At 44.8% G+C, this 44,570-nt stretch carries 48 protein-coding genes and 2 tRNA genes (1 of these 50 only partly in view); 31 read left to right on the top strand and 19 right to left on the bottom strand.

The window, feature by feature from the left end; all coding sequences use genetic code 11:
- Window positions 1–71 precede the first annotated feature (71 nt).
- Window positions 72–1,583: a zinc ribbon domain-containing protein gene (locus B7L70_RS00550; RefSeq protein ID WP_081225944.1), complete on the bottom strand. Its 1,512-nt coding sequence runs from the start codon at window positions 1,581–1,583 to the stop codon at window positions 72–74.
- Window positions 1,584–1,741: 158 nt separating this feature from the next.
- On the opposite strand from B7L70_RS00550, the gene B7L70_RS00545 reads away from it, so the two are divergent.
- From B7L70_RS00545 to B7L70_RS00525, 5 genes are all read left to right on the top strand, one after another.
- A tRNA-Asn gene (locus tag B7L70_RS00545) sits at window positions 1,742–1,818 on the top strand.
- A gap of 270 nt (window positions 1,819–2,088) precedes the next feature.
- Window positions 2,089–3,807, top strand: coding sequence for a hypothetical protein (locus B7L70_RS00540; RefSeq protein ID WP_238376011.1), 1,719 nt, complete (start codon window positions 2,089–2,091; stop codon window positions 3,805–3,807).
- A gap of 52 nt (window positions 3,808–3,859) precedes the next feature.
- Window positions 3,860–4,414: a hypothetical protein gene (locus B7L70_RS00535; RefSeq protein ID WP_081225943.1), complete on the top strand. Its 555-nt coding sequence runs from the start codon at window positions 3,860–3,862 to the stop codon at window positions 4,412–4,414.
- A complete protein-coding gene (locus B7L70_RS00530; RefSeq protein ID WP_143701481.1) occupies window positions 4,411–6,039 on the top strand; it encodes a hypothetical protein in 1,629 nt (542 codons plus the stop codon). The genes B7L70_RS00535 and B7L70_RS00530 overlap by 4 nt, the downstream gene beginning before the upstream one ends.
- A 391-nt stretch (window positions 6,040–6,430) precedes the next feature.
- Window positions 6,431–8,008: a hypothetical protein gene (locus B7L70_RS00525; protein WP_143701480.1), complete on the top strand. Its 1,578-nt coding sequence runs from the start codon at window positions 6,431–6,433 to the stop codon at window positions 8,006–8,008.
- Between the two features lie 54 nt (window positions 8,009–8,062).
- Here B7L70_RS00525 and B7L70_RS00520 read toward each other — a convergent pair whose 3' ends face one another.
- Window positions 8,063–8,488 (bottom strand): DUF302 domain-containing protein, encoded by a 426-nt coding sequence (locus B7L70_RS00520; RefSeq protein WP_081225940.1) that lies wholly within the window; start codon window positions 8,486–8,488, stop codon window positions 8,063–8,065.
- Window positions 8,489–8,636: 148 nt separating this feature from the next.
- Between B7L70_RS00520 and B7L70_RS00515 the strand changes: the two genes are divergently transcribed.
- The gene (locus B7L70_RS00515) at window positions 8,637–10,112 is read left to right on the top strand and encodes a hypothetical protein (RefSeq protein WP_081225939.1); all 1,476 of its coding nucleotides are present in this window, start codon (window positions 8,637–8,639) and stop codon (window positions 10,110–10,112) included.
- Between the two features lie 43 nt (window positions 10,113–10,155).
- Here the strand turns inward: B7L70_RS00515 and B7L70_RS12935 are convergent, their stop codons facing one another.
- The 4 genes from B7L70_RS12935 to B7L70_RS00500 form a co-directional block, all read right to left on the bottom strand.
- Window positions 10,156–10,365, bottom strand: coding sequence for a hypothetical protein (locus tag B7L70_RS12935; protein WP_143701479.1), 210 nt, complete (start codon window positions 10,363–10,365; stop codon window positions 10,156–10,158).
- Window positions 10,366–10,521: 156 nt separating this feature from the next.
- Complete coding sequence (locus B7L70_RS00510) at window positions 10,522–11,643, bottom strand: cytochrome ubiquinol oxidase subunit I (RefSeq protein ID WP_081225938.1); 1,122 nt, start codon at window positions 11,641–11,643, stop codon at window positions 10,522–10,524.
- Entirely contained in the window at window positions 11,640–13,295 is a 1,656-nt protein-coding gene (locus B7L70_RS00505; protein WP_238376010.1) for a cytochrome ubiquinol oxidase subunit I, read from the bottom strand. The genes B7L70_RS00510 and B7L70_RS00505 overlap by 4 nt, the downstream gene beginning before the upstream one ends.
- A gap of 157 nt (window positions 13,296–13,452) precedes the next feature.
- Window positions 13,453–13,989 carry a nicotinamide-nucleotide adenylyltransferase gene (locus tag B7L70_RS00500; RefSeq protein WP_081225937.1) on the bottom strand — a complete coding sequence of 179 codons (537 nt, stop codon included), beginning with the start codon at window positions 13,987–13,989 and terminating at the stop codon, window positions 13,453–13,455.
- Window positions 13,990–14,141: 152 nt separating this feature from the next.
- Here B7L70_RS00500 and B7L70_RS00495 point away from each other — a divergent pair, with 152 nt between their 5' ends.
- From B7L70_RS00495 to nucS, 4 genes are all read left to right on the top strand, one after another.
- Window positions 14,142–15,338, top strand: coding sequence for a citrate synthase/methylcitrate synthase (locus tag B7L70_RS00495; RefSeq protein ID WP_081225936.1), 1,197 nt, complete (start codon window positions 14,142–14,144; stop codon window positions 15,336–15,338).
- Window positions 15,339–15,387: 49 nt separating this feature from the next.
- A complete protein-coding gene (locus B7L70_RS00490) occupies window positions 15,388–15,615 on the top strand; it encodes a hypothetical protein (RefSeq protein WP_081225935.1) in 228 nt (75 codons plus the stop codon).
- 131 nt (window positions 15,616–15,746) lie between these two features.
- Window positions 15,747–16,124, top strand: a complete 378-nt coding sequence (locus tag B7L70_RS00485; RefSeq protein WP_081225934.1) for a hypothetical protein — start codon at window positions 15,747–15,749, stop codon at window positions 16,122–16,124.
- A 38-nt stretch (window positions 16,125–16,162) separates the two neighbouring features.
- Complete coding sequence (gene nucS, locus B7L70_RS00480) at window positions 16,163–16,912, top strand: endonuclease NucS (RefSeq protein ID WP_081225933.1); 750 nt, start codon at window positions 16,163–16,165, stop codon at window positions 16,910–16,912.
- Window positions 16,913–17,074: 162 nt separating this feature from the next.
- Here the strand turns inward: nucS and B7L70_RS00475 are convergent, their stop codons facing one another.
- Together B7L70_RS00475 and B7L70_RS00470 are read right to left on the bottom strand one after the other, a co-directional pair.
- A complete protein-coding gene (locus B7L70_RS00475) occupies window positions 17,075–17,623 on the bottom strand; it encodes a hypothetical protein (RefSeq protein WP_081225954.1) in 549 nt (182 codons plus the stop codon).
- Between the two features lie 216 nt (window positions 17,624–17,839).
- The gene (locus B7L70_RS00470; protein WP_081225932.1) at window positions 17,840–18,535 is read right to left on the bottom strand and encodes a phosphoribosyltransferase; all 696 of its coding nucleotides are present in this window, start codon (window positions 18,533–18,535) and stop codon (window positions 17,840–17,842) included.
- A 112-nt stretch (window positions 18,536–18,647) separates the two neighbouring features.
- Here B7L70_RS00470 and B7L70_RS00465 point away from each other — a divergent pair, with 112 nt between their 5' ends.
- The 4 genes from B7L70_RS00465 to B7L70_RS00450 all read left to right on the top strand — a co-directional run bounded on the left by B7L70_RS00465 (window position 18,648) and on the right by B7L70_RS00450 (window position 20,821).
- Window positions 18,648–19,511, top strand: coding sequence for a DMT family transporter (locus tag B7L70_RS00465; protein ID WP_081225931.1), 864 nt, complete (start codon window positions 18,648–18,650; stop codon window positions 19,509–19,511).
- A gap of 53 nt (window positions 19,512–19,564) precedes the next feature.
- Window positions 19,565–20,344 (top strand): ERCC4 domain-containing protein, encoded by a 780-nt coding sequence (locus tag B7L70_RS00460; RefSeq protein WP_081225953.1) that lies wholly within the window; start codon window positions 19,565–19,567, stop codon window positions 20,342–20,344.
- Window positions 20,341–20,520 carry a hypothetical protein gene (locus tag B7L70_RS00455; protein ID WP_081225930.1) on the top strand — a complete coding sequence of 60 codons (180 nt, stop codon included), beginning with the start codon at window positions 20,341–20,343 and terminating at the stop codon, window positions 20,518–20,520. Before B7L70_RS00460 ends, B7L70_RS00455 begins: the two co-directional genes overlap by 4 nt.
- 70 nt (window positions 20,521–20,590) lie before the next feature.
- Window positions 20,591–20,821 (top strand): histone family protein, encoded by a 231-nt coding sequence (locus B7L70_RS00450; RefSeq protein WP_081225929.1) that lies wholly within the window; start codon window positions 20,591–20,593, stop codon window positions 20,819–20,821.
- Window positions 20,822–20,870: 49 nt separating this feature from the next.
- Here the strand turns inward: B7L70_RS00450 and speD are convergent, their stop codons facing one another.
- Window positions 20,871–21,263, bottom strand: a complete 393-nt coding sequence (gene speD / locus B7L70_RS00445; RefSeq protein WP_081225928.1) for an adenosylmethionine decarboxylase — start codon at window positions 21,261–21,263, stop codon at window positions 20,871–20,873.
- Between the two features lie 76 nt (window positions 21,264–21,339).
- Between speD and B7L70_RS00440 the strand changes: the two genes are divergently transcribed.
- From B7L70_RS00440 to thsB, 3 genes are all read left to right on the top strand, one after another.
- The gene (locus B7L70_RS00440; RefSeq protein ID WP_081225927.1) at window positions 21,340–21,798 is read left to right on the top strand and encodes an SAM-dependent methyltransferase; all 459 of its coding nucleotides are present in this window, start codon (window positions 21,340–21,342) and stop codon (window positions 21,796–21,798) included.
- A gap of 14 nt (window positions 21,799–21,812) precedes the next feature.
- The gene (locus tag B7L70_RS00435) at window positions 21,813–22,844 is read left to right on the top strand and encodes a diphthamide synthesis protein (protein WP_081225926.1); all 1,032 of its coding nucleotides are present in this window, start codon (window positions 21,813–21,815) and stop codon (window positions 22,842–22,844) included.
- Between the two features lie 78 nt (window positions 22,845–22,922).
- A complete protein-coding gene (gene thsB / locus B7L70_RS00430) occupies window positions 22,923–24,605 on the top strand; it encodes a thermosome subunit beta (protein WP_081225925.1) in 1,683 nt (560 codons plus the stop codon).
- Here the strand turns inward: thsB and B7L70_RS00425 are convergent.
- The 4 genes from B7L70_RS00425 to B7L70_RS00410 form a co-directional block, all read right to left on the bottom strand.
- The gene (locus tag B7L70_RS00425; protein WP_081225924.1) at window positions 24,594–25,355 is read right to left on the bottom strand and encodes a hypothetical protein; all 762 of its coding nucleotides are present in this window, start codon (window positions 25,353–25,355) and stop codon (window positions 24,594–24,596) included. The genes thsB and B7L70_RS00425 overlap by 12 nt on opposite strands.
- The gene (locus tag B7L70_RS00420) at window positions 25,345–26,868 is read right to left on the bottom strand and encodes an ATPase, T2SS/T4P/T4SS family (RefSeq protein WP_238376009.1); all 1,524 of its coding nucleotides are present in this window, start codon (window positions 26,866–26,868) and stop codon (window positions 25,345–25,347) included. The genes B7L70_RS00425 and B7L70_RS00420 overlap by 11 nt, the downstream gene beginning before the upstream one ends.
- A gap of 82 nt (window positions 26,869–26,950) precedes the next feature.
- A complete protein-coding gene (locus B7L70_RS00415) occupies window positions 26,951–27,796 on the bottom strand; it encodes a TFIIB-type zinc ribbon-containing protein (protein ID WP_081225922.1) in 846 nt (281 codons plus the stop codon).
- 108 nt (window positions 27,797–27,904) lie between these two features.
- The gene (locus B7L70_RS00410) at window positions 27,905–28,255 is read right to left on the bottom strand and encodes a hypothetical protein (protein WP_081225921.1); all 351 of its coding nucleotides are present in this window, start codon (window positions 28,253–28,255) and stop codon (window positions 27,905–27,907) included.
- A gap of 60 nt (window positions 28,256–28,315) precedes the next feature.
- Between B7L70_RS00410 and B7L70_RS00405 the strand changes: the two genes are divergently transcribed.
- A complete protein-coding gene (locus tag B7L70_RS00405; RefSeq protein ID WP_081225920.1) occupies window positions 28,316–28,738 on the top strand; it encodes an Lsm family RNA-binding protein in 423 nt (140 codons plus the stop codon).
- A gap of 34 nt (window positions 28,739–28,772) precedes the next feature.
- Window positions 28,773–30,413 (top strand): tRNA guanosine(15) transglycosylase TgtA, encoded by a 1,641-nt coding sequence (gene tgtA, locus B7L70_RS00400; protein WP_081225919.1) that lies wholly within the window; start codon window positions 28,773–28,775, stop codon window positions 30,411–30,413.
- Window positions 30,414–30,440: 27 nt separating this feature from the next.
- On the opposite strand, the gene B7L70_RS00395 is transcribed toward tgtA, so the two are convergent.
- On the bottom strand, window positions 30,441–31,166 hold the full coding sequence (locus B7L70_RS00395; RefSeq protein WP_081225918.1) for a proteasome assembly chaperone family protein: 726 nt from the start codon (window positions 31,164–31,166) through the stop codon (window positions 30,441–30,443).
- Between the two features lie 262 nt (window positions 31,167–31,428).
- Here B7L70_RS00395 and B7L70_RS00390 point away from each other — a divergent pair, with 262 nt between their 5' ends.
- The 4 genes from B7L70_RS00390 (at window position 31,429) to dcd (ending at window position 34,693) form a co-directional block, all read left to right on the top strand.
- A complete protein-coding gene (locus B7L70_RS00390; protein WP_081225917.1) occupies window positions 31,429–31,659 on the top strand; it encodes a 30S ribosomal protein S17e in 231 nt (76 codons plus the stop codon).
- 43 nt (window positions 31,660–31,702) lie between these two features.
- Complete coding sequence (gene hsp20 / locus B7L70_RS00385) at window positions 31,703–32,245, top strand: archaeal heat shock protein Hsp20 (protein ID WP_081225916.1); 543 nt, start codon at window positions 31,703–31,705, stop codon at window positions 32,243–32,245.
- Between the two features lie 61 nt (window positions 32,246–32,306).
- A complete protein-coding gene (gene metG / locus B7L70_RS00380; RefSeq protein WP_081225915.1) occupies window positions 32,307–34,040 on the top strand; it encodes a methionine--tRNA ligase in 1,734 nt (577 codons plus the stop codon).
- Between the two features lie 113 nt (window positions 34,041–34,153).
- A complete protein-coding gene (dcd, locus tag B7L70_RS00375; RefSeq protein WP_081225914.1) occupies window positions 34,154–34,693 on the top strand; it encodes a dCTP deaminase in 540 nt (179 codons plus the stop codon).
- On the opposite strand, the gene B7L70_RS00370 is transcribed toward dcd, so the two are convergent.
- The 3 genes from B7L70_RS00370 to B7L70_RS00360 form a co-directional block, all read right to left on the bottom strand.
- Window positions 34,694–35,872: a fucose isomerase gene (locus B7L70_RS00370; RefSeq protein WP_081225913.1), complete on the bottom strand. Its 1,179-nt coding sequence runs from the start codon at window positions 35,870–35,872 to the stop codon at window positions 34,694–34,696. It lies immediately after the preceding gene.
- A gap of 2 nt (window positions 35,873–35,874) precedes the next feature.
- Window positions 35,875–36,831 carry a threonine/serine dehydratase gene (locus B7L70_RS00365; RefSeq protein WP_081225912.1) on the bottom strand — a complete coding sequence of 319 codons (957 nt, stop codon included), beginning with the start codon at window positions 36,829–36,831 and terminating at the stop codon, window positions 35,875–35,877.
- Window positions 36,832–36,893: 62 nt separating this feature from the next.
- Window positions 36,894–37,376, bottom strand: coding sequence for a peroxiredoxin (locus B7L70_RS00360; protein WP_081225911.1), 483 nt, complete (start codon window positions 37,374–37,376; stop codon window positions 36,894–36,896).
- Window positions 37,377–37,519: 143 nt separating this feature from the next.
- Between B7L70_RS00360 and B7L70_RS00355 the strand changes: the two genes are divergently transcribed.
- On the top strand, window positions 37,520–38,047 hold the full coding sequence (locus tag B7L70_RS00355) for a MarR family transcriptional regulator (protein WP_081225910.1): 528 nt from the start codon (window positions 37,520–37,522) through the stop codon (window positions 38,045–38,047).
- Between the two features lies 1 nt (window position 38,048).
- On the opposite strand, the gene B7L70_RS00350 is transcribed toward B7L70_RS00355, so the two are convergent.
- Window positions 38,049–38,270, bottom strand: a complete 222-nt coding sequence (locus B7L70_RS00350) for a hypothetical protein (RefSeq protein WP_081225952.1) — start codon at window positions 38,268–38,270, stop codon at window positions 38,049–38,051.
- 2 nt (window positions 38,271–38,272) lie between these two features.
- Complete coding sequence (locus tag B7L70_RS00345) at window positions 38,273–39,055, bottom strand: plastocyanin/azurin family copper-binding protein (protein WP_081225909.1); 783 nt, start codon at window positions 39,053–39,055, stop codon at window positions 38,273–38,275.
- A gap of 158 nt (window positions 39,056–39,213) precedes the next feature.
- Between B7L70_RS00345 and B7L70_RS00340 the strand changes: the two genes are divergently transcribed.
- The 7 genes from B7L70_RS00340 to B7L70_RS00315 all read left to right on the top strand — a co-directional run.
- On the top strand, window positions 39,214–40,890 hold the full coding sequence (locus B7L70_RS00340) for an NAD(P)-binding protein (RefSeq protein ID WP_238376008.1): 1,677 nt from the start codon (window positions 39,214–39,216) through the stop codon (window positions 40,888–40,890).
- 34 nt (window positions 40,891–40,924) lie between these two features.
- Window positions 40,925–41,043 (top strand) — tRNA-Ala (locus B7L70_RS13115).
- 280 nt (window positions 41,044–41,323) lie between these two features.
- Window positions 41,324–41,623 (top strand): hypothetical protein, encoded by a 300-nt coding sequence (locus B7L70_RS00335; protein ID WP_081225907.1) that lies wholly within the window; start codon window positions 41,324–41,326, stop codon window positions 41,621–41,623.
- Window positions 41,624–41,692: 69 nt separating this feature from the next.
- Window positions 41,693–42,061, top strand: a complete 369-nt coding sequence (locus B7L70_RS00330) for a hypothetical protein (protein ID WP_081225951.1) — start codon at window positions 41,693–41,695, stop codon at window positions 42,059–42,061.
- 57 nt (window positions 42,062–42,118) lie between these two features.
- A complete protein-coding gene (locus B7L70_RS00325; protein ID WP_081225906.1) occupies window positions 42,119–43,945 on the top strand; it encodes a phosphoadenosine phosphosulfate reductase family protein in 1,827 nt (608 codons plus the stop codon).
- A 41-nt stretch (window positions 43,946–43,986) separates the two neighbouring features.
- On the top strand, window positions 43,987–44,196 hold the full coding sequence (locus tag B7L70_RS00320) for a hypothetical protein (protein WP_081225905.1): 210 nt from the start codon (window positions 43,987–43,989) through the stop codon (window positions 44,194–44,196).
- Between the two features lie 38 nt (window positions 44,197–44,234).
- On the top strand, window positions 44,235–44,570 hold the start of the coding sequence (locus B7L70_RS00315; RefSeq protein WP_081225904.1) for an aminotransferase class V-fold PLP-dependent enzyme. Its footprint extends 840 nt past the window's final position; only the first 336 of its 1,176 coding nucleotides appear in the window; it begins with the start codon at window positions 44,235–44,237; its stop codon lies beyond the right edge, outside the window.

Below are 44,570 nucleotides of genomic sequence, written 5' to 3'. Positions count from 1 at the left end.
GGATTTTGCACAGATCCTTAAAAGACAACTGGCCTTATTACCGAGGCCATTCCTACTCAATTCTTGGCTCTTTATAGATACCCATGACACCCCAAGGGCAATAACGGTATTAGGGGATGCGGAGAAGCTGACCTCCTCCTTTTTTTGGGAGGTTTCCTCGCCGCCACCTTCATTTTGTATCTGGTGGAGTTCATGGGTTTGCCCCGGGCCGGCATTGCGGGGCTTTGTTCGCTGGCCGTGAAGGTCTTTAGTATGGCACGTAGATACTGCACGATGGAGTGTGGTATTAGTGGGTTTGATTCGTCTTCGTGTTTTCTCCAGTTCATGTTCCTGCTCAAACCCTTTAAACTCCACCATACTCCCTTTGTCCAAGCTTTCGGTGTAATCTTCCAAAGCATGTTTGTTACTGACGCGTAGTCCCTATGCACGTAATGCCCGAGTGGGCACTTTAGTACATGCCAATCATCTGTTCTCTCAAGCTTCGTAAAGTGAACTGGGCAAATCCTACTGTTCCTGTATGATGATACGTGGAATAGTTTGGAGCCGTGCTCCAAAGCCTTATCCACAACAGCCTCCTCAATACTCTTGAATGGTGTCTGTTTTATGCGGTGCCTCAACTCGTCCTTCCCAATTCCATCAATCATCGACTCCTGTGGATTCTCACCAAGCTCCTCGGTGATTATGATTGCTGGAGTCTTTGTTAGTTCGTTGGCGATTTGCCTAACCCTACCAACCTTCCTATCCCTTTCTCGTAATTTCCTCACCTGCTTCCTGAACTCCCTTGTGTTCGTCACATTCACGTAATTACCGCTCGGTAATGCGAATCTAGGCTTGAGTTTCTCGATTATTTTGTTTCGAATTGCCTCATACCTCCTAGCCAACCTACCGAAGTCAGTCCTTATCGAGTATAGCTGTGGCGTTGCGTATTGCCTATTCCAATTAGCCACCTTGTTCACGGTGGTTTTGATGTTGATCTTACCCACTGCTACCGTGTTCTCATTTATGTCGAAGGCAATGATTGATTTTGGTTCCTCCTCCCTAGGCCTCAGCTCGAAGATGAATATGGCGTACCACTTGTTCAACTTGCGCTTAATCATTAGCGTTGACGCTAATTCCGCCTCCCCACTCAAAACCCTCCACCAGTATTGCCAGAAGCGCTTGTGTGGTCTGAGCCAAACCTCCCTCCTCCCGCCAAGCAGTGATAGGCTAAGCCTAACCGGGGTTATTGATTTAACGAACTGCTCATAATTCCAAGTCGTTTCGTCAAACCTAATGGACACGGTCTTAACCTCCGGGTAGGGTTTGTTCACCAAACTCTTCCTTCTTCGCGCAATAAATGACTTGGCGATCTCAGAGGCTTGTTTAATGGCTTGGATTACTAGGTGAGAATGCAAGCCCTGATACTCCAGCCTATACCTGCTGTAGAACAACCGCTGGAGTTGATTCGCACCCGTAACATTATTCGCGACAGCATATTCAACAACCTCACGAACAATGTTGAGATACACAGACTCAACGGAGTAAAGCAGCTTATTGAGTTCCCTAGTGACCTCAAGCTCAACAGCAACAGACCTACGCAACATCCACAAGAAAAAGCAGCAACCAGACTTAAAAACCACCCACGACAAGAAGGGCGAGGCTTGTTGTTCGTTTTGTCAAGAAAATCTACGAAAAATACGGATTTAAGTGGGTAGGCAAAACATGAAGAAAAACTTATAACCAAAAACAAAAGAAACATCATGCCACCGTAGCTCAGCACGGTAGAGCGGCGGGCTGTTAACCCGTAGGTCCCGGGTTCAAATCCCGGCGGTGGCGCCAACGAATTTTATTCTATGTTTCTCGGGTTTGGGTTGGAAATTGTTTAACCCCCGTGGGTGTGAGTTTGTGGGAGTAGAGCGTGGTTGTGCTTGATGTCTGTTTCTCCGCGTTTGTGCGTTGTCACATCGCCAACCCTCACCGCGGGTTTAAGTTACATGAATCAAATTATTCATGTAATTCACCAAAGCCTAAAGAAAGGCACTGAACCACTCCAATCTACCTTTCATGGGTAGGTAGGGTTAAAAAGCCCCGTGAGGTGAGGAGTTCAGCATGTTGTCTGTGCCCAGGACTTCGCTTGCAGTGGTTATCCTAGCCTTAGCGGTATTTTCGGTGGTTGTTTTGGCCTTGGTGCCAAGCCCAGTGACGCCGAAGCCCTTCATGACTCTCCATGGTCTTGGTTATGAGGTTGATTATTACAGTGTATCGGCGTTTAATTACCCGGTTGTTGTCTTTAGGGGGTTCATGAATGGTGAGCCTGTGTTCTTCACTGTTAGTTTGTTCGCGATGGCTCCAAGCCGCATTTACACGGTTGGTTACTACAGTGGTTATGGCTCTGTGGCGGTTAACCTAACGGGCTCGTTGGTTAGGTACATAGCCAGTAGGTGGCTTGAGGAGTTCAATGGTGCACTGAACCCATCACTAATAGCATTCATAACGTACGGAGAGGGTAACAAGACGTGGACAGTAATAACGGCAATACCGTACAAACCGAGCTGGGTAGTAAGCCAGGAGCCAATTGAGATCACGGTAAACGCGAACTTCACGGCAGTGAGGCCTGTGATTGCAGTGCCAATGACAAAGCCAACAGGCACCACGCAGAGCGACTCGACAAATGGTCTTGGCAGCGACCCATTCGGTTATACATACGTGGGCAGTTGCATGGGTAATGCTAATGTTTACCCACCACCCCCACCACAGAGCCCACCAAGCTGTGGTAAGTACGGCACACAATGCTACTACTGGGCCCTACAACAGTGCAGTGCGTTCGAGGGCCCAATACCACTATTTTTCGTGGGTTGGAGCCAAAACGCAATACAAAGCATAAGTGGCATCTTTATTGATTATATGGGTGGTGGCACGGCACAGTCAGGCTCAGGGCTATTCGGCACACTCAACGATAGTGGTGCCTTAGTGCTGGTGGGCCCAACAATCACATTCTCACAAACATACACAATAGAGACGCCGATTGGGTCTCAGGTATGCATTGCATATGGACCATCACTAACCTTCACTGGAGGGAACTGCCCTGGTATCAACATTCCATCTCCCATCTACTACGTGCCCTCCTCAGGCTTCTTCTACATAGGCTTGCCCGGCAATGTCTCCTACGTAGCGTTTCAGGAGTATGAGGGTGGTTATGGCCCCTTGGATAATTGGGCTAATGGCACCGAGCCACTCTCACTATTGCCTCAGGACTTCTTCGATAATAATTACTTACTGGTTTACCCATATATCGATGTTGGCAATGGCTCAATTACCGGGATGTTCGCGGAGGTACTCCATGCCTACGAGATGCGTAGGCAGTTGGTAGTAAGTCTCGATGATGGCTACAATAGTGTGGCTAATGTGAGTGCGTGTCCAAGCCCACTATATGGTTACCAGGAGTTGACTGGAAACCTCGCCTTTGTCGAATACACGTTGGGTAATGCTATTACTGCCTATAGTCCGAGACCGGTGAATATCGCACCCCTCCTCGAGTCACTACTCCCCGGTGTATACGTTGGTGAGGTACCCACCATTGTGGGTCATTTAATCACTGGCGCAGGCACTGTCTCAACCATCGCCGGCGCCTTCATAGACACCAACCACCTCTTAATAGGCGCTAATGTTTATGTTAACTTCAACCCATCATCAAGCTCCTCATTCTACATAACGTTGATAGGTAGTCCGCAGGCAACAAACCCAGGCGGTTCATCATCAATATACCCAATGGGCATGATAATAAACGCCTCAAACTACTACCTCGGGTTGCGTGAGTGTGAGAGGTAGGTGTGGGTCCTCGTCTGGTAATGCTTAATTCCTCTCTCTTGGTTTTTGCTTGATGGTTAGGTCCCTCTTCTGGTTCTACGCCGGCTTTGTTTTTGTGAGCTTTGCCTCATCCCTCTGGCTACTGCTTAGTTCTGTGCTTACGGTTATGCCGATTCCTCTTCCGTATTGGTTGCTTTACACTCCTGGTAATATCGTTGTTGCTGGAGTCGTTGTTGCTGCTTTGATGCTTGCTTTGTACACATACCTCGGTGTTGTTTTGGTTTTGGGTAAATTGAGTAGGGGCTTTGTACCGATAACCATGGTTATCGCATTCGTCATTGGTTTCGCCCTACTACTGGCTGGGTTGGCAATACCTGCATTGGTTATTTTGGTGATTGCCTACGTGATGCTCATCGGCACATACGCAGTGCTTATTAGCGTGGCAACAACGAGGGCATCAAAGGCACTGTGGGGTGTTGCAACAATAATCTTAACATTAATACCACCAATACTCATAGGAGGAGGATTGGCAGTCATTGATTACGTGAAATACATGGCAATCATAGAGCAGGCAACGACCATAATCGCATCGGCAGTGGAGGCATGGAAACTGGGTGTTGGGCAATGAGGGTCCTCACCACCTCATTACTGATAGCCACAATAATCGCCGTAATCACAGCTTTCGCATTGTCCCTGACCCACGGCACCAAGCCGGTGGAGACTAACCTCGACGCACCAATGCCAACAGGTACGAGACTAGACACTACCATTTATGTTGTTGACCCTCAATCATCAATCCAGGAATTAACAAGTGCCGGCATACCTCAATCATTAATCAAGCCAATTAGCCTAAGTCAATTGCTTAACCTACCTAACAATAGTGTTGTTATGATTGATTGGTCTGTGGTTGGGTCTTACGTAGATGCGAACATTGGTGGTAATGTTACGTTGAACCTGGCGAGCCCAGTTGTTGGTTTGTTGGAGGGCTTGTTCGCCAAGGGTGACCTGGTCCTAGTGAACGTGAGTAGGTCCGAGGCATTGGTTGCCGAGCTACTCCTCTCCTACGCAATGGCTAGGGGTGCGAACGTAGTTTTTTACGGACTCAATGGGGCTCGCTTCTACGTAGTGCCGATGCTTGAGATGCCAGTGAATAGTAATTACACGTTGGTTGGGGCAACCGCAATAGAGACACCATACGGAGTAGCCGTGCTGGTAGGGCCAGTCAGTCTCGAGGGACTACCAAACCTACTCAGGAACTGGCTAGTGCCAATAGAGGCGGCTAAGGGCGAGATCAAACTACCAACAACAAACCAAGACCCAAGCTACCAAAATATGGATCCATGCTACGTGGTCTATATGAATGATTTCTCAAGCTCGCAGAGCTCGAGCGGCATCTACACGAGTGGTGACTACATCTTACTATGGGGTATGCAGGCTTTAGTGAGTCAGGGCGCGCCTTATTCTTATGATTACGGCATTGAGGCTGTTCAGGACAACTACGGCGACACATTCTACTACGACTCATGCATATTAATGCTTAATTCGGTCTTAGGGTCAACAGCAAATGGCGAGGGAGTTATAGGTGCGGAGTTGATGGGTGATGTCGCCTATTCCATGTCGCCGGGCGGCATTCCCGTGTTTAGCATGCTCGGCGACTTTGATATGTATGGGAGCTCTGAGGCGTTGGGTAAGCCGGTTCTATTTAATGAGGCGTACAAATACAATGCCTACATAGCCGATGGTTACGGTGCTTATGAACCAACCCCAATGTTGAGTATGCCCGCCCAGGGTGTGTATGAGTTAGTTAGGGTCTCAACGACGTACTACTATAACGGGGCGGGATACTACGCATATAACCTAACATGGTCCTTCTCATACATCTACCCCCTCTGGCTATTTGGTTTTCCACCACAGCCTGGGGTATTCATTAACGGCTTCAAGGTGGGCCCCGGTGGGAGTGCGGGTATATTCCTGAAAAACTACTCGCCTGGTGGCACATACTGGTTCTACTTACCATTTAGGGTGGGGATCACCACGGGGTTGCAGTTGGGTTTCATAGACATACCATGCTGGAGGGTGTGGACCAATGAGGTTTGGGTTGTTGGCCTAGTCTCGTCATTGAACAACACCATTTCAATAAACGCGACGTATTACAAACCACAGGGCGTACCAGGGAGCCTAGTGACGGGTTACTACGTAAACCCAATATGCAATGTATGGGTAACATCACCACCCATGTTTAAATACGGTTGAAAACCAAACCCTAACTCAGTCAAACCCTCTAAACTCACCGTAGTGGGCAACCCTAACCCTAAAGGGCGAGGTTTATCGTTTACTTTCATCACCGGTGAGCATCATCCTACCTAATTCCCGCCTTGGACCGAAGGTGTGAGACCCCGACTATAATCTTCGCATTGGCTAGATCACCCCATGGTGGTACAGGTCTTCTCCAGTATTTATCACCGCTAAACCTGGGTAGTGGTTTAGCCCCTTTTCCGTGCTTAACTAATCGCGGATTGTTTCCATTTCTATGCCATTAATTGATCACCAGATCAATTCCTCGGGTATGTATTTGTAGGTAATTGTAGATGGTGTTATTGATTTACTTGCACAAGCTTTTTAGGGATGGTTGCTACTAAGACTGATGATGGGGGTGGGAAAAAGACCCAAACCGACCTGGATCATTCCACTAGTAATCGCCTTGGCTATTACTCTGGCAATAGTCTCAGTACTACTTCTAACCCATGTCACCAATAAGCCAGGCACGCCGGCATCGAGTGATTCTCCAATCAACATGTACCCAGGCCCGCCAATCTACGTCGTTGGACCACAATCATTAACCCAAAGACTCGTTAGCGTCGGTGTACCACAATCACTGATTAAGCCAGTAAGCCTGGGTCAGTTGTCTTCCTTGCCTGGTAATTCCACGGTCATCATTGATTACTCGGTGATTGAGCCTAGTGTCGTTGTTGGTGTGGTTAATGGGGAGATGAAGCTTAACCTAACGAGCCCAGTGATTGACTTGCTAACAAGCCTAATAGCCAAGGGTGACTTGGTCATGCTCTACGGTAATTCAAGCGATTTACCAGTTATGGAGTACCTACTAGCTTACTCATGGGCTAGGAGGTATGGTGTACTCTACATGATGAGTAGTAGTGTGCCATTTGATTACCTAATCGCATACCCAATAATACCAATCGGCAGCAAGAAGGCCCTGGCAGTGGCATTTGGCGGGCCGCACTACCTGGTTATTGGGCCAGTAATCCCAAGTGAGTTAGCTGAGGCAGTGGCTATGTATGAGTCGTTGAGTTACTCATTCTCAATAGCGAGTCTTTTCTCAAGCCTTCCTGACCCTGAGGCGTATTACCTCGACCTGTGCTACTATATTTATGAGTGGTACCACTCTGTGGATTACTACCTAAACGGTAAGTGGGATAGCGACAGCTACTTCATATGGGCGTTCCCAATACTCGGCCCACACTCCTACGAACCACCGAGTATCATGGGTTACAGTGATGGTAATGGCACACTCTACTACGACACATGCCTAGAGATAAGCACCCAGGTTTGGGTCACTGCAACACCACCGAACATACCCGCCTACGTATACGGCTATGTTGGGTATAGGCTATCGGAGACGGCGGCTAACAATGGTGGTGAGGTTTTAAGCGAAACCGGCACAATTGATTACTATACCAGTTACAGGTACTACAACGAATCAATAACGAACTCATTCGTTGGAGGTAGTACGGGACGACCCCAACTAGTACACTTAACGACTGGGTATGGCTTTAGTGAGAGTATAAGCATTTCTACCATCCCAGGAACGACAGCTTACGGTTACCCTGCCAATAACGTTACCTGGAGGTTCAGATTCAGCCACGCAAACAATCCAGACATTGACTACTACAATGATTTCGATGATTCATCACCACTTTGGATTATGCCGAATTTCATAGGTTTTCCAAACCCCCAGCAATCAGCCTACCTGCCAGTCTACGTGAGTACTAAGGTTTTAGTGAGTTCTAGGTGTTATTTGGTTTATACTGTGAATACCTATGAGTACATCTGGGTTGATGGTGGTTGGTGGCTTACTGCACAACCAACAAGCTCAAGCACGGGCTTGGTCCCATCGGTATCGTACGGATACGGACAACCAGGCACATACGTGAGCGGAGTCAAATCATGGAAAACATCCACACCAGAACTATGCTGGCCATAACAAAACCAATAATTACTCCTTGTTAGTGCGATGTGCATTTCTAACGTGGTTAGATCAATGCTTTTCTTTTATCTTAAGTGTTTCATGAGGTATATCTATCCTTAGTGGGTTATGTTTTCTATTGTTTTTTTGTAGGGTTGTGTCCATTTTATTTAGTATGTCTAGGTTGGTTAGTCCGTATTCCCTGGCTATTTCGCTTGGTAGTTTGTATAATATGTTTACTTTACCGTCTTCCTCCCACAGTAGTACCCTGAGAGGTAAATCATACCCAATCTCTCTCCTTCTCTGCATGAGGAGTGTACCGGCACTGGGATTCCCAAAGATGTAAAGTTTGGTTTTGCTTAGGTTTAAGCCAACGTCCTCTGCGTTCTTGCTGTGGTCGATTACTGCGAATATTCTCATTCCAGCACTTTCTATACTCTCGATTAACCTACTCTCGCATTCCTCAAATGAGGACCATTTACAGGTAATAGTGTGCATTATGAAGCACCACTCAGCAATCGCATTAAAAGGTTGCGGATTGATTCATGTGTAATTATACGACCCACCAATCTCGTATTAATTAGCATTAACGCACTCCCTACGATTCTAGTAAGTTTAAAAGGGCCTCAAGTTGACTTAGGCATTAATGGGTTTACCTAAACTACTTATCCTAATCATGATTTCAGCAACATTAATAATAGCCTTAGTCCCAATCCTTACCATACATGCCATCAATGAAACCACAACCAATACAACAACAGGACAACCACAACAAGCATCAATCAATGCCTCGTTTTCAAGTGGTGTTACTATCTATGTCGTTGGCCCCCAGACACTCATTCAAGAACTCATTAATGCCAATATTCCCCAATTCACAATTAGGCTCACTAACGTCCCTAACCTACCTCTGATACCTCCTGGCTCCGTGGTTGTTATCGATTGGGATTACCTATTAAATTACTTCAGTAATAATGCATCCCTCATCATCGACTCACTGGAGTCCCTGTTTAGGGATGAGGATTTAATTGTGATAGCTGTTTCAAATCCCAATGAGTCGCTAGCGGCGTCTAGTGCATTGGCTATAGCCTGGGCTAGGGCTTATGGTAGTAAATTCGCAATGTCTCCAGCAATTGGTGGATTATACGTGGCAGCCTTCGGTAATAACCACAGCCTAATATTCACAGCAAGCTATAGTGCCAAGGGAATAATAGGTTTCGTAAACGAGTACGAGAGCATTAAGGAGACATGGGCTGAGGCGGCGCAGGAAACTGAGGCAAACCTAAATCTAGGTATTTATGAAGATCAATTAAGTCCAGGCACAAACATGTTAGACCCATGTTTCGGTTCCGGTCTTCAAAATGGTACCTATGAATTAGCGTTTGAATACGTACCTATGTATGATGGTATAGATTTGCTGGCTTACAGTGATGGAAACGGATCTTTCCTTTATGATACCTGCATTTTCATTCACAAGAATTTAATCAATGCAAGCGGCGTTCTCGAGTATACCATAAACCCCGCTGTGTGGTTCGTTTACATTCCAAGTAATGCAATAATTAGGGATGGTGGTCGTATACAGTATTTCATTGGTACGTTTGATCACGAGAGAGGTTGGATTGATTACGTGTATCATTACGATAAATACCTAGGAATACCTATAAACTCATACACTGAGTATATTCCTCCCTCGGCAAGTCCATCGTCTACATATGGTGAAGCATCATCGGTGCATGTAATACAGGAGAACACAGGCGGTATTAATAATAACACTTGGTATTTCTACTTAAGTGACCCTGAGATGGCGAATCAACAATATTCAGTTGCTTACGAAGAAGCTGCTGCGTGGGTCTTGCCTCAGGGTAATGAGACCTCCCAGACGGCTGTTTTGTTTGAGGAGTTTGGTGTGAAGTTATTAACGGCCCGCTTGGTTAAGTTTCAGTTCCTATTTATCTGCTACGTGGAGTATGAATACAAGTTTGTGTGGACGGACTTCGCGTGGGTGCTCCATTACTCACCTAAGTCCGGCATAAGTGCCAGTGGTTTAATAATTAATCAGCAAAGCCCATACTACGTCAGTGGTATCACCACATACAGTAGGCAGGGTTACTCGCTGTGTTGGTGATGTATTGATGATCATTACCCCTTAGTTTTAACCTATTAGGAAGTTATTTTCCTAACTCCCTGGTCATTATACCTGGTTCTGTAGCCGCTGCATACTTAACCATACCCATCGCCTTCACCATGCTCCTCTGGAATCTGAAGCTTGAGAAGCTGAACAACTCCATGGCCTTCCTCGTGTAGTCACCTATGTACTCCCCATAGCCCACCGAGTCCTGTCCAGTTAATAAGGGGTTTGCGTTAACTAACAGATACACACTATTTCAAAAATGACATTTTCTACGCATTCCTGGGCATTTACGGTCTTGATCATAGCCATATTACCACTAATATCAACCCTCTGCATCATTGCCTATGTCTAATTTCAAATTTTAAAATGATTTTTAACGTCAAAGCTATAGGCTAATTAGGACCTACTCCTCTGTCTCGGGTAAGTACCTTCTGAATAATCCGTAGTAGAGTACGATGCTGAATATTGCCGTGAACACAAGCGTTGAGGCGATCATGGTGTATATGGCCACCAGCGGTAATGGTATTGCTTCATTCAATAATTCATTAACTGGAATACCAGCATTACCACTTAGGAATAGGTATGGGTACCTGGATCCGTCATTCACGAACTCCATTAGCACGAGTATTAACTCGGAGAGTATACCTGCGGTTATCGCTAGAGGTCTATTCACGAAACCCATCATTGCATTGTACAAGGCTATCGCACCGACTATTGTTAAGGCAACTACCAGCACTATTGCAGTGTAGAATAGTGGGTATACGAAGCCGAGGCTCGGTTTTCCACCTAGCAGGGGCCCTGCTATGTTATTGACTATGTATGGGTCGTACCTGGCGAGAACCACGTAGTAGTACGCCCCAGCTATTGATTGGGGTATAAGCAGTGCCATACCTGTGCTGAGTGCTATACGCACACCCCTAACATCCATGTTACTCCTGGTGGCTAATATGGCTGCCAGTACGAAGGCTCCTACGTCTAAACCACCGAGCATTGTATGCAACGCAAGCGCTGGGTACACGGGGTTTGCTAGGGCTGCTATGTACGATGGTTGATCCCCATCAATGCCTATTGGGTAGTTTAGTCCAGCGAATAGGTACCTAAAGCCCAGCGGGACTAACAGCACGGATATTGCCATGGGTATACCAAGAAGGCTATGGCTCCTAGGGCTAATTCTACCCCATAGATGCCAGTACATGACTATGAGCGGTATACTAACCAGAATGCCCGTGAGGGCTATCGCAACTGGGTAGAAGTAGACCCTGGTGAATATGGCAACCATGCTCGGGAAGAAACCAGCCATGTATACAGTCAATATTGTACCCCAGACACCACCGAATAGATCGAAGATGACCATTACCCTGAACGCCCTTCTAGCCAGGAGCTCTAGATATGGGTCATTCCTTAGGTAGGCCGTGTACCTAATCGCTACCGTTAATACGGTAACCCCAATTATCACATTTACAAATATTAAATGCATGATCAACGTGAATCCGAGCAATGAAAAAAGAAATAGATCAATACTCATGATTCACCACCCCTCAGTAATTCACTAATATTCCTTAGAATACCTGGTCTGGTAGCTACGTAATACATCGCCAAAGAGCCTCCCACGGCTATTGCCGTGAGTATAGCCAACACGTAAGCCACAAAGACTGGTGTTATAGGCACTGGTGTAACTACCTCGTTAGTTGTTATTAGCCCATAGATGGTCCACGGTTGCCTACCAATCTCTCTAGCAGCCCAACCGGCGGTTGCCGCGATCGCCGAGCCGAAGGCCATTACCATGGTTAGGAACGGTAACACATTGTAATAGCCAATTAACGGGCTTAGTAGCCTGTAATTGATGAAGTCCGTTATGTCCGTTAACACAGGTATCCTGATTAGGTAGGTGAACAGCACGAGAACTGCTGCTATGGCTATGATTATGCCTGAACCAATCATTGTATAATAAAACGCGCTAACCAATGGGGCTATTAGCTCCAGTGATAACACGGCCTCACGGCAATAGCTTGAAAGGGTTAGGTTTGAAATTCCCGATATGTAGTTAATCATTGAGGGGTCAAGCTTCTCGTATAACTCCACGAATGTTGTGTTGCCAAGTGCATTGCATGAGCTTAGGTAGTACTCAAACCCATGTATTGGGTGGTATGGGTTACCGTAGGCGAACAATGCCTCTATCGGGTCGTAGAATTCATACCCATAAACCCCCTTACCACCAGTTAACGTAACCAATGCCGTGAACTTGAGCGGTTGGTACTTAACCACGGTATCGCCCATGAAGTGCCCTAAAACTATCGGCTCTATCAGCAATACTATGGTTAACACCCATAGGATGGGTCTTAGAAGTTTTATGTACTTATCATCACGCGTTCCCAGATACCTCACAGATAAGGCAGTACCTACCACGCCAAGTCCTATGGCGTAGGCGGCAAACAATGTGTGGAACGTCGTGATTATGGCGTCTGGGTTAACTAAGGATATGTATGGATTTAGGTAGAAGACCCCAACCAGGTGGGTAAAGCCTGGGTTAGATAATGCCATCGACCCATAACCATACAACGTGTAGTTAACCAATAAGGCTGCCAGATTAAGTACACCGGTGACGTTAGCATCGTCAGGACCATAACTGGGTAGGAATGGGTATAGAGCCCTTAGTATGTTCCCCATGCCCCAGGGCACGTTCATCCAGGCATTTGCAGTAAGTATGAAGTAGCCCGAGAGGGATCCCAGGAACCAGGTCACTATGAGTAATGCTATTGAATAACCGGCCCTCCACCTGCCCAGGGTTATTAGGAAGAACACAACCAACACGGCCTCGCCTATGAAGGCTATGGTGGCCTCATAAAGCAGCGGTAGAAAGCCTGATGACGCAAAGAGTAGTATACTGGTTGGCCATATATCAAGTAAGCCGAACTCAACTATGGTTCCCGTAACAACGCCCAGGGCAAAGTTAACAATTAAGACGTTAGTAAGGGTCTTTGCATAATTTAGGTAGAGATTGTCGTGAGTTCTTGACCACATAATCAACCAGGCAAGTATGGCTAAGGGGAGCCCTAGGGTTAATGATACGAAAACCGCGTGTAGGTATATGCCATAGATGGTCATCACCATGGCGTAATCCGTGTTCAATGCGTGTGTATAGATTAATCCCAATGCGTGTAAGTCTGTGACTGGCACAACGATTACCACTAAGCCCTATTTTAAATACCCATGCATGTTCTATAAAACTATCAAATGCGTAATCCTTAAACACTTATCTCATAAAATTAATCAATATACTGGGTAATTAATTAACTATTCAATATAACACCGCATATCCTGTTTAAATGAGTAATCACCATCTATGTGGTTCGGCTTCACCCATGGCTATTATCCTGAGCCTCTCCACACCTCCTATCTCCCTTATTATTCTAGCCACGGATTTAGGTACCAACTCCTCCCAGGATGGGTCACCCTTTATGATAAGCTCCCTAATTCTTGTGGAATTCAGTTTCTCCCTATCATACATTGGTTGCTGCCTAACCTCAATACCAGCCTCCCTGAAGAGCATTGCCACGAAGGGATTACCTGTATAGGCAACCTGAAATGGTGGTGTGTATGATCTTAGGTGCCCGAACCATGCTGCGTTATTTTCTATGTTTGGTATTGGTACAATAATAACTCTCGATAAGTCGACACCACCCTCCTTAAGGGCTTCCCTGAGCATCCATATTCTCTCGCCTATGGTGAATGGGTCCTTTATTATGTAATTGAATTGTGCCGACCCAATTACCACTATTAATTCATCAACCTCCCTGAGAATATCCCTAATGGCCCAAACATGACCGAGATGTGGTGGTTGAAACCTACCGATGAATATTGCCCTAATCATCAGGGTTCTAGTAATGGCTTACTTATTTAACTTGTTATTAAGGTGCTTCTGCATTTGGTTATTAAGTTTTCGCTAGTTGACGCATATATTGGTTATCATTAAACTATATATTAAGATAGTATTTAAATAAGTCCTCAAGCAATGATTATTGTATGAGTGAGGAGGTTAAGGAGGTTACAATAGCAACGAGCGGTAAAGTCATTCAAACACCCTGTGGCCCCATAATTCATGGTCTTGAGGATGTCCTCGTTAAGACTACGACAATCTCAGATATCGACGGGAAAAATGGGATTCTGTGGTATAGGGGTTATAGGATTGATGATTTGGCAAAGTACTCAACGTTTGAGGAGGTAGCTTACTTAATCCTTTACGGTAAATTACCAAATAGGAAGGAACTTGATGACTTCAAATCATTACTAACCTCCTACAGGGAATTACCCAACGAGGTTTACTCCATAGTCACAACAATGGGTAAGGTTAAGGCACACCCAATGCTAGCCCTCGAAGCCGGTGTGGCCGCCCTGGGCGCATTCGATGAAAATCCAAGCGATTATAGTAAAGAGGCAAACCTAAGGAGAGCTATTAAGCTGACCTCGGCACTACCAATAATGATAGCAGCGCACTATAGGGCAAGTAGGGGTCTCGACATAGTTAAGCCGAGGAAAGACCTTAGCCACGCAGCGAACTTCCTATACATGATGTTTGGCAAGGAACCTGATGAAACCTCAACAAAGGCGATAGACCTATACCTCGTTCTGCACATTGATCATGAGGTGCCAGCCTCGACCTTCGCAACTCTCGTGGCAATATCAACGTGGACAGATCTATACTCAGCGATAGCCGCAGGTATTGCTACACTGAAAGGCCCATTACACGGGGGCGCTAACGAGGCTGCAATGAAACAGTACCTAGAAATTAAAACACCCGAGAACGCTAGGCCATACGTCGAAAAACTGCTTGCCGAAGGAAAGAGATTAATGGGTGTTGGCCACAGGGTTTACAAGGCATACGACCCAAGGGCTAGGATATACAAGGAGCTCGTGAAGCAATTAAGCGAGGCCAAGGGCAACATGACATGGTACAACATAGCCTCGGAAGTGGAGAAGGTTGTCCTAGAAAAATTAGCACCCAAGAAGCTTTATCCAAACATTGACTTCTGGAGCGGCATAGCCATGTACCTGCTCGGCATACCCTACGAGTACTACACACCAATCTTCGCAATGTCGAGGGTCGTTGGTTGGACAGCCCACGCAATAGAGTACCTAGACCAGCATAGGTTGTTTAGGCCCAGGGCATGCTACACAGGCCCCCATGACGTACCCTACGTACCGATGGAAAAGAGGTCATGAAATATAGACAGGTAAAAGTATTAAAAATAAAAATTCCCACTTAATTGTAATGAATTACGACGAAATATTAAGAGAATTGAAGCAGACGCAAGCAAGCATACGGGGTTTAGCGGCAAAGGCGGTTATTAATTACTTAGTAACTGAGCTTGAGGAAATTGATGACTCAATTGATGAGAAAATCATCGATCAGCTTCTAATAAACGCATCACTACTGATCAATATTGAGGAGGAGGACATATCCAGGGTTAAGGAGCTCATAAAGAAGTTAAGAAATTAAATGCTTGCTAAAATAACGCCATAATTCATAAGCCCCATCCATGATCGAATCCCTTGAAAGCAACTAGATCAACTATAACCGTAAATTAAAAAGTATTAAAAACCAGCATATCACGTACACGAAGCTTAAACATGGATCTCATCTACATAATAAGGAGAGACTGCATCGAGAACGTTACAAACAGAAAGAACCTACAGGTAATAAACATGAGCGATGAAGGCGCACTCCTTGGTGTTGGAGATGATGAGGATTTCGTAAATGACGCAATCAATAATGGATGCACAGTTTACGCCAGGCACTACAGATTTAGGATAGTTAGGATGGGTTATGTAGACGCCATTGAAGAGTCCATAAGACCCTTCGATTCATGGATTGAAAATGATGAATTAAATCTCGTAGTTAATCCCCTAAGACTAACCACCCTGGATCTAGCCAGAATACTATATGGTTTAAACTTTGATTTAGAATTGATCAGCGAAACGGATGTGGAATTCATGAAGGGATCCTAGGAAAAACACTTATCTTTAAACCCAATAGCATTTAGCTGATGGATTTAACAAGCTTCATGGACAATTCAAGACCCAGCGACTATGAATACTTAATCGACCCAGCACCTCAATATGCTCTTAAACTCATTAATCTCAGGAAAAACACTCACGTACTAATCATTTACGGGGACATGGTTGCTAACTACGAAGGCAGGGCTAAATCAGAACTTGGGGAATTAATGCCCAGGCTAGTCATAAGCAAGCCGGACGGTACCTTTATGGTCCATGAGGCTACGAAGAGGGAACCACGCCTATGGAATCCACCGCCCTCAAGCTTATATGCGACGATTGACGGTGGTGTGCTCATCCTAAGAAGCGTTAGAGCAAGCCCTAGGGAGGTTGTTGTGGTCGAGGTGCCCGTAATAAGGTTTACGGCTGCCCTGAAGCTTGGTACGACAATTAATTACAGAGTGTTTGGTAGGGAGGAGGATATGGTTAACGCCATAATTAACAATCCAAGCATGATCGAGGATGGACTCCAGATACTCGCCAGGGAGTACCATACGTTGGTTGGCGATATCGACATACTGGCCAAGGACAGCAGGGGCAATCTTGTTGTTATTGAGTGTAAGCGCTCGCAAGCAGGCCCTGAAGCCGTAAACCAACTTAAGCGTTATGTGGATTACCTGAGGCAGAAGGAGGATAAGCCCGTGAGGGGTATAGTGGCTGCTCCATCGATATCAGCGGCGGCATATAAGTTCCTGAGACTCTATGGTCTCGAGTTTAGGCATGTCGAACCAAAGTCCTAGGTATTTATTTACTTACGGTATTGCTGCTATACTTAATGCATAGATTATTCATTAAGTTAATATCAGTGAGGCGCCAAAAAGTTCTTATGAACAATCTCAATTATGGTGTTATAGATAAATCATTTTGGTTGGTTTACTAATTACTTCGAAGAATTAATGGTGTTACGGCATTGCCATGAATATTATTAATAATATTATTGTTATTATTACCCACATTATGTAAGAGCGTGCTGATAAAATCGTGAGCTCCTTAAATGACTTATCTCTGGCTGAGTTTATTAATAATAATACTGTGAGTAATCCATCCGTTGAGGGTATTGCGAGTATTATTGATAGTAGTATTGTCTGGGCTGTTATTGCCACGGCTTCATTGCTTGCGACGGCATTAGTCGCTATGCCTGAGTACACCCATTGGGTTGCTGTGTTCCAGATGCCGAATACTGGTATTAGTGAGGGGCCTAGGGAGACCATGAGGTTTGTTAGTTTGTACGAGAACGCGGCAATCTGGGATACTGAGGAGAGCTTGTTTACCTCCTCCGTAAATTGATTAAGCTGCTTATTGACCTGCGCCGCAAATTGCGGGCTTGGCTTTACTGCGTAACCTAGGAAATACGCGGCTAGGTAAAGTAGTAATAGTACTAGGTATAGGTATATCCTCAATCTTCCCAATTTGCCTATCACTGTTGCTCTGACCGCTTCTTGTTCAACCATTGCGACTATGACAAATAGCGCGCTTAAAAATGATTCTCTCAAGCCCGTATTAATGTTATTCACGAAGAACCAGAAGGTTCATGATTCAATAAATGACATGTTACTCATCGATGGTCCAACCCACATTATCATACTTCCTGGAGAATTTTAGATCCTTAAGAGAGCTGCGTTAAATGTTTTGATAGGTGATGGTTATTTGTACTATGTTTGATGAGATTAACCCTTAATGATGATACGCTCGATACCGTCCCTTTGAACCCTCATTATCATGCCCTGCTTCTCAAGATTTCTAAGGGCTAGGTCTATGTAGGTTACCTTAACCTTGAGAGCTTCATCCCCATACCACTCAACCATCTTACCGATTATCTCATTTAGCGTCCATTCCACCTTCCCACTCTTGGATTCCTCATTGAGTATTCTCCTTATGAAGTTCGTCATATCCTCAGTGATATTCCACGGATAGACAAACCAGATCCAATCCTTAACCTCAATGGCCCAGTAGTCTGGCTTGAACTTTGCCACTGTGGATATCCACTGTAGAGCGGCTGTTCTCACCTCAACGTTCTTGTTGTTACGTTCAATGTGCTCCTTCGCCAATTGTATCGAGTCTCCCGTGTCAACAATATCATCTATTACAAGGACCCTCTTACCATTTAGATCAACAGAGAGTGGATACTTTATGTATGCCTTCTCAGCAACCTGGGCTGTGGATGGCCAGTGAACAACTTGAACGCTGAGTAGGTCCGTAACGCCTAGGTAATCGCAAACTAACCTAGCTGGTGCATAACCACCTCTCGCTATTGCAACAACGACATCAGGCAACCAACCCGAATCCCTTATCTTCATGGATAATACCCTGGCCCATTCAGCTATCTCATCCCAACTAACAAGCCTTATTGGTACCTTAACCACGTTTTAAGTCAAGTCTTAGAACTAATTTATAAACTTCATGTCTCACTTACCCAATTGTTATGATGAATTCTTACGTTAACAATTTATTAAGTATTATGGATTAAGTACCTAGATGATGAAGCATTACGTGGCGCTTACGGTGGCTGTGATAGCGATATCCTGGGCCTCGATACTGATATTACTTTCGGGCGCTCAACCCGTGGCTGTGGCGTTTTGGAGAAGCGCGATAGCTGCTGTTGCACTAACACCATTATTCATCATTGAAAGGGAAAATGGCGCATATGCGTTGAGGAGTAATGAAGTATTGTTGGTCATTGTCAGTGGTGTTGCGTTGGCTGTTCATTTCATGACGTGGATCGAGAGTTTGTACCTGACCACGGTTGCGGCCAGCACAACACTTGTATCTACATACCCAATATTCACGCTTATAATGGATAGGCTTATAGGCGAGAGGGTTGGTAGGCATGCCATCATTGGTACATTAACGGCCTTCCTGGGCGTCGTGCTTATTACCACACCCGAATTCTTCATAAGCCTAAAAGCCTTAGTTGGCGATTTACTTGCGTTGATTGGTGCTGTGGCGGGTGCTGTTTATTTCATGATAGGTAGGGTCGTTAGGGTTAAGGTCTCCCTAGCCACATACACTGTGCCCGTGTATAGTGTCTCTGCGCTTGTGACTTTAATAACAGGTCTATTCCTGCACACGAGGTTTTGGCCATACCCACTCTATACCTGGTTTTACATTGTGATGATAGTCCTAGGCCCCATGCTCCTGGGACATACATTGCTCAACTATACCCTTAGGTATTCTAGGGCTATAACGGTGACCACATCAACACTAGGTGAACCTATTGGCGCGACATTATTGGCATTGCTTATATTCCGCCAAATTCCCCAACCACTAACTGTGGTTGGTATGGTGGTGACGTTGTTAGGCATATACATGGTTATTCATGAGGAGTTGAACATGGCCTAACCCAGTTATTGCGCATAAGTGGCTTTAAATTCAGGTGGATTTAGTAGTTAATGGTGGAGTGTACCGTAATAATTGATTCGCGGGAGTACGAGACCGCGGAGGAGGTTGTTAAATGGCTTAAGAGGTTTAACTGTAGTGTGATTCCTCGTAAATTGGATATTGGCGACTATGTCCTGCCAGGTAATGTAGGTATTGAGCGTAAGAGGGCTATGGACTTCATATCCTCAATAGTCGATGGCAGGTTATTTGAGCAAGCTAGGGAATTATTGAGGGCCTTTGATAGAGCTTACATAATCGTTGAGGGTGATCTATGGAGGTCGCTGACTAGGAGGGAGGTTCATGAGCATTCAATACTCGGTTCTCTAGCCACGTTGGTAGACATGGGCTTGAGAATAATCCCCACACCCAGTGAGGAGGGTACTGCATTTGTTATTAAATCAATGGCTGAGAAGGTAGGTAATAGGGGTATTAAATCAATACCGATAAGGAAGGGCGGAACTATTAAGGATTTACAAATTCAATTTCTCTCATCACTACCAGGCATTGGGCAGAAGAGGGCTGAGGCAATACTGAAGGTATTCGGCACACCCCTAGATGCCCTAAACAATCTAGGGCAATGGACTAGGAAAGTTGATGGTATTAATGAGAATGTAGTTAATGTAGTCAGGAAGATATTAACCATGAAGTACGGTGAGGAGGTCGATAGCAACATAATCCCAATCAACGAAGCATTTAGAATCGACGAAGGTACAGATAGGGTAGACAATGAGGATGGTAGTAAGGGTAAGTTTAATAAACGTAACATCACGGATTACCTCAGTGACAATTCATGATAATCACATGCCCATATTGCGGCATGAATAATTGGTCCATGATTCAATTTCTAAGTAAAAGAGGTAGCGAGAACTTCATTGTTGCATGCCGTTGTAATAATTGCGGTAAAATTTTCTATCTATATAAAACGAAATTCGCAACATTAACATATAAACTAGAGGATGTAGGTTTTTAAATATACCCGTAATTTTTCATGTGTAAAAAGAGGAAAAATTCTTAAATATTAGTCTTAATTTGGCAAGGTGATGCCGGAACTTCCCTTGGCACCAATAGATAGAATTTTCCATAAGGCAGGTGCTGAAAGAGTAGGTGAAGATGCAATACAAGCATTGAGAGATATTCTTGAGTATATTGCGTTTGACATTGCAACAAAGAGTATAGAGTTAGCGAGACATGCCGGTAGAAAGACAGTAACTGCCGATGATGTTAAGACAGCAGTTAGGATCTTAAGATGTATACCTGCACCCACTTCATGATTACTGCAAAATTTTAAAATTAATAATTTTTAATTATATATTTCACAATTCAGTCACTTGACCTATCTGAGTAGTTAATTGTATATCTCCTGGGCTTAAGGACGCTTATTATGTAATTGAAAGCCTTGTCTGGCATACTGTGATCACCGCATGTGTATACATCAAGGGTTGCGAACCTATAAACGGGCCATGTGTGCAGTGCTATATGGCTTTCCACGACAAGTGCGATAACGCTAACACCCTCCTTATCACCATTTACAAATCTCCACGACCTAACCTCAACCAGGTGCACGTTGGCGATTTCGGCTGCCTTTATCACCAACGACCGTAGGAAATCCTCATCCTTAAGGATGCTTGGATCGATATCGTATAAATTACCATATACGTGCTTACCAACGACACCAGCCACCCTTTCATGTCCCAGTTGGGGTATTGTATACATGGCTTTATGTGCTGAAACCCTAGAGTGATGAGCATTTAAAACCCTTTCCCCTAGGTATTTCACGTAATACACCACTATGACTGCGCCATACGTACCTACACCGCGTGATGTAGCCTTGGAAATGCTTAGGATAGCTGATGTGAAGCCTGGCGAGGTTGTTGTTGACCCGGGGGCTGGGGAGTGCGGTATCGTTACGTTAGCCGTTACGGTGTTCAATGCGATAGGTATAGGTATTGAGATAAACCCGGCACTCGTTAGGGCATGCATTGAGAACTTTGAGAGGTTGGGGTTGAAGGGTAGGGCGTATATTGTTTGGGGTGATTTATTTGATTTTGATTACTCAATAGCCGATGTAGTAACTCTGTATCTAGGGAGCGATATCAATGAGACGCTAAGGCCAAAGTTGAGTAGGGAGCTTAGGCGGGGTGCTCGCGTTGTTAGCCATGATTTCGAGGTACCTGGTTGGAGGGCAGAAAAAACCATAACAGTTAGTGGGCCATTTAGGATGCATAGGGTTTATTTATACATTATTTAGGGCTGTAATGGCGCATGGATATTGGCGATGAATTATTTGAGGTGGCAGGTGCGTACTTACTACCGCTTAGGGGCATTGAGGATACTGTCAACAAGAAGGCTGGTACTAAGGTGCTTATTGAGACACCTCTAGGATTTAAAGACGCTGGTCTTGAGCTATCACGGTATTTTAGCAATAAGGGTTTAGACACACACCTAAGCGGTCGCAATGTCTGGGGTTCCTGTGATTTTTCCCTAGTGAGGGACTATGATTACGTAATTCATCTAGGGCATGCTTTACCGCCAAATATTTTACGCACAATAATCACAAACTTCAGGGCAGTTATTGATAAAAGGGGTGTTGTTACGGTGCTCAATATTAGAGATGGACCGCATGTGATACTTGCGCCAATTTATTACAAGCCCCAGCCAGAATTATTAAGTAGGCTTAAATCAATCGTTAACGACCTTATAAAGGCGAATCCTAATCCTGTGGTTACTTACGCATTACCATACCTGCTGTATGCACGCACCATAGCGAAGGAGTTTGAGTTAAAGATTGCCAGTGAGCCCATAACTGGGTGTTTCATCGGTTTTCCAATACCAGACACTGTATTATTCATTGGATCCGGCTATTTCTATCCATTAACATTTAAATTCCTAAGACCTCAAACCGTCGTTTACTTACTCGATGTATTTAGGGGCGTTGTTGAGGATATCGAGCATGTATATCGCAGGTACTTAGCAATGAAGGTTAGGTCTATTGAGGAATTTAGGAAGGCTAAGCGCGTTGGTGTTGTGCTTTCGCGGAAACCCGGTCAACTAAGGCGTGATTTAGTCGAGCCACTAATTGATAGGTTAAGGGAGATGAATAAGGAGGTTGTTATTATCGATGCTGATGAGGTTTCACCAGATGTGGTTAATAACCTGCCTGTGGATGCTGTTGTAAACACTGCATGCCCTAGGGTTGGTATTGATGATCTCGATAGATTCGCAAAACCTGTTATTAATGTGGGCGATTTGCTAAAGCGTAATATACTTGATTTAAACAACTTACTTATTTGGTAATTACATGTGACGCCTGTTTGGATGAGGACTTGTTCGTGTAAAGAAAGGTTTTTATAGAAGTGATTTACGGACCCTCCGATGAGTAGCGGTACACAGGCGTATCTGGCCCAGATAGGCGGTGTTCCAGTTCTCGTGCTTAAGGAAGGAACCCAAAGGGCCTTTGGTAAGGAGGCAATGAGGATAAACATAATGGTTGCAAAGGCCGTGTCAGAGGTTATGAAATCAACCCTTGGCCCCAAGGGTATGGATAAGATGCTCATTGATAGCCTTGGCGACATAACAATAACAAATGATGGAGCCACAATACTCGATGAAATGGATGTGCAGCATCCCATCGGTAAATTGCTCGTAGAAATTGCCAAGACGCAGGATGATGAGGTTGGCGATGGTACAACAACGGCCGTGATATTATCCGGAGCATTACTGGAGGAGGCGGAGAAACTGCTTGATAAGAACATACACCCCACAGTCATAGTGTCAGGCTTTAAGAGAGCCCTTGATGTCGCAACGGAGCATCTTAGGAAGATAGCAGTACCTGTACAGAGGGATGATGTTAACATGCTAAAGAAGATAGCCGCAACAGCAATGCACGGCAAGATTAGCGAGACGGTTAAGGACTACTTCGCAGAACTAGCTGTTAAGGCAATGTTGCAGGTTGCTGAGAATAGGAATGGTGAGTGGATCGCCGATCTGGACAATGTCCAGATTGTTAAGAAGCATGGTGGTGCCCTTGAGGATACGCAATTAGTATATGGTATAGTTGTTGATAAAGAGGTTGTACATGCTGCAATGCCGAAGAGAGTCGTCAACGCTAAGATCGCCTTACTCGATGCACCACTCGAGGTTGAGAAGCCGGAGATAGATGCTGAGATTAGGATTAACGACCCCAATCAAATAAGGGCATTCCTTGAGGAGGAGGAGAACATATTGAAGTCTTACGTGGATAAGTTTAAGGCCCTTGGCGTGACTGCGGTATTCACAACCAAGGGTATTGATGATATGGCCCAGTACTACCTAGCTAAGGCAGGCATACTGGCTGTTAGGAGGGTTAAGAGGAGCGATATCGAGAAGTTGGTTAGGGCAACTGGCGGTAGGTTGGTTACTAACATAGAGGACATGACAGAGGCTGACCTAGGCTTTGCAGGGCTTGTTGAGGAGAGGAGGGTTGGGGATGAGAAGATGGTGTTTGTTGAGCAGTGCAAGAACCCAAGGGCAGTTAGCATATTAATTAGGGGCGGCTTCGAGAGACTCGTGGACGAAGCCGAGAGGAACCTAACCGATGCGCTCAGCGTTGTATCTGACGTTATTGAGGAGCCATACGTACTACCTGGTGGTGGTGCCCCAGAGATGGAGGTTGCCAAGGTTGTTAGGCAATTCGCAGCCAAGGTCGGTGGTAGGGAGCAATACGCCGTTGAAGCATTTGCAAATGCTGTTGAGGTAATACCAAAGACGTTGGCTGAAAATGCAGGTCTTGATGCTGTTGATGTATTGACCGAGCTGAGGCACATACATGAAAGCAAGGAGGATGGGTGGAAGTACGGTATAAACGCCTTCACGGGCAAGGTTTCGGACATGTGGACGATCGATGTAATCGAACCATTAACTGTTAAGTTACAGGCATTAAAGGCTGCCGTAGAGGCTGCAACAATGGTGCTGCGCATTGATGAGATAATAGCGGCAAGCAAGCTTGAGACTGGTAAGGGTGAGGAGAAAAAGGAGGGCGGTGAGGAGGAGAGTAAGTCAGGTTCATCACTTGATTAATAATATAACATCCATTAAAATACTTAAAATAAATGCAATAAAAAACATTAATATATTTGCATTAATATCAAATTCCCTCTTGACGATTCTTAGGAAAGATAGTAATGTTATTGATATTAGCAATTGTATTGCCAGGATGAAGATGGGGTTCCAGTGTATTCCTAGGAATTGAAGGGCTTTGGCAACGGCAGGTATTGAAAATAGTAATACGTAATAACCAAACATTATTATCCTCAAACCCCTGTTCAATGCGCTCATGGTTAATTTATCGCTCGAGAATCGAATCGCCAGTAAGTACCTAGCGAGATCCACTTCATTATTAGATAGTTCTCCCTGTAATTCCTTAGAAAGTAGTGAGTCGAGGAGATCATGGCCTTTGTCATTCAACGCCCTAAGCACATAAAACCACTTACGTAGATCATCGGTACCCAGAATATTTACTAATATGGAACCCTCACCGGTGAGGATGCTATTTATGAAGCTTTCATTATACCCCATGGCCTTTAATAACTCATTATTTAATTTCTTCCTGAAATTCATAAACAACCTCCTAATTACTAGTGCAGTTATTGTTACAAAGATGGGTAGTAATAATGATAGGTACGGGTCTATAAGGACGGATAATACGAACAACACTATGGGGCCTATTGACACTATGCCCGTCATTATAGTTAATGTCCTTTCAAATGAGTCGAATACCTCCTGAGCCTTAGCCCGTGCATTACCTAGCAGGTACTCATTAATGCTCATTTTGATCACCAGGGGGTTCATTGATGAGCTTGTTTAATTGCATGGTATAACTAACATAGTCCTTAATCTTACCTAACTTAATGATAATAGTGGAAATGGCACTTACTTGTTCCGGGTCTGGATTGAAGCCTTGTGGATATATTATTGACTTAACCCTGCGCACACTACTCATCTTTTCCATGGTAATCAATACGTATTTACCCAGGTCTATCACATCATTAAGGTGAAAAACCCTTAGTCTGTCTAGTAGGGATTGAACATCGTTTGCATGGGTTGTTGCCAACACTTGAAGACCTGCATTGGCACCATGAACAAAGGCCTCAAAGTGCTCCCTTTCCCTCAACTCGCCAATTATTAATATGCCATAACCCCTATGCAGCGACTTTAGGACCTCCTCAACCTTACCCATTAATGACTTAACCTTAACACTGGGCGCAGGTAATTCCAGGGATTCATCAACCTCATCCACGTATATCCTCCTTAACTGAAGGGGTATTGTCATATCAATAGCATTAAGGAGTGTCGTTTTTCCACTCGATGGGGGACCCATTATGAGGATGCCGTAACCGTTACGTGCCGCTAAAACTAGTTTGCTGGCATTTAGAGAATCTATGGTGCCTAATGCGACTAAATCGCTGATTGTAAATGGTTTTTTATGGAGCCTTATATGGACGGCTATGCCCTCAACAAGGGGCCATCTATCAATTACCACCCTAACTCTCCTACTGCCAATATTGAATGAGAATTTACCGCTAGGATTATCTACAGAGACCCTAACGCCACTAATGTTGGCGAGCTTTAGTAACTGTTTAGCCAGTAATTGGGGGTTTGTATTCAATACTTTGCAATTGCCATACTTAACGTGATTTATGTACATGAAGTCTTGGGTTATGTATATATCCTCAATATCCTGATCAAGAAGGAAAGGTGTTAAGTCGCCTAATCCAAAGCTTGTAAGTAATAGTGATGAAGCAACTCTTTCATCATTTATGAATAACGATAGAAACTTTTCCCTTGATGACAATAATGAGTAAATAGAATACTCATTATCAGGAACAACTTTACTCACTAAACCTAATAAGTAATCTAGATAATTATTGTTAAACCTATTAACAATTACTGCACATCCATTATCTGACACCTTTAGTTCATACGATAATGAAAAAGTAGTCGAAGTGGTTTTAGAACCTTCATTATCAATAATAAGTAGGAAATCACCAACATTAACTATCGAACCCTCCTTAAATGAGTATAATCCAGTTACTTTACGGGACATCCTCCTCATTAGCGTTATGAGGAGTTTATTCGTAAAATCATTGGAGCCTGCTCTACGTATTAGGTTTATTATTTCTCTAACACTTATCGTACCACAGGAATTCATAGACTCGACAGCATCAGGATCCAGAGACCCCCTCAATGCCATTTCAGTGAGAGATTTTGTCAGGGTGCAGGTATCCAATTGTTTACAGGATAGGCAATTGAGAATTTGATGCGCTATTATTAATCTTGCCATTAAAGTCTCCCGGGTTACAGTGCCATCAACCTGTTTAGACATTTATACCGAAATAAGGGCCTCAACACGATATAAAAGGGGCCTATGTTCTTCTATGAGCATGCTCTAACGGACATAATTTATTAACATAATCCTTTAACGTGAATGGACTTACATGCATTACTTTAGCCACATCATCAATGCTAAACTCATAACCCTGCCTCCTACTTACACAATAAACAATTAGAGCCGCTAAGTTCACAGGACTTTTTGATTGAATGAAGGATTTCTTTAGGTTATTGAGGAAGTTTTCAGCCTGTGGGTATAGCGTTACCCAGGAGTCCCCAAGAAGCTTGGCTAGGCCTAGTCTCACGTGAGATAATATTCTATCCCTCACACTATACTTAGCTCCCATTGCTAATAGGGCTTCCCTTATTGATTCAGTATTTAGTTTATGACCCCTTGACTTACAGACATTAATAACCAACTTAGTGCTCACGGGCAAATTATGTGTTAGAATTACGTAGAGCATTGAGGCCACGGCCATTTGGTAATAGGTAGCATCGACATTGCCGGAGCTCATTATTTTACGAAAGATGATCTTCGCCTCATTAACATATTCCTCATTAATACCGAGCGACTTAGCTATGAACTCCATGCACTCAAAAGCCCTGTGTATCGAGTAGGTTTCACGACTCCTCCTGAGCCTATTATTTATTATTCTTAATCTTCTATAGAAGTTAAGCTTTCCGCTGATGTCCTTCTTAACGACTTTCTCCACGGATTTCCATATTGGTGTTAGATCTATTTCTTCATCATCTAGTTTTCCTATTGATTGTGTATACGTATCGTAAACGTATACAGAACCAAGGACAGTTCCACAACTTGTACACACATATTGGCCATCTCTTTCAATAACCAATGGGCTTCCGCAATATGGGCATTTCATGGCATAATTGGTACGCCTTACGAATTAATAAGCCAAGTGTTTATATGCTATAGTTATCAGGACTTATTAAAATACTATGGAGTGAGTGTGTTTACTAAAACTTTCACTCTACTTTATTAACTTTAACCCAACGTAAACCTTCTCGCCAACCTTAACCTCATTCCTGAAATTATTAACATCCAGTATCAAACCACCAATCGATATCTTAACTAATCCCTCACTAACATGGTAAACAACACCGTTCATATACACATCCCAGTTGGAGGCATAATTTGGGTCCTTATTACTACTAATGCTAACCTTAACACCATCTCCCTGCCTAATATTAACACCAACTGCATCCCTAGGATACTCGAGGGCTAACGATAGACCAGAACCACTCTCCATCTCAAGCCTAACAATACCCTTATAACCTGTCTCCTTAACATTAACTACCTTAAAATCACCACTTAACTCCATCGACTCACGCAGAAGGGAAAAATGCTAAAAAGGTTTTCTGGCACCATCTCTAGAGCGGTTATGTCATTACTCGCTGATGCAGCCAGGAGGTTCAATGCGGAGTTACTGAATATGGTGAATAAGGAGGTTCGAGTAACCACGAACAGTGGTGTTACGTATAGGGGCACCCTTGTTGGTATCGATAACTCATTAAACCTGATGCTCGTCGATGCCGTTAATGACAAGAATGAGAGGTTCTCTAGGGTCTTAATAATGAGTCACGCAATAATCGACGTTGTCCTAATTCAGGAGTTCGTGGATCTCAGGGAGTTCGCCAGGTACATAGATAGGTACTTCCCTGGAATGGTTAAGTACATTGAGGAGGCAAACGTTGTCCAGGTTGGTAATGTCAAAGTAACAACGGCAGGCATCGAAGGTTCAGGACCACTTGCTAAGCGTGTTAAGGAGTTATTTGATGAGTTCATGACGAAAAGAAAGGCGTGATGTAATCCCTTAACTATAAAGGGGAGTCATTAACATGACCTTCGAGATCTTGGATAAGGACTTAGCAGGGAGGATTGGCAGGTTAATTACCAAGGCAGGTGTTATAGAGACTCCAGCGTTATTTCCCGTAATCAATCCCATAAAGCAGGTCTTACCATTGGGTGAAATAAAGAATGTTGGTTTTAACCAGGTAATAACCAATGCTTACCTACTCAAGAGGCATTATGGCGATTTAGTTAAGGATATCGGAATCCATAGGTTCCTTAATTGGGATGGACCAATAATGACGGATTCAGGTGCTTATCAATTATTAATGTATGGTAAAGTTGATGTCAGCCCCAGCGAGATCCTCAGGTATGAGGTTGATATTGGGACGGACATCGGCGTAATACTTGACATACCAACACAGTGGGGCAGGCCTAAGGATGCTGTTTTTCTCGAGATTGAGGAGACGCTGAGGAGGGCTCGTTCTGCACTCACAAAACTCAAGCTCTGGGATCCTGAACATAGAATGCTCATTGTCGGGCCAGTACAGGGCGGCGATAAATTCGATATATTAAGTTATTCAGCAAGTAAAATGGGTGAGTTGGATTTCGATATTTACGCGGTAGGAAGTCCCACAACACTCCTTGAGGAGTATGATTTCTCAACGGTAATTAGGATGGTTGCTACGGTTAAGGCTAGGTTACCTCCAGGCAAACCCATTCACCTATTTGGTGCGGGTCACCCATTGATACTACCCTTCGCGGTAGCCATGGGTGTGGATCTCTTCGACTCAGCCAGTTATGTCCTCTATGCACGTGATGATAGGATAATCCTCAGGGATAGGACCGTTAGGTTAAGTGAGCTTAGGGTCGATAGGATACCGTGTAATTGCCCAGTGTGTAGGAGGTACTCGGTTAAGGAGTTAATGAGTATGAGCAAGCCCGAACGTGAAAGGCTAATAGCCCTTCACAATTTACATGTTTTATGGGAGGAATTACAGGAAATAAAGGCTAGGATTAGGGAGGGCACACTTTGGGAGTACCTAGAGGAGAAGGCAGGTGGTGATGCGAGGGTAAAATCAGCCCTGTTAGCATTGAGGAAGGGGCTGAAGGCTCTATTAAACGTTATCCCGGACGAGTCAGGTCGTGTAAGGGCCATGCACATAACATCCATGGAGTCCCTCGGCAGACCTGAGGTGGTTAGACATGTGGAGCGATTATTCAATAATTATGAACCACCAAGAGGCTGTGTGGCGATAGTATTGCCTGGCGAATACCTAGATAGACCCTATGCGCGTGATTTCCTCATTTCCTGGTTACTAAATGAATTGTCAGCGAGGAATTTGCTAAGTAAGGTCCATGTTGTGATTAATAACCCCGTACTTGGCCCAATACCCTACGAAATAAGTGAGATATACCCACTTTCACAGCATGAGTACCCCCAACCCATACCAAGGTACTTACGCTCCTACTCGCTTTACTTATTGCGCAGATACTTAGATGTATTGGTGCAGCGCGGATTCACGGATTTAATAATCATAACAATAGGTGATTGTGAGTCACGTATAAAAAGTATTATCGATAGACTGGGTCCCCTGAAAAGCTCGGTTATCCTCAGGGCAAGCTCTAAGGACGAATTATACTCATTGATGACCTGGGTAATCAATGTTGTGGAGAATATTAAATGCTAATGCGTAACTTCATCATCAGTGCAGCCATTAAATATAATGTGGAGGCCCCTCCCTTCTTTTGGCTCTCTCCTGTAGCTCCTTAAGCTCCTTATCAATCATATCGGCTAACTCCCTTAACCTACTAACATCAATCTCCACACCAGTTAATTCCTTCAGGAACTGTATTGCAACAATAGCCGCATTCGGATCAGCACGGAACGGCTCCGCGTAGGGCAATATTGCTATTGCTGGTACGTTCAATCTTTCGAATTCATTCATGAGCAGGGCTAACGGTCCTACCATCGCGTAGTTCAACTCCATAAGCCTAACACCACTCAATGAGAATTTATCCCTATATGCGCTGGTTACCGTAACCCTCAACAAATCATTACCATCACTCCTCAACCTATTATCAAGACCACCGAAGAGTATGGCTTCCCTAAAACCATTAATGTAAACCCAATGGGCAATGGTCCTTACAACGTCATGGGCGTATCTCGTCATGAAATCCCCATCCCAATGAATGACTGATATCGTGAAGCCAGGGTCTGGGCAGTGATAAATCTCGCCGGGTGTTGATAAAATATTTGTATTAACAACATAGGCGCTGAAGGGAGGCTCTTTGGGCATCTCTATGAAGCCAACCCTACGGCAATTAAGCGCATTCACGAGATGCTGAACGGTTAGGTAGCCCACCATACCTATGCCAGCAAATCCTGTTAGGAAGTACCAAGTCCTTATTATTGGTTCCGTAATACTTATCCTAATATTCACAGTGAAGCATCCCTAGAGTCGCCTATAAAATTATTATTCTTATGGAATTTTTACTACGCTGTGCGAAATTCATGTGGTTACGGCATGGTTATCCATTACGTTTTTCATCATAGGCAGATTATTTCTCATTAAGCCTATTACATGATTTTTCGAACTGTAACCATGCATGAATTTTAAATTAATGAGCCATTTTCGACAGGCTAACCCACGCAAAACTTTAATAGCCTTAAGATGCCACCAAACGTAACGGTGAGGTATCGCAATGGGTAAGGTAAGGCCTAGGTATGTAAAGAGTTTGGCTAGGAGGTTGCTCGAGACTTATCCAGATAGATTTAGTGAGAATTTTGAGAGTAATAAGAAGGTTGTTGCCGAGTTAGCGGACATACCTAGTAAGTCTATACGTAATAAGGTAGCTGGCGAGATAACCAGGATGATTAAGAAAATGAAGGCTGGTGCCAGCGAAAAGGCAGAGGTCGAGTTAGAGGAGCAGTGAGGGAAGGAAGGTTTTTAAGTATTGACACTCTTATACATCGATTATGTCGTGGTTTGAGGATATAGATAATTGGTTCAAGAGAATCCAGAAATATTTTGAGGAGCTGGAGAGGGAGATGGAGGAGGAAATAGATAGAATGATGCGCGGCGTTACACCCGAGGAAGAGGAAGGTGGTAAGGGTAGGGCTAAACCTAGGTATTATTATTACGGCTTTGAAATATCAATAGGACCTGATGGTAAGCCCAGGATTAAGGAGTTTGGTAATGTTAGGCCGAAGGGTGAGAGGCCTATTATTGAGGAGGATATTGAGCCACTAACCGATGTTATTGAGGAGGAGGACTCGGTTAAGGTTATAATGGACATGCCAGGTGTTGATAAGGATAAAATAAACATAAGGGTTAGTGAGGATGGTAAGAAGCTAATAATAAGTGCCAGGGATACTGACAGGAGGTACTATAAGGAGGTTGATTTACCTACGGAGGTTGATCCATCGCAGTCAAAGGCCACGTATAGGAACGGCGTACTGACCGTGGAGCTCAAGAAAAAGAGCACAGGCAAGAAGGGCTTCGAGATAAAGGTTGAGTAGCGCGATAATATTAAAATTAGAATGTACTAAAAATTTAAAATGCTCCCCTAGCACCGTGTTCGTGGGTGATGCATCTGGAAATGCCAGGAGATGGGTTATAGGGTCTGCATGGCCCTACATCTACGCAGTACCACACCTAGGCAACCTAATTGGTTCAGTACTATCAGCCGACGTTTTCACAAGATACCTAAGGCTTAAGGGTGACGATGTAATCTTTGTATCAGGCTCTGACGAGCATGGAACACCAATTGAGGTTGAAGCATTACAACTCGGTATTAAACCTAAGGAGTTGACGGATAGGATGCATGAAATCGTGAAGAGACTCTTTGAGCTATGGGAAATAAGCTTCGATAACTACACAAGGACGGAATCACCGGTTCATAAGGAGTTCGTTAAGGGGTTCTTCATGAAGCTCTACAATAATGGTTACATAATCACCAGGGAGGATGAGGTGCCTTACTGCCCTAAGGATAAGATTTACCTGCCGGATAGGTTCATAATAGGCACATGTCCATACTGCGGTTACCCATACGCAAGAGGTGATCAATGCGAGAACTGCGGTAGGTTGCTAGAACCGAAGCTCCTGATAAACCCGAGGTGCGCAATCTGCGGTTCTAAACCTACGTGGGTTAAGACCAAGCACTGGTACCTCGATCTAACAAAGCTTGAGGGTAAGGTTAGGGAGTACGTTGAGGGTAACACCGCACTGCCCGAGAATGCTAGGCAGATGAGCCTTGGAATGCTTAAGGAGGGTTTGAAGCCAAGGGCAATAACTAGGGATAATAAGTGGGGTATTGATGCACCATTCCCTGGAGCCGAGGGCAAGACAATATACGTATGGTTCGAAGCAGTTCTCGGCTATATATCAGCAACCATAGAATACCATAGGAATAAGAACAGTGAGGATGAATGGAAGAAATTCTGGCTTGACGAAAACTCTAGGGTCGTGTTCTTCGTGGGTAAGGACAACATACCATTCCACGTAATATTACTTCCCGCAATGCTCATAGCGAGTGGGGACCCATACGTCATGCCATACACAACCGCGTCCACGGAATACCTACTCTTCGAGGGTAAGAAATTCTCGAAGAGCCAGAGGATCGGTATTTGGATAGACGAGGCACTGGCCCTTATGCCGGTTGATTACTGGAGGTTTGTACTCATATACCAAAGGCCTGAGGGCAGAGACACTAGTTTTACCTGGCACCAAGCCCTTGAGATAATAAATTCGGTGCTGAACGACGTGATTGGCAACTTCATACACAGGGTCCTCACGTTCATAGCCACGAGGTTCAACGGTGTTGTGCCTGGCGGTGACTTAAAGGACGTAGACATTAGGTATAGGGATGAGGCGTTGGCGCACTTTAAGAATGCCGAGGATCACTATGAAAAGATAGAACTTAGAGGTGCCCTACTCGAGACCGTGGAGATAGCGAGGGTTGGTAATAAGTACCTCAATGAGAGACAGCCCTGGGAGTTAATAAAGACCAACAAGGACGAGGCTGCTGCGGTAATAACCAACGCATTGCATATGGTGAAGGCATTATCAATAGCGTTATGGCCCATTATACCCAGGTCTATGGAGGAGCTATGGGCAATAGCTGGCTTCGGCAATTTAAGGTGGAGTGACGCCTACGAACCACCGAGGCCAGGCACGAAGGTGATTAACGTGAGGCCACTCTTTAAGAAAATCAGTTATGAAGAGTTTAAGTCAATGCTGAAGAAACTGGAGGAGATTAGGAACGAGAAGGACAAGGGTAAGTACCCATGGGAACAGGTATGGCTTCCCAAATGATGAGTGGTTAAGAGACGCGGCATGCACGGCAGTACCTAAGCACATCACTAACCATATTACATTTACTTAACCTTAGTAATTATAAAATAGGGCTGTTGCGGTTCATACATGAAATGTCGGTATTGTCCCACGACGAGATACTTAGGTTCATTAGGGAGGGCTTGCTTTCAATTGAGCCGTTTAGTGAGGATATTGTTAGGGAGAATGGGCTTGACCTAAGGGTTGGTACCGAGTATGCAATATATGCCTTCGATAATCAAGTCATAGATCCCTGCGAGCTTGAATCGGCTAGGCACCTCTTTAGTATTGTCGAGGCTAAGGACGGGAGGATAGTCATACCACCAAGGAGCTTCGCGTTACTGACGACAATGGAGTACGTGAGGTTCCCGAGGGATGTCGTTGGCTTCTGCAACCTAAGATCAACACTGGCCAGGTATGGTTTAAGCGTGCCACCGACAATAATTGATGCGGGCTTTGAGGGTAACGTCACGATTGAGGTCATAAATAACAGCGGGAACTACATAGTCCTTAGGCCCGGCATGAGGTTCCTACACGTAGTCCTCGTCAAGACAATCGGCGAGGCCAAGTACGTAGGCCGCTACCTTGGGCAGAGGGGCGTAACACCACCAAAGGGGTTGAAAAACGAGTGCTGATTAGTTGTACCTTACGTATTCCATGCCCAATACGGAGGCTATGACCTCCAACTCCCTAGTTATGTCTCCAGGTACAATAACGTGGTGATTATACGGCGCCAGCTTCACCACTCTAGATGCATCAACGCCTAAATTCAGAACCGCCTGTGTCCTGCACATGTTATTGCTCATTAACCCAGAATTAACAACCTTCGCCGTGAATACACCCATCCTCCTAAAGTCGCTAGATACCGAAATGCCCGTCACCTCGTTGAAAATCAATTCCCCCGTCAATCCATATGGATAACCCGACTCGAAATGTGCCAATACCCTCGGGTTTCTAATCATGTTTAGGGCTATGGTACAGTGGGACATGGTTACCGTACTGCCTTCGACGTGGTTCACATTCGCAATCCAACCACTATAGCCAGTTAATTCCTTAGTCAGCATCATCGAGAATAATGCCCTGAGATCCGCCTCGCAGGCCGCTATTAGTCCCTCCTCATTCAACCTGGCCAGGGCCAGACAGGGCGTGACCCTATGCTCTACCAGGTATGGGAAGCAGTTTATCGCAGTTGCGTCGTACCTAGCGTATAGACCCCTTATCGCAGCGTATATCTTGCCGACCTCAAGTAACCTCTCGGAGCCAATTTCGAACTTAACCCTACCCTTGATGAGGTTTACGAATTCCTGGGCAATACCTTCATCGGCATTCTCAACGAGTCTTTCGAATTCGCTCATGTTAATAATGTCGACCTTGGAATCGAACCTATCCTCAAACGACCAGGAAATGTCGCTTTTCCTATCGACACCAAGCAAGGCAACCTTGACTCCAATCACCCTGGCAATAGCCCTTGCAACCCTAAGCGCTCCGCCAAGCTCGCCGAGATCGTTTATATGGAGAATACCCGAGTCAACACCTAAATCCCTAAGGAGAGCCCTTGCATCGAGTGCCGAAGCGAGACTATTGAACCCCGGGTATGAAACTAGGACAACCCTACGCACCCTATTCACAGACACCAACTCACCAACTAATCTACTGACTCCACCAGATAGGATGACCGCAACCACGAGGGAATCTCCGATACTTAAATCTTTTAATTCGTCAATACTTGTTATGATTTTATCAATACCCCGAACCACAGGTACCTTATCCTTATGGAGTGGTGACACGAAACCTAACACGACTATGCCTACCATGATCAATACCCCTCAATTATTTTCTTAAGAAGCTCGGGATCGATGTTGCCACCAGTCACCATCACCACAGCCTTCTTACCAATAAGCCTATCCCTCAACTTCATTGCCGCAGCCAGTGCTGCGGCACCGGCAGGTTCGGCGACTTGTCCTGTAGTGATGAGTAATTCTTTAATTGCCCTGAGCATCTCATAATCGCTGACCAACACCACATCATTGATTCTACCCCTCAATATCTCGAAGGGTAGCTCATAAGCCCTCGCCGTAGCTAAACCCTCGGCTATGGTCTTCGCATAACCAGTGGACACCAATCTACCTTCTCTAAGCGATAAGTAAACGCTTGGTGCACCCTCGGCCTGCACGCCAACCACCTCTATCGATGGATCTATCGATTTATAAACAATCACTGCACTAGCCGCGCCGGAGCCACCGCCTATTGGGTTTATCACAACATCCACATCGGGTAAATCCTCAATAACCTCCAGGTGCATGGTACCTACACCATGGTAAAGCAACGGCTCGTTGGTACTGTGGACAAATAGCATCCCCTCCTTCTCAGCAAGCTTCTTTGCATAATCAAGCGCCTCGTCAAAGACATTGCCGTGGAAGATTACCTCGGCACCCAAATCCTTCACAGCCTCGACCTTAACCCTGGAGACGCCATTAGGCATCACAATAACCACCCTAGTCCCAATAACCTTACCGGCATAAGCCACCGACTGGGCGTGATTGCCCGTGGACGCTGCGATCAAGCCCCTTTTCTGCGCCTCATCCTTCCTAACCAACGCATAGTAGAGACCACCCCTAACCTTAAAGGCTCCGGTTGGTTGTAGATTCTCGAGCTTTAGATACACATCAAACCCAAGTTCCCTGGACAACTGCCTAGAGTATATTAGCGGTGTCCTTGGAAGTTGGCTGCCGATTAATCGCCTAGCCCTATACACATCACGTAATGCAATCATCACAAAAATACCATGAATCACGTAATTATTAATTTTATTACGTGCGCCCCCAATGGACTTGATCAACCGAGGTATTTCTTATTGAATTCATTCACAAGCTTTATTATCTCATCATACGGTGGCTCAACGAGCGGGTCATCACTAACCCACTTGTATAGTACGGTGCCGTCTGGAGCAATTATGAAGGCTGATCTCTTGGCAACGCCCTTAAGGCCTAGTAGGTTCTCGTGAACTACACCGTACTTCGTAATAACCTCCTTATTGAAATCACTAAGTAACGTGAAATTAAGCCTATTCGCGTCCTTAAACGCCTTGAGTGCAAATGGTGAATCTACGCTTATCGCTATTACCTCGGCATTCGCACTATTTAGTATGGACATCCTATCCCTAAAGGTGCAAAGCTCTTTCGTACATACCGACGAGAATGCGGCTGGGAATGTTAGTAGCACTACAATCCTCTTACCAAGGAACTCACTCAACTTCCTAGGTTTCAACTCTGTATCCAAAAGTTCGAAGTCAGGTGCCTTTTCTCCAACTTCGACCATACGCATGGAGTGTGACAGTACCTGTTTAAAATAGGTTCTTCATGATTCATAATTTTATGAGGTACCTGTATATAGACAATTTTTAATGAACACCTAACCTATAACGAGTAGGGTTTTTAATTAAAAATCGCTTTTAAATAGAGATGCATGCTGGAATAAGCGGACTAAACCTTGCACTCCTCGTGTTAGGCATAGTCATTTTAGCCGTAGCCGCAATACTCCTCATCACCGCACTATCCATGGTTAATTACATGGGTTATTACCACTGTATGGGCATGATGTGCGGACCAATGATATACTACCCATTGATACTACCGGTAACGCTTATGGCTATAGGTACAGTTCTCCTAATACTCCCACTAACCATATTGAGAAACTACGGCATAAATAACACAGGTACTGCAAAGGTCAATGCCGGTGGTGATGCCACCGCAGAAACACCAGGTATTAGTGACATACTTAAACTACTGCCTAGCCAAGAGAGGGAGGTTTTGGAGTACGTAATTAAGGCGGGTGGTGAGGTTTTTCAATACCAAATAATGAGGGACTTAGGGCTTAGTAAGGTTAGGGCTTGGAGAATAGTACGTAGATTAGAGGAGAAGGGGCTTGTGGAGGTTTCTAAGGTTAAGGGAAGGAATGTGGTTAAATTAAGAAAGAAGAGCGGTGTTTAATTTAATGCCCCGTCCCAATTAGGTGGCAGGGTGGAGAGCCATGCCCACCCATGTTTTCATGACCACTACGGCTTAATGACCGAATCAACCAAACTATCAATAGTACTAACAACGCCATAAACAGTATGAAGAGCAATGCACCAAAGATCCACCAACCAAAGCCAAACCATGGCCCCCATCCCCAACCCCACCAACCCATGCACCAAGGACAAAGCACAACCATGCTCACCACCCCATCATACCCGGTCTCATCCCTGGATAACCAACTGGAGCATATGGATTTTGGTAATTACCTATTACCTGACCGTCACCATTGCCAATCACTATTATTTCTCCATACATACCACCCTCAGCGTGGCCGGGGTATGTGCATAGATACCAGTAAGTACCTGGGGCATTGAGTGCTATTACGTATTGATATCCATAGGCATAGCCAGACTCGTAATTAGCTGGTGGTAGCCACCTCATGTAGAGCATCATTTGTGGACCCATACCACCGTACATGCCTATATAGGGCATGACATAGTATGGGTAGGGTGGTGGTACCGTGGTCACTACGAAGTTGTGATACATGTCATCATCGAGATTTATAAACGTCACATGGATAATTGCACCTGCTGGTACGACTAATGTTGGGTTTATTAAACCATATATGACGAAAACATCCCCATGCACATAGGGTGGCGGTGTTGCGTTAAACATGGACTCGGCATCATTACCCATCATTGCTAAAACCACGAGGTTTATCTGGGTGCTTGTAAACACTATAGTATTATTTTGGGGATAAACATGGGCGTAGCTCGGCACTTCCATGGACATGCTTATCGACTTATTTATTGGGTATATGGAGTACCCATAACCACCATATAAATTATAATAACTATTTACATAACCATTATGATAATAGTAATAACTGCTACCCAGTGTGCTAACCATACCTATTATTATCGCAGTCACCACTGCTCCTATTACTATCCCCATGATGATGTATACCCACCTCTGCTCCATACTGATCGAGCTACCTTCCCGGTTTCAGGCATAAAAAGTCTCCATGTAACCGGTCGTGTAACCGGCTTGGTAACCTCATGTTCTCTTAATGGTTACTTGGTTCTTAATTCATGAAAAAGCGGGAGTCATTATTTAAGCCTGAATTTAAACGAGGGTCCGTGCGTTTGTTTGAGCCTGTGAACATAGACGGTGTTACCATTAGAAATAGGATTGCACTATCACCGATGGTTACGAACTTTGCAACCCCTGATGGTTACCCAACCGATGAGTATATAGCGTACATAGCCCGGAGGGCTAGGCACGTTGGGTTGATAATCACCGAGTACACGTACATAGATAGGATCGACTCAAGGGGATCACCTAATCAATTAGGTATTTACAGTGATGAGTTGATACCTAAGTTAAATAGGTTGGTTAGTGTTGTGCATGGCAATGGCGCAAGGATATTCATTCAGCTTGTACATGCTGGTCGTAAGACGAGGAGGAACATAATATGGGGCAATACACCCATTGCACCATCGAAAATACCATTGTTTGAGGATATTAGGGAAATGACGGAGGAGGACATTGAGAGGGTGATTAATGAATTCGCAGAGGCTGCCAAGAGAGCCGAGAGGGCGGGTTTTGATGGGATCGAGATACATGGAGCTCACGGATATCTGGTGGCTCAATTCCTATCACCGGCAACGAATAAGAGGCGTGATAAGTACGGTAATGGTGTCGTATTCCTAAGCGAGTTGTTAAAGGCCGTTAGGACCGCGGTCAGCATACCCGTGGGCCTAAGGATAAGTGCGACGGAGTTTGACCCAAGTGGTCTAACGCCCCAAAGGGTTCATGAAATAGTTAAGGAGGTAGAGCCATTACTTAGTTACGTGCATATATCAGCTGGTAGGGATGGACCGCTTGGTTCATCAATGCCGTTTTACTACAAGAGACCCGCCTTTATTGAGGAGGCCAGGATAGTACGTGAGGGCTTAAGGATACCCATGTTCTTAGTTGGCTCCGTAGTTACACTCGACGATGCAGAGAAGGTCCTCGATACCGCTGACGTGGTAGTTATAGGTCGCCAATTATTGGCAGACCCTGACTGGCCTATCAAGGTTAAGCTGGGCCTACCGATAAGGCCCTGCATAAGGTGTAACCAGAGCTGTAGAGGCTTCATGACTAGGGAAGTTAGGTGCGATGTTAATCCAGAGCTTGGTTGGGAAATATTACCTCCATTACCCAGGGTTACAGGTCAGGTAAGAGTTATTGGTGGTGGAGTTATGGGTCTTGAGGCGGCCAGGGTATTAGCCAGTGCGGGCCTTGAGGTTGAACTTTATGAGAAGGAGGATAGACTCGGTGGTCAATTGAATTGGCTTCTTGATCCTTGGAAGAGAATGGAGTTCTTGCAATTACTTAATTATTATATTGATGAATTAAAGAGATTGAATGTAAAAATAAGACTCAATACCGAGGTTAAGGACTGCGACACCGATTGTATATGGGCAGTGCCTGAGGAGACACAACCGAGGTTTATTGAATATAGGGGATTGAAGATACTGATAGACTCGAACTTGTACGCTTATCAGGATTACGCTTTTGAGTGGGTAAGGCACAATGAGGTGTATATAACGGAACGAAGCCTTAGGGAGCTAGACCTAGCAAGAAGGTACCTATTAATCAGGGGTTATGAGGGCGTAGGTGTTAAGGTAATTAGTGATAAGGAGGCAGGGTCAATAAAGGCTGATATCACCATGAGGGAATTTAGGAGAGACCAGCCAAATCTTGGTAAATCAATAAGTAGAGGTTATTGGCTTGCACGCAATTACATACTTACGAAAATAACGCAATAAAAGACTTAAAACCTCCCCTTGGTGTTGGCGTTTTGGGCCGGTAGTCTAGCCTGGAAGGATGCCCAGGGACGGTAGTCCCGCACAAGCCTCGCATTACCCTTAACAGCACGGGATCGCGGGAGAACCCGGGTTCAAATCCCGGCCGGTCCACCATTACGATGTTTTTGTATCGCCCTTTCTGTTTTGGGCTTTAACTGATCAATCCCTGTAAGGGTGTATGATGATTCCATAGGCCGGAAGCGCTTCCGGCACTATGATAAACCCACAACCTCAACAACAATCAACCCAAGTAATAATTAACCGCATAAAAGGAACAGAAAAAGAGGAATCCTAGGTCTAAACCGTAGCAGGTCAACCAATAATCGTGAATGCATTCTGATTTGTGCCGTGGTTAGGCACAGGGTTTATTAATTGCGGGTTTTTGCGTAATTGCGTGAGTCAGCAGGATAGGCAGGTTCAGCAGTCGGTTCCCGTGAATCAGGACTTGATAATAGCTGGCGCCTTGGCGTCTATAAAGCCTATAATACAGGTTGTGCTTAGTGACTTGGTTAATGATCCCAACCTTAGGAAGATCGTTATCTCATCGATGATTTCCGTGCTTAATGATAGGGAGTTTAGGTCCTCGTTGAAGTCCTTGATAATTGAGTTGGTACGCGATGAGAATGTGAGGCGTGAGTTAAGGGATTTCATTAGGGACGTGGGTAATCCGCTTAGGTTGTTGATGCCGCCGTGATGCAAAGTAAGGGCTATTTAAATTAATTCCCTAAGAATGATTAATAATAAGTTGATTTTTGCTGCCCCAATGAGTTCACAGGTAGATCCAATACAAATAGCCAGGCTTCCTGAAAACCAGAGGGAGGCGACAATAAGGAGCATTTTGCAGATGCTCTTCAGTCTACGGGAAGACCAGGCATTTCAAGCGCTCAGGGATGTCATATCAACACTTGCACAAAGGGCTACTGATGAGGAATACATCAATTGGTGCAAGACCACAATGAAGATACTTGCCTCATACCCAGACGATGTTGTTAAGGCAGGGCTTACCCTAAGGTCCAGGGTTGTGTCTAGCCTCGATAAGAGGTTGCAGGATAGGGATCAGGCGATAGTTAGCAGGGTCTTAACGCTGCTTGATGAGAGTACGAGGCAGAAGCTCATGAGGAATATGAAGTGAGTTTCTTAGCATCGTCAAAGTATTTTTAAATTCATTAACCAGCAATAAACCCAAGCCATGGAGTTACTCTGGTGCGATGACTTAAATGTACCATTGCTCGATAGGGAGGTTGGGGCTAGGAAGTGCGGTTCAATAAGTATCGCTAGGATCACGCGACCTGGCGACGTTAGACCGGCGTTTCCCGCAGATATTGAGATTACGAGGAAGGCTGTGATTAATGAGTTTAATGATGAGGATTTGGCAAAGAACCTAATCCCAAATAACGAGGTTGTTCTCCTTAACAAAATACCTGGCTATGCAGACCAGGCCGATGAGGTCATTGTTAGGGGTAGGATTGTTGGGCATAGGTTTTACGATATCAAGAAACGCATGTGGAGGTTTAGACCATTGTACGAGGGCGTCTCTGAAATACTAGCCCTGAAGCGTGGTTATTGGGCCATAATCAATCTCAACAACCTACCCGAGAGGTATGACGTGCATAGGGACCTAGTCCTAGAGGGTTCATTACCCAACACCAAGTATGTCCATGTTGCCGTAGCAACACGCGATGGTAGGTATCATGGTGTTGCGAAGGTTATGAGAAATGATAGACTAAGGGTTATTAAGAGTTGGAGGGCTAAGGACAGGCTACCAAGCCCTAAACCAAGTTCCCTAGAGGATTTCATAGAGTTGAATAGGGATTACCTGGAGAGGAAGGCTAGGAGGGCCGTGGATTTTCTAACGAAGGTATTTAATGAGTATAGGAAGCCCGTAGTAGTTAGTTACTCAGGCGGTAAGGACAGTCTCGTAGCCCTCGACCTGACCGCGCAGACTGGTGTTAAGTTCTACATAGTGTTTAACGACACTGGATTAGAGCCCTACGAGACTTATGAGAATGTTAAGGAGGTTTCTAGGAGGTATGGTGCAGAGTTAATAGTAGCCTCGGCTGGCGACTCCTATTGGCGGGCTATCAGGGAGTTCGGACCACCAGCTAGGGACTTCAGGTGGTGCTGCAAGGTTATCAAACTAGGTCCGATAACCAACACCCTACTTAATAGGTTCCCCCTTGGTTACATAAGTGTCGTTGGGCAGAGGGCCTATGAATCATTCCAAAGGGCAAGGATACCAAGGGTTTCGGTGAGTAGGTGGGTGACTAAGGATATTGTGGTTGCGCCAATCCAGGATTGGACAGCGTTGGAGGTTTGGGGCTATGTATTAATGAAGGGCTTGCCCTACAATAAGGCCTATGAGTACGGTTTCGATAGGCTTGGTTGTGTAATATGCCCAGCCAATGAACTCGCTGAGTTAGATGCGGTTAGTGAGAGGTATCCAAGTATTTACAAGCGCCTGGAGGAGATAATCAGGGAGTTCTCCGAATCACAGAAGCTACCTAGGGAGTTCGTTGATTACGGCCTTTGGCGCTGGAGAAGGGAGTTACCTGGTGATATTGCCAGGTACGTTAAGGTTAAGTTTAGGGTTCAGTATCCAGTTGATATTAAGGATGATAATGAAACAACAACGGTAAGCGTTGATAGGTCAATAAGCCGGGGCACATTCCTGGAGTTTCTCAAGATGCTGGGTAAGGTTGAGCAGGGTGATGGTGCGTTTGTCGTTAAAGGTAAACTCGGTGATGCGGAGGTAAGGTTGGGATCCAACAATGAGGTAATTATTGCATCAAACAATAAATCATTAAGGGTCGAGATAGCGGGTTTAGTCGCCAGGTCGGCGATATGTGGAGAGTGTAATCTATGCATTAATTGGTGCCCAACAAAGGCCCTAAAGCGTGTTGGTCCAGGCCCCGCATTTATTGTTGATGAGAGTAGGTGCATAGGATGCATGCTTTGTTCGAGGGCATGCCCATCAGCGCAATACCTGGTTTTCAGGAGGTTTGATTCGATCAGTTAATCTTGTTGCCTTATTAATTATTTAGTAAAGTCTATTTATTGATGGAGAGGGAGGAGGTTGTTAAGGCAGTTTATCACATAATTGATTGGTTAATCGATCCAGCGCAGGATTTCGAATCAGTACTTCATTACCTGGATGAATTATGCAGGGAATTCGGTACGTGCGTTAAGGTCAGTGAACCAACCAGGTTGGCTGTTATGAAGGCTGTGGTGGAGCTCCTCATGGAAATACTCAATAAGTGCGCAGGGTAGATTAATTCTTTAATTTTGTTACAGCATAATAATTGTTAATGTGGCTGGAGGAGCTTAGGTCCCATATAGAGATTGTTGGTAAGAAAACGTACCTTGATAATGCGGGCGCGGGTCCTTTAACTAAGGATGCTGCCGATGCGGTTAGGAACTTTCTCGATTTATGGCAAAGTGAGGGTGAACCCTGGGAATTAGCTCTTGATCATATTGTTGAAGCTAAGAAGTATTTTGCTCGTCTGATCAATGCACAATCCTGGCAAAACATAGCCGCAGTGTCTGGAGCAACTCATGGTCTTAATTCCCTGTTATCCGCAATGGAATTTAAGCCTGGTAGTAATGTGGTTGTTAGTTCCCTCAATTTCCCAACAGGAATATTC

It is taken from the genome of Vulcanisaeta sp. EB80 (assembly GCF_002078205.2).
The sequence above is the reverse complement of the archived record's forward strand: the minus strand, read 5'-3'. Positions and strand labels throughout refer to the sequence as shown.

What these genes read in the sequence shown, in the direction of transcription:
- B7L70_RS00440 (WP_081225927.1), top strand. Translation starts at nt 21,340, where the DNA reads ATGACTGCGCCATACGTACCTACACCGCGTGATGTAGCCTTGGAAATG.
- B7L70_RS00455 (WP_081225930.1), top strand. Translation starts at nt 20,341, where the DNA reads ATGATAATCACATGCCCATATTGCGGCATGAATAATTGGTCCATGATT.
- B7L70_RS00415 (WP_081225922.1), bottom strand. Translation starts at nt 27,796, where the DNA reads ATGAAATGCCCATATTGCGGAAGCCCATTGGTTATTGAAAGAGATGGC.
- dcd (WP_081225914.1), top strand. Translation starts at nt 34,154, where the DNA reads ATGTCGGTATTGTCCCACGACGAGATACTTAGGTTCATTAGGGAGGGC.
- B7L70_RS00345 (WP_081225909.1), bottom strand. Translation starts at nt 39,055, where the DNA reads ATGGAGCAGAGGTGGGTATACATCATCATGGGGATAGTAATAGGAGCA.
- speD (WP_081225928.1), bottom strand. Translation starts at nt 21,263, where the DNA reads ATGTATACAATACCCCAACTGGGACATGAAAGGGTGGCTGGTGTCGTT.
- B7L70_RS00330 (WP_081225951.1), top strand. Translation starts at nt 41,693, where the DNA reads ATGAGTTCACAGGTAGATCCAATACAAATAGCCAGGCTTCCTGAAAAC.
- B7L70_RS00360 (WP_081225911.1), bottom strand. Translation starts at nt 37,376, where the DNA reads ATGGTCGAAGTTGGAGAAAAGGCACCTGACTTCGAACTTTTGGATACA.
- B7L70_RS00510 (WP_081225938.1), bottom strand. Translation starts at nt 11,643, where the DNA reads ATGAGTATTGATCTATTTCTTTTTTCATTGCTCGGATTCACGTTGATC.
- B7L70_RS00365 (WP_081225912.1), bottom strand. Translation starts at nt 36,831, where the DNA reads ATGATTGCATTACGTGATGTGTATAGGGCTAGGCGATTAATCGGCAGC.
- B7L70_RS00350 (WP_081225952.1), bottom strand. Translation starts at nt 38,270, where the DNA reads ATGGTTGTGCTTTGTCCTTGGTGCATGGGTTGGTGGGGTTGGGGATGG.
- B7L70_RS00405 (WP_081225920.1), top strand. Translation starts at nt 28,316, where the DNA reads ATGTCATTACTCGCTGATGCAGCCAGGAGGTTCAATGCGGAGTTACTG.
- B7L70_RS00525 (WP_143701480.1), top strand. Translation starts at nt 6,431, where the DNA reads ATGATGGGGGTGGGAAAAAGACCCAAACCGACCTGGATCATTCCACTA.
- B7L70_RS00550 (WP_081225944.1), bottom strand. Translation starts at nt 1,583, where the DNA reads ATGTTGCGTAGGTCTGTTGCTGTTGAGCTTGAGGTCACTAGGGAACTC.
- B7L70_RS00420 (WP_238376009.1), bottom strand. Translation starts at nt 26,868, where the DNA reads ATGGCAAGATTAATAATAGCGCATCAAATTCTCAATTGCCTATCCTGT.
- B7L70_RS00485 (WP_081225934.1), top strand. Translation starts at nt 15,747, where the DNA reads ATGGATCTCATCTACATAATAAGGAGAGACTGCATCGAGAACGTTACA.
- B7L70_RS00520 (WP_081225940.1), bottom strand. Translation starts at nt 8,488, where the DNA reads ATGCACACTATTACCTGTAAATGGTCCTCATTTGAGGAATGCGAGAGT.
- B7L70_RS00410 (WP_081225921.1), bottom strand. Translation starts at nt 28,255, where the DNA reads ATGGAGTTAAGTGGTGATTTTAAGGTAGTTAATGTTAAGGAGACAGGT.
- B7L70_RS00475 (WP_081225954.1), bottom strand. Translation starts at nt 17,623, where the DNA reads ATGGTTGAACAAGAAGCGGTCAGAGCAACAGTGATAGGCAAATTGGGA.
- B7L70_RS00425 (WP_081225924.1), bottom strand. Translation starts at nt 25,355, where the DNA reads ATGAGCATTAATGAGTACCTGCTAGGTAATGCACGGGCTAAGGCTCAG.
- B7L70_RS00500 (WP_081225937.1), bottom strand. Translation starts at nt 13,989, where the DNA reads ATGATTAGGGCAATATTCATCGGTAGGTTTCAACCACCACATCTCGGT.
- hsp20 (WP_081225916.1), top strand. Translation starts at nt 31,703, where the DNA reads ATGTCGTGGTTTGAGGATATAGATAATTGGTTCAAGAGAATCCAGAAA.
- tgtA (WP_081225919.1), top strand. Translation starts at nt 28,773, where the DNA reads ATGACCTTCGAGATCTTGGATAAGGACTTAGCAGGGAGGATTGGCAGG.
- B7L70_RS00450 (WP_081225929.1), top strand. Translation starts at nt 20,591, where the DNA reads ATGCCGGAACTTCCCTTGGCACCAATAGATAGAATTTTCCATAAGGCA.
- B7L70_RS00390 (WP_081225917.1), top strand. Translation starts at nt 31,429, where the DNA reads ATGGGTAAGGTAAGGCCTAGGTATGTAAAGAGTTTGGCTAGGAGGTTG.
- B7L70_RS00540 (WP_238376011.1), top strand. Translation starts at nt 2,089, where the DNA reads ATGTTGTCTGTGCCCAGGACTTCGCTTGCAGTGGTTATCCTAGCCTTA.
- B7L70_RS00320 (WP_081225905.1), top strand. Translation starts at nt 43,987, where the DNA reads ATGGAGAGGGAGGAGGTTGTTAAGGCAGTTTATCACATAATTGATTGG.
- B7L70_RS00530 (WP_143701481.1), top strand. Translation starts at nt 4,411, where the DNA reads ATGAGGGTCCTCACCACCTCATTACTGATAGCCACAATAATCGCCGTA.
- B7L70_RS00490 (WP_081225935.1), top strand. Translation starts at nt 15,388, where the DNA reads ATGAATTACGACGAAATATTAAGAGAATTGAAGCAGACGCAAGCAAGC.
- B7L70_RS00515 (WP_081225939.1), top strand. Translation starts at nt 8,637, where the DNA reads ATGGGTTTACCTAAACTACTTATCCTAATCATGATTTCAGCAACATTA.
- B7L70_RS00465 (WP_081225931.1), top strand. Translation starts at nt 18,648, where the DNA reads ATGATGAAGCATTACGTGGCGCTTACGGTGGCTGTGATAGCGATATCC.
- B7L70_RS00355 (WP_081225910.1), top strand. Translation starts at nt 37,520, where the DNA reads ATGCATGCTGGAATAAGCGGACTAAACCTTGCACTCCTCGTGTTAGGC.
- B7L70_RS00370 (WP_081225913.1), bottom strand. Translation starts at nt 35,872, where the DNA reads ATGGTAGGCATAGTCGTGTTAGGTTTCGTGTCACCACTCCATAAGGAT.
- B7L70_RS00535 (WP_081225943.1), top strand. Translation starts at nt 3,860, where the DNA reads ATGGTTAGGTCCCTCTTCTGGTTCTACGCCGGCTTTGTTTTTGTGAGC.
- B7L70_RS00495 (WP_081225936.1), top strand. Translation starts at nt 14,142, where the DNA reads ATGAGTGAGGAGGTTAAGGAGGTTACAATAGCAACGAGCGGTAAAGTC.
- thsB (WP_081225925.1), top strand. Translation starts at nt 22,923, where the DNA reads ATGAGTAGCGGTACACAGGCGTATCTGGCCCAGATAGGCGGTGTTCCA.
- B7L70_RS00325 (WP_081225906.1), top strand. Translation starts at nt 42,119, where the DNA reads ATGGAGTTACTCTGGTGCGATGACTTAAATGTACCATTGCTCGATAGG.
- nucS (WP_081225933.1), top strand. Translation starts at nt 16,163, where the DNA reads ATGGATTTAACAAGCTTCATGGACAATTCAAGACCCAGCGACTATGAA.
- B7L70_RS00435 (WP_081225926.1), top strand. Translation starts at nt 21,813, where the DNA reads ATGGATATTGGCGATGAATTATTTGAGGTGGCAGGTGCGTACTTACTA.